Source organism: Aquitalea pelogenes (assembly GCF_041914625.1).
Taxonomy (GTDB): Bacteria; Pseudomonadota; Gammaproteobacteria; order Burkholderiales; family Chromobacteriaceae; genus Aquitalea; species Aquitalea pelogenes.
The window spans coordinates 1-57,671 of sequence record NZ_JAYSDA010000029.1 but is presented as its reverse complement, the minus strand read 5'-3'; the positions used below and the strand labels follow the sequence as shown (position 1 = coordinate 57,671).

At 59.4% G+C, this 57,671-nt stretch carries 51 protein-coding genes (1 of these 51 running past the window's edge); 31 read left to right on the top strand and 20 right to left on the bottom strand.

The window, feature by feature from the left end; translation table 11 throughout:
* Nucleotides 1-874, top strand: the 3' portion of a protein-coding gene (locus ACE3SE_RS18685; protein WP_045848403.1) for a dipeptidase. The gene continues 98 nt to the left of window position 1, outside the view; the window shows 874 of its 972 coding nt (coding positions 99-972); its start codon lies beyond the left edge, outside the window; the stop codon is at nucleotides 872-874.
* Nucleotides 875-1,091: 217 nt separating this feature from the next.
* Nucleotides 1,092-1,937, top strand: a complete 846-nt coding sequence (locus ACE3SE_RS18680) for a glycine betaine ABC transporter substrate-binding protein (protein ID WP_062791046.1) — start codon at nucleotides 1,092-1,094, stop codon at nucleotides 1,935-1,937.
* Nucleotides 1,938-2,009: 72 nt separating this feature from the next.
* Here ACE3SE_RS18680 and ACE3SE_RS18675 read toward each other — a convergent pair whose 3' ends face one another.
* A complete protein-coding gene (locus ACE3SE_RS18675; RefSeq protein ID WP_374557461.1) occupies nucleotides 2,010-3,146 on the bottom strand; it encodes an alpha/beta fold hydrolase in 1,137 nt (378 codons plus the stop codon).
* A 62-nt stretch (nucleotides 3,147-3,208) separates the two neighbouring features.
* On the opposite strand from ACE3SE_RS18675, the gene ACE3SE_RS18670 reads away from it, so the two are divergent.
* The 19 genes from ACE3SE_RS18670 (at nucleotide 3,209) to ACE3SE_RS18580 (ending at nucleotide 29,139) form a co-directional block, all read left to right on the top strand.
* A complete protein-coding gene (locus tag ACE3SE_RS18670) occupies nucleotides 3,209-3,742 on the top strand; it encodes a DUF5943 domain-containing protein (RefSeq protein WP_374557459.1) in 534 nt (177 codons plus the stop codon).
* Between the two features lie 15 nt (nucleotides 3,743-3,757).
* On the top strand, nucleotides 3,758-5,818 hold the full coding sequence (locus tag ACE3SE_RS18665; RefSeq protein WP_062791042.1) for an NADH:flavin oxidoreductase: 2,061 nt from the start codon (nucleotides 3,758-3,760) through the stop codon (nucleotides 5,816-5,818).
* Nucleotide 5,819: 1 nt separating this feature from the next.
* Nucleotides 5,820-7,709, top strand: coding sequence for a DUF3483 domain-containing protein (locus ACE3SE_RS18660; protein WP_374557457.1), 1,890 nt, complete (start codon nucleotides 5,820-5,822; stop codon nucleotides 7,707-7,709).
* 61 nt (nucleotides 7,710-7,770) lie between these two features.
* Nucleotides 7,771-8,877, top strand: coding sequence for an electron transfer flavoprotein subunit alpha/FixB family protein (locus ACE3SE_RS18655; protein ID WP_045847923.1), 1,107 nt, complete (start codon nucleotides 7,771-7,773; stop codon nucleotides 8,875-8,877).
* A complete protein-coding gene (locus ACE3SE_RS18650; RefSeq protein WP_374557455.1) occupies nucleotides 8,874-9,620 on the top strand; it encodes an electron transfer flavoprotein subunit beta in 747 nt (248 codons plus the stop codon). The genes ACE3SE_RS18655 and ACE3SE_RS18650 overlap by 4 nt, the downstream gene beginning before the upstream one ends.
* 84 nt (nucleotides 9,621-9,704) lie before the next feature.
* Nucleotides 9,705-10,970, top strand: a complete 1,266-nt coding sequence (locus tag ACE3SE_RS18645; protein ID WP_374557452.1) for an aromatic ring-hydroxylating oxygenase subunit alpha — start codon at nucleotides 9,705-9,707, stop codon at nucleotides 10,968-10,970.
* 231 nt (nucleotides 10,971-11,201) lie between these two features.
* The gene (locus tag ACE3SE_RS18640) at nucleotides 11,202-12,311 is read left to right on the top strand and encodes an FAD-binding oxidoreductase (RefSeq protein ID WP_374557450.1); all 1,110 of its coding nucleotides are present in this window, start codon (nucleotides 11,202-11,204) and stop codon (nucleotides 12,309-12,311) included.
* A 764-nt stretch (nucleotides 12,312-13,075) separates the two neighbouring features.
* On the top strand, nucleotides 13,076-14,125 hold the full coding sequence (locus ACE3SE_RS18635) for a quaternary amine ABC transporter ATP-binding protein (protein WP_045847919.1): 1,050 nt from the start codon (nucleotides 13,076-13,078) through the stop codon (nucleotides 14,123-14,125).
* Between the two features lie 81 nt (nucleotides 14,126-14,206).
* Nucleotides 14,207-15,073, top strand: coding sequence for an ABC transporter permease (locus tag ACE3SE_RS18630; protein ID WP_242673476.1), 867 nt, complete (start codon nucleotides 14,207-14,209; stop codon nucleotides 15,071-15,073).
* Between the two features lie 96 nt (nucleotides 15,074-15,169).
* Nucleotides 15,170-16,156 (top strand): GlxA family transcriptional regulator, encoded by a 987-nt coding sequence (locus ACE3SE_RS18625; RefSeq protein WP_045847928.1) that lies wholly within the window; start codon nucleotides 15,170-15,172, stop codon nucleotides 16,154-16,156.
* A gap of 241 nt (nucleotides 16,157-16,397) precedes the next feature.
* Complete coding sequence (locus ACE3SE_RS18620; RefSeq protein WP_045847918.1) at nucleotides 16,398-17,336, top strand: choline ABC transporter substrate-binding protein; 939 nt, start codon at nucleotides 16,398-16,400, stop codon at nucleotides 17,334-17,336.
* Between the two features lie 1,202 nt (nucleotides 17,337-18,538).
* A complete protein-coding gene (locus tag ACE3SE_RS18615; RefSeq protein ID WP_374557446.1) occupies nucleotides 18,539-19,315 on the top strand; it encodes a hypothetical protein in 777 nt (258 codons plus the stop codon).
* Nucleotides 19,316-20,260: 945 nt separating this feature from the next.
* On the top strand, nucleotides 20,261-20,959 hold the full coding sequence (locus ACE3SE_RS18610; protein ID WP_374557444.1) for a hypothetical protein: 699 nt from the start codon (nucleotides 20,261-20,263) through the stop codon (nucleotides 20,957-20,959).
* A gap of 570 nt (nucleotides 20,960-21,529) precedes the next feature.
* Nucleotides 21,530-22,732 (top strand): formaldehyde dehydrogenase, glutathione-independent, encoded by a 1,203-nt coding sequence (gene fdhA / locus ACE3SE_RS18605; protein WP_045848203.1) that lies wholly within the window; start codon nucleotides 21,530-21,532, stop codon nucleotides 22,730-22,732.
* 145 nt (nucleotides 22,733-22,877) lie between these two features.
* On the top strand, nucleotides 22,878-23,354 hold the full coding sequence (locus ACE3SE_RS18600; RefSeq protein WP_374557442.1) for a formate dehydrogenase subunit gamma: 477 nt from the start codon (nucleotides 22,878-22,880) through the stop codon (nucleotides 23,352-23,354).
* Nucleotides 23,348-24,907, top strand: coding sequence for an NADH-ubiquinone oxidoreductase-F iron-sulfur binding region domain-containing protein (locus ACE3SE_RS18595; RefSeq protein ID WP_374557439.1), 1,560 nt, complete (start codon nucleotides 23,348-23,350; stop codon nucleotides 24,905-24,907). The genes ACE3SE_RS18600 and ACE3SE_RS18595 overlap by 7 nt, the downstream gene beginning before the upstream one ends.
* Nucleotides 24,904-27,774, top strand: a complete 2,871-nt coding sequence (gene fdhF, locus ACE3SE_RS18590) for a formate dehydrogenase subunit alpha (protein WP_374557437.1) — start codon at nucleotides 24,904-24,906, stop codon at nucleotides 27,772-27,774. The genes ACE3SE_RS18595 and fdhF overlap by 4 nt, the downstream gene beginning before the upstream one ends.
* Nucleotides 27,771-28,001: a formate dehydrogenase subunit delta gene (locus ACE3SE_RS18585; protein ID WP_374557435.1), complete on the top strand. Its 231-nt coding sequence runs from the start codon at nucleotides 27,771-27,773 to the stop codon at nucleotides 27,999-28,001. Before fdhF ends, ACE3SE_RS18585 begins: the two co-directional genes overlap by 4 nt.
* A 241-nt stretch (nucleotides 28,002-28,242) precedes the next feature.
* Nucleotides 28,243-29,139 carry a substrate-binding periplasmic protein gene (locus ACE3SE_RS18580; RefSeq protein WP_374557433.1) on the top strand — a complete coding sequence of 299 codons (897 nt, stop codon included), beginning with the start codon at nucleotides 28,243-28,245 and terminating at the stop codon, nucleotides 29,137-29,139.
* Between the two features lie 111 nt (nucleotides 29,140-29,250).
* Here the strand turns inward: ACE3SE_RS18580 and ACE3SE_RS18575 are convergent, their stop codons facing one another.
* The 19 genes from ACE3SE_RS18575 to iscR form a co-directional block, all read right to left on the bottom strand.
* The gene (locus ACE3SE_RS18575; protein WP_374557431.1) at nucleotides 29,251-30,291 is read right to left on the bottom strand and encodes a fimbrial protein; all 1,041 of its coding nucleotides are present in this window, start codon (nucleotides 30,289-30,291) and stop codon (nucleotides 29,251-29,253) included.
* Between the two features lie 459 nt (nucleotides 30,292-30,750).
* The gene (locus ACE3SE_RS18570) at nucleotides 30,751-31,764 is read right to left on the bottom strand and encodes a fimbrial protein (protein WP_374557429.1); all 1,014 of its coding nucleotides are present in this window, start codon (nucleotides 31,762-31,764) and stop codon (nucleotides 30,751-30,753) included.
* Nucleotides 31,765-32,811: 1,047 nt separating this feature from the next.
* On the bottom strand, nucleotides 32,812-33,141 hold the full coding sequence (locus ACE3SE_RS18565; protein ID WP_374557428.1) for a hypothetical protein: 330 nt from the start codon (nucleotides 33,139-33,141) through the stop codon (nucleotides 32,812-32,814).
* Nucleotides 33,142-33,165: 24 nt separating this feature from the next.
* On the bottom strand, nucleotides 33,166-33,813 hold the full coding sequence (locus ACE3SE_RS18560; RefSeq protein ID WP_374557426.1) for a tlde1 domain-containing protein: 648 nt from the start codon (nucleotides 33,811-33,813) through the stop codon (nucleotides 33,166-33,168).
* Nucleotides 33,814-33,893: 80 nt separating this feature from the next.
* The gene (locus ACE3SE_RS18555) at nucleotides 33,894-34,802 is read right to left on the bottom strand and encodes a sugar kinase (protein WP_374557424.1); all 909 of its coding nucleotides are present in this window, start codon (nucleotides 34,800-34,802) and stop codon (nucleotides 33,894-33,896) included.
* A gap of 74 nt (nucleotides 34,803-34,876) precedes the next feature.
* Nucleotides 34,877-35,263, bottom strand: coding sequence for a RidA family protein (locus ACE3SE_RS18550; protein ID WP_178972229.1), 387 nt, complete (start codon nucleotides 35,261-35,263; stop codon nucleotides 34,877-34,879).
* 19 nt (nucleotides 35,264-35,282) lie between these two features.
* Nucleotides 35,283-36,758, bottom strand: a complete 1,476-nt coding sequence (locus tag ACE3SE_RS18545; RefSeq protein ID WP_374557422.1) for an N-acyl-D-amino-acid deacylase family protein — start codon at nucleotides 36,756-36,758, stop codon at nucleotides 35,283-35,285.
* Between the two features lie 68 nt (nucleotides 36,759-36,826).
* Entirely contained in the window at nucleotides 36,827-38,179 is a 1,353-nt protein-coding gene (locus tag ACE3SE_RS18540) for a GntT/GntP/DsdX family permease (protein WP_045848190.1), read from the bottom strand.
* Between the two features lie 67 nt (nucleotides 38,180-38,246).
* Nucleotides 38,247-39,521 (bottom strand): amino acid deaminase, encoded by a 1,275-nt coding sequence (locus ACE3SE_RS18535; RefSeq protein ID WP_374557420.1) that lies wholly within the window; start codon nucleotides 39,519-39,521, stop codon nucleotides 38,247-38,249.
* Nucleotides 39,522-40,039: 518 nt separating this feature from the next.
* On the bottom strand, nucleotides 40,040-40,657 hold the full coding sequence (gene udk, locus ACE3SE_RS18530; RefSeq protein WP_374557418.1) for a uridine kinase: 618 nt from the start codon (nucleotides 40,655-40,657) through the stop codon (nucleotides 40,040-40,042).
* Between the two features lie 94 nt (nucleotides 40,658-40,751).
* The gene (locus ACE3SE_RS18525; protein WP_374557416.1) at nucleotides 40,752-41,378 is read right to left on the bottom strand and encodes a glutathione S-transferase family protein; all 627 of its coding nucleotides are present in this window, start codon (nucleotides 41,376-41,378) and stop codon (nucleotides 40,752-40,754) included.
* Nucleotides 41,379-41,632: 254 nt separating this feature from the next.
* A complete protein-coding gene (iscX, locus tag ACE3SE_RS18520; protein ID WP_045848187.1) occupies nucleotides 41,633-41,827 on the bottom strand; it encodes a Fe-S cluster assembly protein IscX in 195 nt (64 codons plus the stop codon).
* A 62-nt stretch (nucleotides 41,828-41,889) separates the two neighbouring features.
* On the bottom strand, nucleotides 41,890-42,231 hold the full coding sequence (gene fdx / locus ACE3SE_RS18515; protein ID WP_045848186.1) for an ISC system 2Fe-2S type ferredoxin: 342 nt from the start codon (nucleotides 42,229-42,231) through the stop codon (nucleotides 41,890-41,892).
* Nucleotides 42,232-42,240: 9 nt separating this feature from the next.
* Entirely contained in the window at nucleotides 42,241-44,100 is a 1,860-nt protein-coding gene (hscA, locus tag ACE3SE_RS18510; protein WP_374557413.1) for a Fe-S protein assembly chaperone HscA, read from the bottom strand.
* Between the two features lie 58 nt (nucleotides 44,101-44,158).
* The gene (gene hscB, locus ACE3SE_RS18505) at nucleotides 44,159-44,692 is read right to left on the bottom strand and encodes a Fe-S protein assembly co-chaperone HscB (protein WP_045848184.1); all 534 of its coding nucleotides are present in this window, start codon (nucleotides 44,690-44,692) and stop codon (nucleotides 44,159-44,161) included.
* 79 nt (nucleotides 44,693-44,771) lie between these two features.
* The gene (iscA, locus tag ACE3SE_RS18500) at nucleotides 44,772-45,095 is read right to left on the bottom strand and encodes an iron-sulfur cluster assembly protein IscA (RefSeq protein WP_045848183.1); all 324 of its coding nucleotides are present in this window, start codon (nucleotides 45,093-45,095) and stop codon (nucleotides 44,772-44,774) included.
* A 12-nt stretch (nucleotides 45,096-45,107) separates the two neighbouring features.
* Nucleotides 45,108-45,491 carry a Fe-S cluster assembly scaffold IscU gene (gene iscU / locus ACE3SE_RS18495; protein WP_045848182.1) on the bottom strand — a complete coding sequence of 128 codons (384 nt, stop codon included), beginning with the start codon at nucleotides 45,489-45,491 and terminating at the stop codon, nucleotides 45,108-45,110.
* Between the two features lie 68 nt (nucleotides 45,492-45,559).
* On the bottom strand, nucleotides 45,560-46,777 hold the full coding sequence (locus tag ACE3SE_RS18490) for an IscS subfamily cysteine desulfurase (protein WP_059286361.1): 1,218 nt from the start codon (nucleotides 46,775-46,777) through the stop codon (nucleotides 45,560-45,562).
* 27 nt (nucleotides 46,778-46,804) lie between these two features.
* On the bottom strand, nucleotides 46,805-47,299 hold the full coding sequence (iscR, locus tag ACE3SE_RS18485) for a Fe-S cluster assembly transcriptional regulator IscR (protein ID WP_374557409.1): 495 nt from the start codon (nucleotides 47,297-47,299) through the stop codon (nucleotides 46,805-46,807).
* Between the two features lie 349 nt (nucleotides 47,300-47,648).
* Between iscR and ACE3SE_RS18480 the strand changes: the two genes are divergently transcribed.
* From ACE3SE_RS18480 to trxA, 10 genes are all read left to right on the top strand, one after another.
* Nucleotides 47,649-48,770: a beta-ketoacyl-ACP synthase III gene (locus ACE3SE_RS18480; protein ID WP_374557407.1), complete on the top strand. Its 1,122-nt coding sequence runs from the start codon at nucleotides 47,649-47,651 to the stop codon at nucleotides 48,768-48,770.
* A gap of 174 nt (nucleotides 48,771-48,944) precedes the next feature.
* Nucleotides 48,945-50,543 (top strand): ABC transporter substrate-binding protein, encoded by a 1,599-nt coding sequence (locus ACE3SE_RS18475; RefSeq protein ID WP_062790240.1) that lies wholly within the window; start codon nucleotides 48,945-48,947, stop codon nucleotides 50,541-50,543.
* 434 nt (nucleotides 50,544-50,977) lie between these two features.
* Nucleotides 50,978-52,006, top strand: coding sequence for an ABC transporter permease subunit (locus ACE3SE_RS18470; protein WP_062790237.1), 1,029 nt, complete (start codon nucleotides 50,978-50,980; stop codon nucleotides 52,004-52,006).
* Nucleotides 52,007-52,023: 17 nt separating this feature from the next.
* Entirely contained in the window at nucleotides 52,024-52,947 is a 924-nt protein-coding gene (locus ACE3SE_RS18465) for an ABC transporter permease subunit (protein WP_193394093.1), read from the top strand.
* A 10-nt stretch (nucleotides 52,948-52,957) separates the two neighbouring features.
* A complete protein-coding gene (locus ACE3SE_RS18460) occupies nucleotides 52,958-53,929 on the top strand; it encodes an ABC transporter ATP-binding protein (protein ID WP_374557404.1) in 972 nt (323 codons plus the stop codon).
* Nucleotides 53,929-54,900: a peptide ABC transporter ATP-binding protein gene (locus tag ACE3SE_RS18455; protein WP_045848174.1), complete on the top strand. Its 972-nt coding sequence runs from the start codon at nucleotides 53,929-53,931 to the stop codon at nucleotides 54,898-54,900. The genes ACE3SE_RS18460 and ACE3SE_RS18455 overlap by 1 nt, the downstream gene beginning before the upstream one ends.
* 179 nt (nucleotides 54,901-55,079) lie before the next feature.
* Entirely contained in the window at nucleotides 55,080-55,604 is a 525-nt protein-coding gene (gene coaD, locus ACE3SE_RS18450) for a pantetheine-phosphate adenylyltransferase (protein ID WP_045848205.1), read from the top strand.
* 117 nt (nucleotides 55,605-55,721) lie between these two features.
* Nucleotides 55,722-56,672: a class I SAM-dependent methyltransferase gene (locus ACE3SE_RS18445; RefSeq protein WP_045848173.1), complete on the top strand. Its 951-nt coding sequence runs from the start codon at nucleotides 55,722-55,724 to the stop codon at nucleotides 56,670-56,672.
* A 1-nt stretch (nucleotide 56,673) separates the two neighbouring features.
* Nucleotides 56,674-57,021, top strand: a complete 348-nt coding sequence (locus ACE3SE_RS18440; RefSeq protein ID WP_374557402.1) for a 5-carboxymethyl-2-hydroxymuconate Delta-isomerase — start codon at nucleotides 56,674-56,676, stop codon at nucleotides 57,019-57,021.
* Between the two features lie 154 nt (nucleotides 57,022-57,175).
* A complete protein-coding gene (gene trxA / locus ACE3SE_RS18435) occupies nucleotides 57,176-57,538 on the top strand; it encodes a thioredoxin (RefSeq protein WP_374557400.1) in 363 nt (120 codons plus the stop codon).
* The last annotated feature ends 133 nt before the right edge of the window (nucleotides 57,539-57,671 follow it).

Sequence of the window (57,671 nt, the reverse complement as noted above, 5' to 3'; positions counted from 1 at the left end):
GGCTGCCAACTGTACCGTGTCGGTGTGGGAAGGCTTTCAGGACACCGTGGCCAATATCGCGGAGATGAAAAAGCAGATTCGCGATTACAGTGACATCCTCACCCTGGTGCGTACCACCGAGGACGTGCGCCGTGCCAAGGCCGAGGGCAAGACCGGCATCATCCTGGGTTTCCAGAACGCCCACGCTTTTGAAGACAATCTGGGTTATATCGAAGCCTTTGCCGACATGGGCGTGCGCGTGGTGCAGCTGTGCTACAACACGCAAAACCTGGTGGGCACCGGCTGCTACGAGCGCGACGGCGGCCTGTCCGGCTTTGGCCGCGAAGTAATCAACGAGATGAACCGCGTGGGCATCATGGTGGATCTGTCCCATGTGGGCGGCAACACCTCGCGCGAGGCCATTCTGGAATCCAAAAAACCGGTGTGCTACTCGCACTGCCTGCCGTCCGGCCTGAAAGAACACCCGCGTAACAAGAGCGATGAAGAACTGCGCTTCATTGCCGACCATGGCGGCTTCATCGGCGTCACCATGTTCCCGCCCTTCCTCAAGCGCGGCATCGAGGCCACGGTGGACGACTATGTCGAGGCCATGGACTACATCATCAACCTGGTGGGTGAGGATTGCGTGGGTTATGGCACCGACTTCACCCAGGGCTATGACAAGGGCTTTTTTGACTGGATCACCCACGACAAGGGCCGTCATCGTCGCCTGACCAACTTTGGCACCATCCTCAATCCGGAAGGCATCCGCACCATCGGCGAAACGCCGAATCTGACCGCTGCCATGGAAAAGGCCGGCTGGTCCGAGAGCAAGATCCGCAAGGTGCTGGGTGAAAACTGGCTCCGTGTATTTGCAGACGTCTGGGGTAGTTGAGCCTTGAGCGGGGTCGCAAGACCCCGCTTTTTTATTCGCTTGCCACTGTGCCCGTCACCAGCGGGCTGCCGTTTACAACGAGAATGCCGGGCTGCCTTAGGCAGACTCTGGTGCAGTGCTGTAACGGAAGCGGGCTGACAACACGGCACTTTCATGATGCCGCACCCGCTCTGTGATGTTCATCCTTGATTCAACCTGTCTATCTTTGGAGAACGCAATGCTGAAACGCCAATTTCTTGCCCTGCTGCTGGCCGGTGTGGCCCTGCCATTCTGTAGCCATGCGGCTGACAAGCCCACCATCAAGATCGGCTACGTAGAAGGCTGGTCGGATAGTGTGGCCACCACCAATGTGGCGGCCAACATCATCCGCAACAAGCTGGGTTATCCGGTGGAAATGGTGCCGGTGGCTGCCGGCATCATGTGGCAGGGGGTGGCCCGGGGCGACCTGGACGCCACGCTGTCTGCCTGGCTGCCCACCACCCACGAAGCGTATTACACCCAGTTCAAGGACAAGGTGGTGGATGTGGCGGTGAACTACCCGGGTGCCAAGATCGGCCTGATCGTGCCTGATTACGTGGCCGCACATTCCATTGCCGACCTCAACGCCAACAAGGCCGCCTTCCAGGGCCGTATTGTCGGTATCGATGCCGGTGCCGGCGTGATGAAGAAAACCGAAGAAGCCATCAAGAAATACCAGCTGGACTACACCCTGCTGCCCAGCTCCGGCACCGGCATGGCGGCTGAACTGGCCCGCTCCATCAACAGCAAGAAATCCATTGCCGTTACCGGCTGGATTCCGCACTGGATGTTTGCCAAATGGAAGCTGCGCTTCCTGGAAGACCCGCAGAAGGTGTACGGCGATGCCGAGCATGTGGATAGCGTGATCAACCCCGGTCTCACCGCCAAGGCGCCGGAAGTGGTGGCCTTCTTCAAGAAATTCCGCTGGAAGCCGGAGGAAATCGGCAAGGTGATGCTGGATGTGGAAAACGGTGCCAAACCGGCAGCCGCAGCAGATAGCTGGGTGAAGGCCAATGGTGCCAAGGTAAACGAGTGGACACACTGATCACGGCCTGAATGGCGACAGCCCGCTGCCTGGTTCATGGTGGCGGGCTGTTTGTTGCTGTATGGCCAGGCGCTACCGGGGATCGCCGTTGCTGCCGTTGTCCACCAGCACCGTAACGCGGCTGGTGGGTGTCATCAGCAGGCTGTTTTGCTTGGACGATGGTTCAGGTTCGGACCGTGCCATATGCTGGTGCAGCCAGTTTTCCAGCAAGGGCCAGATTTCGTTCTTGGCATTTTTCGACAATAACAGCCGTTCGTGGCTGTAATCCTCCACAAAGCCCTGTGCCTGACTGCACAGCACATAGCGCTTGCCGGGGCTGCCAAAGCTGTCCAGCAAACGCTGGCAGCCCTCCGCCGGTGAAATGAAGTCATCCCCACCGCCAGCCAGCGCCAGTACCGGCAGTTGCTGCCTGCCCAGTGCAGCCAGATAGTCAAAACCATCCTTGCCCAGCATGCGGCCTTGCAGATTCCACCGGCACCATTGGCGCAGCAGGCGGCTGCTTTCCGCCTCGGTGGCCAGTGGCATCCAGTGACTGGCAATTTGCCGGCGCAAGGGCAGCAGCCAGGAAATCAGGCGAATCTTTTGCTGCATGGCCCAGCTGCGCTGGCGGCTGGCTGCCTGGGCAGCCAGCATCTGCAAACCGGCCAGCCGCTCGCAGGCCGGGGCCTGTCTGGCCAGCCACATGGCGGCAATCACCGCTCCGGCGGAATGGCCCAGCCAGAAGGGGCGCAGTGGCGCGCAGTTTTCTTCCACCGCGCGCAATACGGCCGGGACATCCTGTGTGGCCAGGGTTTCGAAATCGAAGCTGCGGCGCGGCGTGTCGCTGTGGCCGTGCCCACGCCAGTCAAACAACCAGCATTGCCAGCCGCGCGCGGCCAGATGGCTGGCCAGTGGTGCGCAACTGCGTTGATTGGAAAAAGTGCCATGGGCCAGGATCAGCGGCGGACTGCCCCGGTCTCCCATGCGGCTGAGGAACAGGCGGGTACCGTCGTCGGTAAGCGTGTGCATGGTCAGGAACCTGTCGGAAAGTGGAGGTGGGGAGGCATCACTGGCCGGGCCGGTGACATGACCGTTGAATATGCCCGGATTGATGTCGCGCTTGGACTGGCCGAAAGTTGGACAGCCCCGCTGCTTGCTGCGTTGTCTGTTGCCGACCGGCTTGTCGGTATGGGGCAAATACCTGTCGCAAGCGCTGAACAGCGTCAGCATGCCCTCCGGCACCATGCAAGGCAATGGCGGACAGACTCGCCCATCTTGCTCAGGAGAGTGGCATGCAACCTCAACTTCCCATCGACGTGGATGCCGACACCGGCGTCTGGAGTACCAACGGCCTGCCCATGCTGTATGTGCCGCGGCATTTCTTCATCAACAACCATCTGGCCATCGAGGCAGCACTGGGCCGTCGCGTGTACGCCGATTCGCTGTACGAAGCCGGTTACCGTTCTGCCCATTTCTGGTGTGGCAGCGAGGCGCAAACCCATGGCCTGGAGGGCATGGCGGTGTTCGAACACTATCTGTCCCGCCTGTCGCAGCGCGGCTGGGGCCAGTTCAGCTTCATCGAAGCCGACGAAGTGACCGGCAATGCCAGCATCCGCCTGGACAACTCCTGTTTCGTGCTGGCCCAGGGCGTGGCCGGTGCACCGCAGAGCGAACACATGGCCTGCTATCTGTTTGCCGGCTGGTTTGCCGGTGCCATGGACTGGGTGGGCGAAAACCTGGGCCATGACTACCGCACCGTCAGCCGCGAAAGCCAGTGTGCCGGCCTGGGTGCCGACTACTGCATTTTCACCGTTCATCCCTTGTAAGCCGGGAGTCGTCCCATGCGCTATCCGCACCTGTTTGCGCCCATTACCCTGAACAAGCTGACGCTGCGCAACCGCGTGGTGAGCACCGCGCATGCCGAGGTGTATGCCGAACCGGGCGGCCTGCCCGGCGACCGTTACATCCGCTATTACGAAGAAAAGGCCAAGGGCGGCCTGGGCCTGGCCATTTGTGGCGGCTCCAGCCCGGTGTCCATCGACAGCCCGCAAAGCTGGTGGAAGTCGGTGAACCTGGCCACCGACGCCATCATCGACCCGCTGGCGCGGCTGGCCGAGGCCATGCACCGCCACGGCGCCAAGATCATGATCCAGGCCACCCACATGGGTCGCCGCTCCAGCTATTACGGCGAGCACTGGCCGCATCTGGTCAGCCCGTCCGGCATTCGCGAACCGGTACACCGTGGCAATGCCAAGGTGATCGAGCAGCATGAAATCCGCCGCATCATTGCCGACTTTGCCCAGGCTGCGCGCCGGGTGAAGGCTGCCGGCATGGACGGCATCGAGATTTCCGCCGCCCACCAGCATCTGATCGACCAGTTCTGGAGCCCGCGCACCAACTTTCGTACCGACGAATGGGGCGGCAGCTTTGAAAACCGCCTGCGCTTTGGCGTGGAAGTGCTCAATGCGGTGCGGGCCGAAGTAGGCCCGGATTTCTGCGTCGGCCTGCGCATGTGCGGTGACGAATTCCATGAAGACGGCCTCAGCCACGACATGCTGAAGGACATTGCCGCGGCCATGTCGGAAACCGGCCTGATCGACTACCTGTCGGTGGTGGGGTCCGGTGCCGACACCCATAACACCCTGGCCAACTGCATGCCGCCGATGGCCTTGCCGCCGGAGCCGTTTGTGCATCTGGCTGCCGGCATCAAGTCGGTGTCCAAGGTGCCGGTGATGCACGCGCAAAGCATTCGCGACCCGGTACAGGCCGAACGCATTCTGGCCAGCGGCATGGTGGACATGGTGGGCATGACCCGTGCCCATATTGCCGACCCGCATCTGGTGATCAAGATCCGCGATGGCAAGGAGGACCAGATCCGCCAGTGCGTGGGGGCCAACTACTGTATCGACCGCCAGTATCACGGTCAGGATGTGTTGTGCATCCAGAATGCCGCCACCAGCCGTGAAGCCACCATGCCGCACGACATTGCCAAGGCCGACAAGCTGCGCAAGGTGGTGGTGGTAGGTGCCGGCCCGGCCGGGCTGGAAGCCGCCCGCGTGGCGCGCGAGCGTGGCCATGAAGTGGTGCTGTTCGAGAAACAGCCGCAGGTAGGCGGGCAGATCGTACTCGCCGCCAAGGCCCCGCAGCGCGAACAAATGGCCGGCATCGTGCGCTGGCTGGACATGGAAACCCAGCGTCTGGGGGTGGATCGCCGTCTGGGCGTGGCCGCCGACAAGGCGATGATCCTGGCGGAAAAACCGGACATCGTAGTGCTGGCCACCGGCGGTATTCCCTATACCAGCCAGGTGCCGGACTGGGGCGTGGATGAGGGCATTGCCGTCAGCAGCTGGGACATCCTGTCCGGCAAGGTGGAACCGGGCAAGAACGTGCTGGTGTATGACGCCGTCAGCACCCAGGCCGGTTTCGGCGTGGCCGACTTCCTGTCCAGCCGTGGCAGCACGGTGGAAATCGTCACCCCCGACGTAAAAGTGGGCGACGACACCGGCGGGACGACTTTCCCCATTTTCTACCGTCGCCTGTACGCACAGGGCATCATCCCCACCCCCAATTTCTGGCTGGACAAGGTGTATGCCGAAGGCGACAAGAAAATCGCCGTGCTGCGCAATGAATACACCGAGGCGCTGGAAGAGCGGGCGGTGGATCAGGTGGTGATCGAAAACGGCATCCTGCCCAATGACAGCCTGTACTGGGACATGAAGGAGCTATCGAAGAACCAGGGTCAGACCGATGTCCACACCCTGTTTGCCTCGCAGCCGCAGCCTTCCCTGTCGCAGCCGCTGGCGGCGGGTGAGTTTTTGCTGTTCCGCGTGGGTGACTGCATTTCCATGCACAACATCCACGGTGCCATCTACGACGCCCTGCGTCTGGTGAAGGATTTCTGACATGAGCTTCTCCCTTGCCCATGCCCTGACCGGACTGTTCTGGCTGGGTGCTCTCCTGCTGCTGGGTGGCCTGGCCAGACGTGCCAGCCTGTGGCAGCAGGGGCGCAGCGCCAGTGTGTCCTGGCTTGGCCTTCTGGCCATGCCCAAGCGCTATTTTGTCGATATCCACCACGTGGTGGCACGTGAACCCGCCGTGGCCCGTGCCCACGTGGCGGCAGCCGGTGGCGGCGTGGCCATCCTGCTGCTGTCGGCCCTCAACTACGGCCTGATGCTGTACCAGGGCTGGCTGGACGTGCTGCTGGTGCTGATGGCGGCAGTGATGCTGCTGGGCGCACGCATGATGCAGGCCCGTCGCTTGCAAGCCCCGCCGCGCCTGTCGCAAGGCCGCTGGCAAGTATTGCCCGCCCGCCTGCGCCTGTTTGCGCTGGGCAGCCTGCTGGCGGCCGGCCTGCTGTTTGCCGGCCCGCAGCTGGGCATGGCCGGGCAGCTGATTGCCGTGGTGGCGCTGCTGATGCTGGCCTTGGGCGGTGCCGAACTGGCGCTGGGCATTGGCCTCGGTTGGCCGATGAAACATGCGGTGGCCGGTTTGCTGCATCTGGCCTTTCACCCGCGTGCCGAACGCTTTGCCGGTAAATCCTCCGACCTCAAGCCGCTGAATCTGGCCGCGGGCGAGCTGGGTGTGGCCAAGGTGGAGGACTTCGCCTGGAACCGTCTGCTGTCCTTTGACGCCTGCGTGCAGTGCGGCAAGTGCGAGGCCGCCTGTCCGGCCTATGCCGCCGGTCAGCCGCTCAACCCGAAAAAGCTGATCCAGGACATGGTAGCGGCACAGAGCCGTGGCACCGACCCGGCCTATGCCGGCAACCCGCATCCGGGCCGCGAGGCGGCCGTGGTGGTGAAGCCGGGCGAGGACATCGTCGGCAGCGTGCTGGCGGCGGAAACGCTGTGGTCCTGCACCACTTGCCGCGCCTGCGTGGAAAACTGCCCGATGCTGATCGAGCATGTGGACACCGTGGTCAACCTGCGTCGTCACGTCACCCTCAGCCGGGGCGAAGTGCCGGGCAAGGGCAGCGAGGCGCTGGCCAATCTGCGCAATACCGACACCGTGGGCGGCTACCCGCTGGCGGTGCGTTACCACTGGGCGATTGACCTGGACCTGCCGGTGCTGCAGCCGGGTGAGCAAACCGAATGGCTGTTGCTCGCCGGTGAGGGCGCATTCGACATGCGTTACCAGCGTGCATTGCGCGCGCTGGTGAAAGTACTGAAAGCCGCCGGGGTGAAGGTGGCTGTACTGGGCGAAGCCGAGCGCGACTGCGGCGACGTGGCGCGCCGTCTGGGCGACGAAGCCGGTTTCCAGCGGCTGGCCCAGGCCAATATCGCCACGCTGGCGCAATACCGCTTTGCTCACATCGTCACGCCGGACCCGCATGTTTTTCATTGCCTGGCCAATGAATACCCGGCGCTGGGCGGCCAGTTTGACGTATGGCATCACAGCAAGCTGCTGGAACACCTGCTGGCGCGTCGCGCCATTCCGCTGAAGGCCGATGCCACGCCGCTGCCGCCGCTCACCTTCCACGACCCCTGCTATCTGGGCCGTTACAACGATGGCTTCAATGCGCCGCGCAATGTGCTCAAGGGCATTGGTATCAAAGTTGTCGATATGCAGCGCTCCGGGCGCGACGCCCGCTGCTGCGGCTGGGGTGGTGGCGCGGCCTTTACCGATATTCCCGGTCAGCGTCGTATCCCCGACATGCGCATGGATGACATCCGCGAAACCGGCACCGGCCGGGTAGCGGTGGCCTGCCCCAATTGCACGGCCATGCTGGAAGGCGTGGTGGGTGAGCGGGCAGACGTGATCGAACTGGCCGAACTGGTGGCCGAACGCCTGGCCTGAGGCGAGCCGGGGCAGAAGCACAGACTTCGCCCCGTCCGCTGCTGCTTACAAGGAGAAAGTGATGGATTTTTCTACCCAGGCCATTCCGCGCATCGACCCGCGTCGCCCGTGGGTGCTGGGGCCCAGCGGCCTCAAGCGCATTGTGCTGGGCGATGACAGCGGCAGCCGCGATGCCGCCATGCTGGCCCACGGCCCGGCCCACAAGCCGCTGCGCAGTAACGGGCCGTTCAGCCAGCGCCTGCTGGTGGTGGCACACGCCGAACGCGGCCAACTGGACGATGCCGCGCGCGAAGCCATTGCCGCTGCGGCCATTCTGGCGGGCAAGGATGGCGAAGTACTGGCCTTGCTGTACGGCATGGAAGACGCCGCGCCGGAAGCGCTGGCCGAACTGGCCGTGGACCGCGCCCTGACCGTGGCCGACCCCGGCTACGCGCCGGAACAGAAACTGGCCCTGCTGCAACAACTGTTGCAGCAGGAAAGCCCGCATACCGTGCTGTTTGCCGACCGTGGCGAGGATGCCGACCTGGGCCGCCGTCTGGCCTGTCGCGCCCGGCTGTCGGTGGTGACCGATGTGGTGGAAATCGCCGCTGATGGCGTGCGCCGTCGCCAGCCCGGTGCCGGTTTCAGCCTGCGTGACCGCGCACAGCTGCTGTTGCTGGCGCGTGGCGTGGCCGAAGCCAGACTGCCCTTTGTCGGCAAGGGCGAGCGGCTGGAAACCGCTGCCCTGCCAGCCGTCAGCGAGCAGGTGCAGGACCTGGGCAGTGCCGCCAGTCCGGCTTCCGAGCTGGCACTGGAAGAGGCCGACCTGATCGTGTCCGCCGGTAATGGCGTCAGCAATGTGCCGGGCTTTCTGGCACTGGCCGAAGCACTGGGCGCTGCGGTGGGGGCGTCCCGCGTGGCGGTGGACGATGGCCGCTTCACCCGCGACAAGCAAGTAGGTGCCACCGGCAAGACGGTGCAGGCCAGTGCCTATATCGCGCTGGGCATATCCGGTGCGGTACAGCATTTGCAAGGCATCAAGTCCTGCCGCCATGTGATTGCGGTAAACCTGGATGCCGCCGCCCCCATGATCAAGCGTGCCGACCTCAGCATCATCGACGACTGCCAGTCCTTCATCAGTGCGTTTGAACAACTGGTGCGGCGTGAGCGCAAGGAGAAGCAAGTATGAAAATAGCCGTCCTGGTTTCCCCGGCCGTGCATCCGGTCAGTGGCCGTCCCTGTGCTGGCGAGGCCGATCTGGCCGCACTGGCGCTGGCGCAGCGCCTGCCCGGTGAGCTGCAAGTCTGGTATGCCGGTGCCGCCGACGATGCCGCGCTGGCCGATTATCTGGCCCGTGGTGCAGACAACATCCACAGCCTGAGCCTGCGCCCGGACAGCGATGTGCTCGCTGCGCTGGGCTCGGCCTTGCAGGGTGTCGACATGGTGCTGTGTGGTGCCCGTTCCGGTGGCGGTGATGGTTCCGGCCTGCTGCCTTACCAGCTGGCCGAGCAACTGGGCGCGGCCTTGCTGCCGGATGTGCTGGACTTGTCCAAATCCGACCGGCAATGGCGGGCGGTGCAGGCCTTGCCCAAGGGTGTGCGCCGCACCTTGCAGGCCAGCCTGCCGCTGGTGGCCAGCGTCAACCCGCGTGCGGCTACCGCGCCGGGCTGGAGTTACGCGCGTCTGCAGCAGGGCAAGATCAAGCGCAAAGCCGCCACTGGCGCGGCTTTGGCCCCGGTGGTGCTGGAGCCTGCCCGCCGCGCGCGCGCGCTGGTGGCGGCCAGCAAGGTGAGCGGCCATGCCCGCATGCAGGGGGCCATTGCCGGGGGCGATGCCAAGCAGGCCGGGGTGGTCGTAAAACAGGGCGATTCTGTCGAAAAAGCGCAAGTTGTGCTGGATTACCTCAGGCAACATCAGCTCGTCGATTTCTGACAACAACCCCGCAGCATCCGACCAGCACCCCACCCACCGGCTAGCAGGATGCCTGAGCAAAAACTTGTTTTGGAGATGCGTGAAATGCAAGAAAGCGCCATTCGCTTCCAGCCGGTACAAAAACTGCGTGAGCTGGTTGCCCGCCGTCAGCCGGGGTATAGCCTGGAGGCCCCGTTCTACAATTCGCAGGAAGTGTTTGATGCCGACATCAAGTACATCTTCCAGCGTCACTGGATTTACGTGGCCGTGTCGTCGGAAATTCCGGAGCCGGGCGACTATGTCACCGTGGAAATCGGCAAGGAACCCATCCTGATCCTGCGTGACGACGACATGCAGATCAAGGCTTTCCACAATGTCTGCCGCCACCGTGGCTCGCGCCTGTGCGCCGATGAAAAAGGTTCGGTGGGCAATCTGGTCTGTCCTTATCACCAGTGGACCTACAACCTGGCCGGCAAGCTGATTTTTGCCGACCACATGCCCGAAGGCTTCGACCTGTCGCATCACAGCCTGAAGCCGGTGCATCTGAAGAATCTGGAAGGCCTGCTGTTTGTCTGTCTGGTCGACGAGCCGCCGGCCGACATCGACGTGATGCTGGAGCAGATGGGCCCTTATATCGCCCCGCACCAGATTGAAAACACCAAGGTGGCCGCCCAGATCGACATCATCGAGGCGGGCAACTGGAAGCTGACGATGGAAAACAACCGCGAGTGCTACCACTGCACCGGCAACCATCCCGAGCTCACCATCTCGCTGTATGCCTACAGCTACGGCTTTGCCCCCAAGGCCGAACTGGCCGCGGGCCTGGCCAACTACGAAAACATCGTCAAGGACAGCCATGCGCGCTGGGAGGCCTGTGGCCTGCCGTCGGCCGAAATCGAAAAGCTGTCCGACGTGTCCGGCTTCCGCACCATGCGCATGCCGCTGGACCGCAAGGGCCAGTCGCAAACCATGGACACCGGCTCGGCCTGCAAGAAGCTGTTGGGCGACATCAAGGACGCCGATTCGGGTGGCCTGTCGTTCTGGACCCAGCCCAACTCCTGGCACCATTTCATGGCCGACCACATCGTTACCTTCACCGTACTGCCGCTGACCCCGGACACCACCCTGGTGCGCACCAAGTGGCTGGTGCACAAGGACGCGGTGGAAGGCGTGGATTACGACGTGGCCAACCTGACCCGCGTGTGGAATGCCACCAACGGCCAGGACCGCCATCTGGTGGAAGAGTCGCAAGTGGGCGTCAACAGCACCGCCTACCGTCCCGGCCCGTATTCGCCCTATACCGAAGAGCTGGTGGAGAAATTCACCAACTGGTATATCGGCCGCCTGGGGGCAGGGCTGGAACAGGGTTGATCCCCTCTTTAGCGCAGTAAACACGTAGCAAATGGCAGGCTGCCTGGCGCGGCCTGCCCCACTCTTAGAACCGTTAACAAAACCGCGTAGAGAACCCGGGCCAAGGCGCGCCGCCGCAGACAGTACATAGCGTACGGCAAGGTGGCGCAACGCTGGAGCGGGGGTTTTGTTATCGGGTCTTACAGCAACAGCCCGCCAACGGGCGATCAGCCAGCTTGCAAAGGAATCGCCATGAGCAGCGTCAACACCCATCCGGATACTCACCCGCAAGCCGCCGACCTGCCCTGGTGGCAGCCGGGCGAAGACAGCACGCTGCAATGCGTGCAGGTGCGTGAGGAAACCCACGACGTCAAAACCTTTGTGTTCCGTGCCGAACCGCCGCGCCGCTTTCATTACCAGCCCGGCCAGTTCATCACGCTGGAGCTGGATATCAACGGTGAAAGCGTCAACCGCTGCTACACCCTGTCCTCCAGCCCCACCCGGCCAGACCGCGTCAGCATCACGGTCAAGCGCATTCCCGGTGGCGTGGTGTCCGGCTGGTTGCATGACACCCTGCGTCCCGGCATGCAGCTGAATGTGCTGGGGCCGTCCGGCGAATTCACCTATGTGCGCCATGCCAGCACGCCCTACCTGTTCTTGTCCGCCGGTAGCGGCATCACGCCGCTGATGTCGATGAGCCGGGCGCTGACCGACCTGGCCAGTGGCGCGGACATCGTGTTTGTCCACAGCGCGCGCTCGCCGCGCGACATCATTTTCCGCAAGGAACTGGCCCAGCTTGCCAGCAGCCATGCCACCTTCAGCCAGGCGATTGTCTGTGAAAACCGGCAGGGCGAACCGGAATGGCCGGGCTTTACCGGCCGGCTGGACGCGGCGCGCCTGCTGCACATGGTGCCCGACCTGATGGCACGTCAGGTGTTCTGCTGCGGCCCGGCACCCTATATGGCCTCGGTGCGGCAGATGCTGCAGGACTGCGGCTTTGACATGCAGCACTACCACGAAGAGAGCTTCAATTTTGCCGAGCTGGCGGCCGCAGCGCCGGACGCCGCAGTGGATGAAATAACCGCCAGCTGTGAAGGCGGCGGCTTTAATGTGCATTTTGCCAAGATGGGGGATGACCTGTCGGTGGCACCGGGCCAGACCGTGCTGGCCGCTGCGCTGGCCAAGGGCATGCGCCTGCCGGCGTCCTGCACCCGTGGTGTGTGCGGCACCTGCAAGACCAAATTGCTGGAAGGCAAGGTGGACATGCAGCACGAAGGCGGCATCCGCCAGCGCGAGGTGGACCAGGGTTTCTTCCTGCCTTGCTGCAGCAAGCCGCTGAGCGATCTGGTGGTGGACCGCTGATTGTAATCGCTGATTTCCCCTGGGCCTGCTTTCCCCCGGAGCAGGCCTGTCGTGTGGCTCCCTTGATGCCTGTCTGTCCGTTTGGGCACAGGCATTTTTCTTGCTTTATACCTTTTAGCTAGTGGAATTTGCTGCTGTTATGCCATTGGTGCACTGCATCAGGAAATTCCACTGGAGATGGCGTTTTTTCTCAGCAAAGTATTGCTGTTTTTTTACGACAGGGTCAGAAGGGCAGCTTGTAGCCGCCGGATGGCGCTAAGCAGCTGATTTTGCTGTACAGGGGTGAAGAATTGTCATTTCTCGACCTGATGTCGTTTGCAGGCAGATCAGCGTCGGAATGCGGTTATTTTAAATACCACTAACTCCCTATCGTAATCCTTGATTTACATTAAACATTCTTCGAAATCGTTGGCGGTGGAAGAGGTGGCGGTGCTTGCCGGATCAGTCTGCAGATCCGGCGATATTCCGGCACAGCTGGCGGGCAACGGCCATGGGGAATACCACACTGCGGTGGCCCGACGGGCACAGGGTTCTGGTTTTGGTCACCGGTAAAAGCCAGCCAGCAATGGCAGGCAGCAATGTTTAAAGGCCCGGAACAGGCACGAAGTATCCGGGTAGACCATATCCCGGCCGGCAGCAGGACTGCCGTGCCGGACACGATGGCAAACCGACTGGCGTACAAGATTTCAGCACTGCCGGACAGCGGTGAATGAAGCAGGCGCAAGTCAGGCCCAGCGTGTGATCGCTACGAAGGAGAAGAGACAATGCAGTCGGCCAAGATAGTGGTGAAGAACCTCTACAAGGTGTTTGGGGGCAAGTCCTCAGACGTCATGCGCATGCTGAAATCCGGCGCGCACAAGGATGAAATCTTCAAGCAGACCGGCAGTGTGGTCGGCGTGAACGATGTGTCGTTTTCTGTGCAGGAAGGGGAAATCTTCGTGCTGATGGGCCTGTCCGGTTCCGGCAAGTCCACCCTTATCCGCCTGATCAACCGCCTGATGGACCCCACCGACGGCCAGATCATCCTGGATGGCCAGGACATCACCAAGTTCAATTACAAGCAGCTGGTGGAATTGCGCCGCCGCGACATGAGCATGGTGTTCCAGAGCTTTGCCCTGATGCCGCACCGCTCGGTGCTGGACAATGCGGCATTCGGCCTGGAAATTGCCGGGGTGGATCGCAAGACCCGCGAAGCCCGTGGCATGGAAGTACTGGAGCAAGTCGGCCTGGCGCCGTTTGCCCACAAATACCCGCACGAGCTGTCCGGCGGCATGCAGCAGCGTGTCGGCCTGGTGCGTGCGCTGGCGGTCAACCCCTCGCTGATGCTGATGGACGAAGCCTTCTCGGCACTGGACCCGCTCAAGCGTTCCGAAATGCAGGACATCCTGCTCAAACTGCAGCGCGAACAGCGCCGCACCATCTTCTTCGTGTCGCACGATCTGGAAGAGGCCCTGCGCATCGGCACCCGCATTGCCATCATGGAAGGCGGCCGCCTGGTACAGGTGGGCACGCCGCAGGAAATCATCGAAAACCCGGCCGACGACTACGTGCGCAACTTCTTCAAGAGCGTGGATACCTCGCGCTACCTGCAAGCCAAGGACCTGATCGAGGTGAACCATGCCCCGCATGCCGGTCGCCCCGGCCTGCATGTGCCGCCGTCCTGCAGCCTGCCCGATGTGTTGCAGCAACTGCTGGGCCAGACCGAACCCCTGCAGGTACGCGACGATCAGGGCCAGTGCCTGGGCCTGATCACGCCCAGCAGCGTGCTGAGCAAGATTTCCCAGCACCGCCTGCAAAGCACCGCCACCCACTGAACCGGACAACAGGCTTATCGTTCCATCCGCTGGCCGCTGCGCCGGGATGGTGCGTGAGCCGCACCGAAGGAGTACGCCGTCATGGCTGATATCAGCACGCAAGACATGTTGCCGATTGGCGACTGGGTCAACAAGATCATTCATTTCATGCTGGACCACAACGCCGGGGCCTTTGACGCCATCGGCAACACCATCGACTGGTTTGCCACCATGGTGGAATTCCTGTTGCTGGGCATTCCGCCGCTGGTGATGGGCGCGATATTTGCTTGTATAGGCTTCTGGCGGCTGGGCTGGAAATTTGCCCTGTTTGTCTGTGCCGCACTGGGTTTGATCTGGGCGACCGGCTTCTGGGGACAAACCATCGCCACGCTGGCACTTACCCTGTCGGCCACCTGTGTCAGCCTGCTGCTGGGGGTGCCGGTGGGTATCTGGTGTGCCCGCAACAAGCTGGTGGGCATGCTGGTGCGCCCGGTGCTGGACTTCATGCAAACCATGCCGGCCTTTGTTTACCTGATTCCGGCTGCCATGTTCTTCGGCCTGGGCCGGGTGCCGGGGATTCTGGCCACCGTGGTGTTTGCCGTGCCGCCGGCAGTGCGCCTCACCAGCCTGGGCATCCGCATGGTGAACAAGGAGCAAGTGGAAGCCGGCCATGCGTTTGGCTGTACTTCCTGGCAGCTGTTGTTCAAGGTGCAGCTGCCCATCGCGCTGCCTTCCATCATGGCCGGGGTCAACCAGACCATCATGATGGCGCTGTCCATGGTGATCATCGCTTCCATGGTGGGGGCGGGTGGCCTGGGTAACGATGTACTGGCCAGTATCCAGCGGCTGGATGTGGGCCTGGGTTTTGAAAGCGGCCTGGCGGTGGTGCTGCTCGCCATCATCCTGGACCGCATTACCGAGAGTTTTGGCCACACGCCCACCACGCGTGCGGCAGAGCAGGGCAGCTAGACCCTGCCGGTATCAGCAGGCCGGATGGCAACCATCATCCGGCCGATGCAAGACAACACAAAAACCATCCATCACACATCACCTACCGAGGTCACCATGGGTCCGCAACAAATCGCATCGTTGTCGCATATTGGTTTCCTGCTGCTGGACAAGTTTTCCATGATCGCGTTTTCCAACGCCGTGGAACCGCTGCGCATGGCCAATTACCTGTCGCGCAAAAAACTCTACCGCTGGAGCCTGCTGTCGGCTGATGGCCAGCCGGTAGCCGCCAGTAACGGGCTGGAACTCTCTCCCATCACCTCCCCCGAAGCCCCGCAGCAATACGACATGCTGATTGTCTGTGGCGGCTGGCAGGTGCGTGACGCGGTGGACGACAAGGTGTTGTCCGTCATCCGCCGCTTTGCTGCCCAGGGCGTGCCGCTGGGTGCCATCTGTACCGGCACTTTCGCGCTGGCCAAGGCCGGGGTACTCAATGGCTACCGCTGTGCCATCCACTGGGAAAACCTGCTGTCCATCAGCGAGGAATTCCCCAAGACCAAGTTCACCTCCGACCTGTTCGTGCTGGACCGCGACCGCTTTACCTGTAGTGGCGGCACGGCGCCGCTGGACTTCATGTGCCACCTGATCCGCCACAAGGGCGGCAAGAGCCTGGCGGCGGATGTGTCCGAGCAGTTCATCGTCGACCGCCTGCGCGACAATGGCGACCGGCAGCACATCCCGCTGCTGGCCCGTATCGGCACCGGCCACGAAACGCTGGTGGACGCCGCGCTGTCGATGGAAAGCAATATCGAAAACCCGCGCTCGCTGGAAAACCTGGCGGACGAACTGGGCGTGTCGCTGCGCCATCTGGAGCGGCTGTTCAAGCGCTATCTGAATACCACCCCGGCCCAGTACTACCTGGACCTGCGCCTGCGCCGCGCGCGCGAATTGCTGCTGCAAACCAATATGAGCGTGATGGAAGTCACCGTGGCCTGTGGTTTCCTGTCCTCATCGCATTTTTCCAAGTCCTATCGCGGCCTGTTCGGCTATCCGCCCAGCCGCGAGCGCCAGCAGTATCTGGTTGATTCTGCAGTCATTGCCTGAGCTGCCGGGCGGCAAAACCGGCAGCCGGCCAGTGCTGTTACTCCTTGCAGCACTGGCCTTTTTTCTACGGCGCATTCGCGCAAGTCAGGGTCGTGCTGGCGCAAGTAGCCCTTGCTGCGCATGGCAATCTTGACCCTGTGCAAGACCTTGGTTTTCCACCTGTTCTCCGCAGCCAGCCCATCGTGCTGGCACGGCAATCCTGTCACCGGGTTGATCAAAACATTTATACGGGAGTGGTGTAATGAAAATTCGCAAGCTGATGCTGGGTTCGGTATTGCTGGCTGCCTGTGGCAGCGCGCTGGCCAATGACCCGGCGCAATGCCGCAATGTCCGTTTCGCCGATGTAGGCTGGACCGATATCGCCGCCACCACCGGCATGGCCAGCGTGGTACTGGAAGGCCTGGGCTACAAGCCGTCCACCACCATTGCCTCGGTGCCCATCACCTTTTCCGGCATCAAGAGCAAGCAGATCGACGTGTTCCTGGGTTACTGGAACCCGTCCATGACCCCGGTGATCGAGCCCTTCGTCAAGGCCGGCCAGATCAAGGTACTGGACACCCCCAACCTGGTGGGTGCCAAGTACACGCTGGCAGTGCCGGACTACGTGGCTGCAGGTGGCCTGAAGGATTTCAAGGACATTGCCAAGTTCAAGGACAAGCTGGACGGCAAGATCTACGGCATCGAGCCGGGTAATGACGGCAATCTGCTGATTGACGGCATGATCAAGAAAAACCAGTTCAACCTGGCGGGTTTCAAGATGGTGGAATCCAGTGAGGCCGGCATGCTGGCCGAGGTGGAACGCTCCATCCGCCAGAAAAAGTGGATCGTGTTCCTGGGCTGGGAACCGCACCCGATGAACGTGAAATACAAGATGGCCTACCTGACCGGCGGCGACGATGTATTCGGCCCCAACCTGGGTGAAGCCAAGGTGTTCACCGCCATCAGCCCGGATTACGAAACCCGCTGTCCGAATGTGGGCAAGCTGCTGCATAACCTGCACTTCACCACCACCATCGAAAACCGTGTGATGGGCCCGATCATGGACAAGGTGAAGCCGGAAACCGCCGCGCGTGATTACCTGAAGAAGAACCCGGACATCCTGAAAACCTGGCTGGCCGGTGTCACCACGCTGGATGGCAAGCCGGGCCTGGCTGCAGTGAACAAGGCACTGGGTCACTGATTTAATCGGTAGCGCACCTTTGAAAGCCCCGGCCCCGGTCGGGGCTTTCGCTTGGGGGGGCTGGTGTGCAGCTCACCTTGGTGTGATGGCATGGATGCATGGCGGCGGAACGCCCCGGTAAGGCCGGGGCTTCCGCCCTACGCGCCGACCCCGTAGGGTGGATGCCCCGAAGGGGCGATCCACCGTGAAATCCTCCCGAGTAAATCCATTTTCCCAGCTGGAAAGCCACCGCACCAACGTGCCCACCGGCCCCGTCAAGCATGCCGACGGGTGGCCGGGGCGAGGTGTTAAGCGCCTGCAATGTCTGAGCGATTTGACGTTAGCAAATCGCGAGTTCCAGCATGGCGGCGGAACGCCCCGGTAAGGCTGGGGCTTCCGCCCTACGCATCGACCCCGTAGGGTGGATGCCCCGAAGGGGCGATCCACCGCGCAACGTTCCCGAATAAACGCATTTCCCCTGCGGGAAAACCACCGCACCGACGCGCCCACCGGCCCCATCAAGCATGCCGATGGGTGGCCGGGGCGAGGTTTTAAGCGCCTGCAATGTCTGAGCGATTTGACGTTAGCAAATCGCGAGTTCAGGCGCGCCTCGCCTCGGGCGGGACCTGTCGGGTAGCCGCAGGCCATGCTTGCTGGGTGGCCTTTAGGGATGAAAGGGATCTTTGGCCAAGCAAAGATCCCTTTCCCGTCCGCCGCGCGGAAGCGGCATACAAATCATCATCCGCGTCAGCGGATGCTTGTCCTTTGTGCATCAAGAAAACCATCGAAAAGCAAAGACAAAAACAAATCGCGGGTCTCGCCCCGCCGTCGAGGTACTTTACTTTTGCTTCGCCAAAAAGAAAGTACCCAAAGAAAAGGCGACCCGCAGCGCGTCGAATTCCCGCCCCAGCCGCACCGCTCAGGGCGCGGCCGGAACTTGCGGCGCGCTAGCGTCGCGCCGCTGCGGACAGCCGACCGCTTAAGACCCTGAGCGGCACGCCTGTGTCGGCTCGCGCTGACGGGAGCAGGTTTCGTTGGTACGGTCTTGCGATAACGGATCACTGCTTGGTTCGTCACCAATGCAGGCCAAGATTTTCTCCATGCCAATGTGCTAGCATGACAGGTATCGGCCAGGAGCGAACATAGAACCTTTCGCCTCAAAGTAGACTGTTAAGGTTTCAGGTAAATTTAGAAGTTAGTAATTTCCATATGGTGTCGTCACGATGATTAGTGAAAATTCAAAATTTGAACTGAGGCATGTTCTGTACTGTGATCTTCTTGGTTTCTCCAAATATTCGAAAAGTGAGTTCTTTGAAGCAGCTAGGTGCTTCCGACTTTTCAAGCACCTCGATCAATTAATCACTGATGCCTCTAAACAGATAGAGGAAGATGATCTGCTTGACGTGTCTGGTCGTAAATATGATTACATCGTGATACCAGAAGTAATTTATTGTTCAGATAGTCTTGTTATTTCAACTCCTGCAACAAATATTGATGCAATGTGGCTCTTTGAGGCTGCGGCACGTATTCAAAATAGCATATGTGCTCACGGCTTTCTTCTCAGAGGGGCAATTGTTACTGGGAATTTGTATCACTCGGGAAATACGATTTTTGGTCCCGCAATTGTCGATGCTGTTGCAAAAGACAAGCCAGGTAGTGCCCCTGTGATTGTGATTGATGAAAACTCCCTTAATTGTTTTTGCTTAGCAAGCTCAGATGAAGATAAAGAGATCGTTAAAATAAGAAGGCATCAGCTCGTGGCAGAGGATGATCATGACTCTCCATATATTGATCCATTTTGGATGTCAAAAATTGCAGCCAACCAAACGAGCCTCAACTTCCAAACACGTATCAACCTAGATTGTTGGAGAACGTTAATTGAGACTGGACTGAAAAATAGTAGTGCCAATGTTGTTGAAAAATACAGATGGATGGCGAATAGGTTCAATAAAGTAATTTGCAACAAGGCAAGCAATATCAAGCCAATTGTTCTTCCATAGCCAATTTAGTACTAAAAAACGGCCAACCTGACAGGTCGCGTGAGCCTGTGCCGCGTTTTGTGCTGGCCCGCCCACTTAATATGTTGAACGATTGCGTTCTTCCCGTAGTAACTTCCGTTTTGGGTCGTAAGCAGAAATCTATTTGGTGGCATCCGGAATCGTCTTATCTGCTGGATTCCCCACCGCACCAACGCGCCCACCGGCCCCGTCAAGCATGCTGACGGGTGGCGCTGCTGCGGTTTTAAGCGGCTGGTTGTTTGAGCGATTGGACGTTAGCCAATCGCGAGTTCCAGCCGTGCCGCAGCAGTGTCTGGTCCCGGAGGGCAGCCGCAGGCCATGCTTGCTGGGTGGCCTTTAGGGATGAAAGGGATCTTTGGCCAAGCAAAGATCCCTTTCCCGTCCGCCGCGCGGAAGCGGCATGCAAATCATTATCCGCGCAGCGGATTTCTACAGTCCGAACAATTGATTTTGTGTTGTGTGCAGGGATGGTCCGCATGACGGCGGAACGCCCCGGTAAGGCTGGGCCTTCCGCCCTACGTGCTAGTGCCAATATCGTCGCCAAGCAAACACGCTTCCCGTCCGCCGCGCGGAAGCGGCATGCAAAACACCATCCGCGCAGCGGATTCAAACCCCTTACCTGCACCTCTTGCCAGTGTCTCCGCGCCCCTCTACCCTTGCCGCTGCCAACAACGCTGATTAGCCTTACCCGGTTGCGCCACCAGGCGCAATCAGGTTTGGCGACCTGTGTATTTAGTTGGTGAAAGTGGCTCTAAACCAGCCACTTTTTCTTGTGCTTGCATGTTTTTTCAATGGCAGGCCAAGCGGGACTCTCAATCGAGAGGCCGGTGCCAACTAACCGGTTCGCCAAGCCCGCTCTGGCCTGCCACCCGTGTTTGGCGACGCAGGTGGCTCGACTTCCCGATGTTCTAGTTGGAGATCAGCCCCATGACACAAAACTCACCATCAGCCATTCCCCCACCCCTTACCCTGTTCTACCTCGGCAAACCCATCCGCCTGCACCTCCACCCCCACACCTGCTGCCTGCACGGCGACGACATCATGCAACTGTTCGGCCCACGCTTGCGCCATCGCCTGCAACACATCCTGCAACAACACCCCGGCTGCCAGCACCCACAGCACGACAGCCCACAACACTACTGGCCGGAAAACACCCTGCAACAGGCGCTGCGCGAATGCAGACGCCCAGCCGCACAACGGCTGCGCCACTGGCTGAACCGCCAAATCCTCCCCGCGTTGCATCAGCGCCCAAGCGATGCGCCACGCCACGACCAGGCACTGGCCATGGCCGCCGAGGCCGGGCAGCAGATCAGCCATGCAGTATTACGTGCGGTACTGGAACAGGGACAAGGCTGGCAGCACGGCCATTGGCTGCTGACGCTGCGCTTCACCCCCAATCACGCCAGCCGCCATGCACATGGCCGACTGGTGGCGCTCAATAGTCAGGTCACGCCCTTGCAGGCTTTGGCCCAGCACATTGCCGCGCCGGATGGTTTGTCCAGCAGCAATGTGGAATTACTGCGATTGGCGGAGGCTTGCCATCAGCTATTGGCCAGACGGATGAACAAACAGGCGTGGCGGGTGGAGGCGGCGGAAAGCTGCGCACCAACGCCAAGGCGTTCTTGATCAGATAAGCACCGTATCGACGCGCCCAAGGGCCCCGTCAAGCATGCCGACGGGTGGCCGGGGCGAGGAGTTAAGCGCCTGCAATGTCTGAGCGATTTGACGTTAGCAAATCGCGAGTTCAGGCGCGCCTCGCCCCGGTCGGGACCTGTCGGGCAGCCGCAGGCCATGCTTGTGGGGTGGCCTTGGAGGTGAAGGAGGGCTTGGCCAGGCAAGCCCTCTTTCCCGTCCGCCGCGCGGAAGCGGCAAGACAAAACATCATCCGCGTGAGCGGATGCAACACCTGTTTTTACTTTGTGGCGATAACCGCGAGCGCGAAGGCACATAAGCACCGCACCGACGTCGCTCCATTCCCCATGCCCGCCGGTTCTGTACATAAAACCCCATGATTACACAGGTTTTTTTATCCACCGGGCGAACAGCCCACAGACGTTATCCACCGCAAAGCTGTCGCATTTGTTCAAGTTGCCCACCCGCCGCTCCCTTATCTTGGGGTGGGCCGCCAGCCATGGCTGGCGCAGGCTCCCCCCGGAGCGGGGCGCGCTCCGATGCAGTTGCAGTGAGGAGACAACAATGACGGGTAACCGCGGAGTAGTTTATGTAGGGCCAGGCAAGGTAGAAGTACAGTCCATTCCCTTTCCCGAACTGGTATCCCCCCAGGGCCGCAAGCTGGGCCATGGGGTCATCCTGAAAGTACTCAGCACCAATATCTGCGGCTCGGACCAGCACATGGTACGTGGCCGCACCACCGCGCCTTCCGGCCTGGTGCTGGGGCATGAAATCACCGGCGAGGTGATCGAGCTGGGCAGCGATGTGGAAACCCTGAAAAAGGGCGACATCGTATCGGTGCCGTTCAATGTGGCGTGCGGCCGTTGCCGCTGTTGCAAGGAACAGCACACCGGCGTGTGCCTGTCGGTAAACCCGGCCCGTGCCGGTGGCGCTTATGGCTATGTCGACATGGGCGGCTGGGTGGGCGGGCAGGCGGAATACGTGATGGTGCCTTATGCCGACTTCAACCTGCTGAAATTCCCCGACCGCGATCAGGCCATGGCCAAGATCCGCGATCTCACCTGCCTGTCCGACATCCTGCCCACCGGTTATCACGGTGCCGTTTCCGCCGGGGTTGGCCCCGGCAGTACGGTGTATGTGGCCGGTGCCGGGCCGGTGGGTCTGGCGGCAGCGGCGTCCGCCCGCTTGCTGGGCGCGGCGGTGGTGATCGTGGGGGATGTGAATCCGGCGCGGCTGGTGCATGCGCGGGCGGTGGGCTTTGAAACTGCCGACCTGTCGCAGGATGCCACGCTGGCCGAGCAGATTGCCGCCATTCTGGGCGTGCCGGAAGTGGATTGCGCGATTGATGCTGTCGGCTTCGAGGCGCGTGGCCACGGCCATGCCGGTTCGCAGCAGGAAGCCCCGGCCACCGTGCTCAATTCCTTGATGGAAGTCACCCGCGAAGCAGGGCGCATCGGCATTCCCGGCCTGTATGTGACTGACGACCCGGGTGCCAAGGACGAAGCGGCGCGCAAGGGCAGCCTGTCGGTACGGCTGGGGCTGGGCTGGGCCAAGTCTCACGCCTTCTTCACCGGCCAGACGCCGGTGATGAAGTACAACCGTGCGCTGATGCAGGCCATTTTGTGGGACCGCATCAATATTGCCGAAGTGGTGGGCGTGGAGCTGATCACGCTGGATCAGGCCCCGCAGGGCTATGCGGCTTTTGATGGCGGAGCGCCGAAGAAATTCGTCATCGACCCGCATCTGCAACTGCTGCGCGCGGCCTGACACTGAGCTCACCATCAAGTAGTACATGCCCGACTGGCAGCTAACGACAATTGGGCATTGCAGTGTGCTGCCAGACGGCGCAATCTTGCCGTCTGGCAGTCAAACAGCATGTTTTCAAGCAAGGCTCACGCGCAGGACCGCAAGCATGAACGCACAACAACAAGAGACACTCCAGCAACTGCTGCAGCAATACCGGGACCTGCCCGGCGGCCTGCTGCCGCTGCTGCATGCCGTACAGGATGCACTGGGCCATATTCCGGCAGATGCCATCCCGGCCATTGCCCGTACCATGAACCAGAGCCAGGCCGAGGTGCATGGCGTCATCGGCTTCTATCACGATTTCCGTACCTCCCCGCCTGCCGCGCACAGCCTGCGCCTGTGCCGCGCCGAAGCCTGCCAGAGCATGGGCTCCGAGGCGCTGGCCGCCCAGCTGCGCACCCAACTGGGGGTGGACGACCACGGCCACACGGCGGACGGCCAGCTGGAATTACGCCCGGTGTACTGCCTGGGGGCCTGTGCCTGTGCCCCGGCCTTGCAGCTGGATGGCCAGCTGCACGCCCGCGTCACCCCGGAAAAACTCAGCGCCCTGCTGGCATCCTGTAGCAAGGAGGCAAAATGCTGACCCTGTATATCCCGATGGATTCGGTAGCCTGCGCCGTGGGTGCGGATGCCGTGGCGGCAGCGTTCGCCGCCGAGGCGGCACGCCGCAATCTGGACATCGATATCGTACGCACCAGCTCGCGCGGCCTGTTCTGGCTGGAGCCGCTGGTGGAGGTGGACACCCCGCAAGGCCGCGCCGGTTACCGTGAAGTCAGCCCGGATGACGTGGCCAGCCTGCTGGATGTGGACCTGGCTGCCAATGGCGATCATTTGTTGTCGGTGGGGCTGGTGGAACAGCTGCCCTATCTGAAAACCCAGCAGCGCCTGCTGTTTGCCCGCGCCGGCATTACCAGCCCGCTGTCGCTGGAACATTATCTGGCTCACGGTGGTTATCAGGGGCTGGAGCACGCGGCGCGGCTGAGTCACGACGAAATCGTGGCCGAGGTGCTGGAATCCGGCCTGCGTGGCCGTGGTGGTGCAGCCTTCCCGGCGGGTATCAAATGGCGCACCGTGCGTCAGGCGCAGGCCGAACAGAAATACGTGGTGTGCAATGCCGACGAGGGCGATTCCGGCAGCTTTGCCGACCGCATGCTGATGGAGGGCGACCCCTTCCTGCTGATTGAAGGCATGACCATTGCCGGGCTGGCGGTGGGTGCCAGCCGTGGCTATATCTATGTGCGCTCCGAATACGCCCCGGCCATTGCCGTGCTGCGTCAGGCCATCGACATTGCCCGCGCCCATGGTTATCTGGGTGAGGATGTGGCCCACGGCGGCCATGAATTTGATATCGAAGTTCGCGAAGGGGCCGGGGCTTATATCTGCGGCGAGGAAACCTCGCTGCTGGAGTCGGTGGAAGGCCGCCGTGGCACGGTGCGCGCCAAGCCGCCACTGCCCGCCTTGCACGGACTGTTCGGCCAGCCCACCCTGGTGCACAACGTGCTGTCGCTGGCTTCGGTGCCGCTAATTCTGTCGCGCGGGGCTGCGTGGTATCGCAATTTCGGCATGGGCCGCTCGCTGGGTACCATGGCTTTCCAGCTGGCAGGCAATGTACGGCGTGGCGGGCTGGTGGAGCGGGCGTTTGGTTTGACTCTGCGCGAACTGGTGTTCGATTACGGCGGCGGTACTGCCAGCGGCAAGCCGGTAAAAGCAGTGCAGCTGGGCGGCCCGCTGGGCGCGTGGATTCCACCGTCGCAGTTTGATACCCCGCTGGATTACGAAGCACTGGCCGCCATTGGCGCCATGCTGGGCCACGGTGGCGCGGTGTTGTGCGATGACAGCCTGCACCTGGGGCAGATGGCACGCTTTGCCATGCAGTTCTGTGCCGAGGAATCCTGCGGCAAGTGCACGCCCTGTCGCATCGGCTCCACCCGCGGGGTGGAAGTCATCGAGCGGCTGCTGGCGGCACCGGATGCTGCCGAGCGAGAGCGCCAGCGCGCGCTGCTGGATGATCTGTGCGACACCATGCAATACGGCTCCTTGTGCGCGCTGGGCGGCATGACCCCCTTCCCCGTGCAAAGTGCCATGCGTCATTTCCCGGCCGATTTCGGGCTGGACACTCAGGAGCAAGCACGATGAGCTGCCAATGCGGAGCAGGCGCATCCTGCAACAAGGACATGGGCACGCCGGCCCGCCCCGGCGAGGCCAGCATCACCCTTACCATCGACGGCCAGAACATCAGCGTGCCGCCGGGTACTTCGGTCATGCACGCGGCGGCACTGCTGGACACTGCCATTCCCAAGCTGTGCGCCACCGACAGCCTGGAGCCGTTTGGCTCCTGCCGCATGTGCATGGTGGAAATCGACGGCCATCGCGGTTATCCGGCTTCCTGTACCACGCCAGTCTCGCCCGGCATGGTGGTGCGCACCCAGAGCGAAAAACTGGCCAGACTGCGCCGTGGCGTGATGGAGCTGTATATCTCCGACCATCCGCTGGACTGTCTCACCTGCAGTGCCAATGGCAATTGCGAGCTGCAAACCGTGGCCGGGCAGGTGGGCCTGCGCGAAGTGCGCTATGGCATGGATGGGGCCAACCATCTGCAGGACAAGAAAGACGTTTCCAACCCGTATTTTGATTACGACCCGTCCAAGTGCATCGTGTGCAACCGTTGCGTGCGCGCCTGTGAAGAAACCCAGGGCACTTTTGCGCTGACCATTGCCGGACGCGGGTTCGATTCCCGCGTCAGCCCGGCGGGAGGAGCGGATTTTCTCGGCTCGGAGTGCGTGTCCTGCGGGGCCTGTGTGCAGGCCTGCCCCACCGCCACGCTGATGGAAAAGAGCGTCATCCAGTGGGGTCAGCCGGAGCGCAGTGTCATCACCACCTGCGCCTATTGCGGCGTGGGCTGCTCCTTCCGTGCCGAGCTCAAGGGCAACCAGCTGGTACGCATGGTGCCGGACAAGAACGGCCAGGCTAACCATGGTCATTCCTGCGTCAAGGGCCGCTTTGCCTGGGGCTATGCCACCCACCCGGACCGCATCACCAAGCCGATGATACGCAGCAGCATCGACGAGCCGTGGCAGGAAGTCAGCTGGGAAGTGGCGCTCAATCACGCTGCCAGCGAATTCCGCCGCATCCAGCAAAAATATGGCCGCGACGCGGTGGGCGGCATCACCTCCAGCCGCTGCACCAATGAAGAAACCTATCTGGTGCAAAAGCTGGTGCGTGCCGCCTTTGGCAATAACAACGTCGACACCTGCGCCCGCGTCTGCCATTCGCCCACCGGCTATGGCCTGAAACAGACATTGGGTGAATCTGCCGGCACCCAGAGCTTCGACTCGGTGATGCAGGCCGATGTGGTGCTGGTGATTGGTGCCAACCCCAGCGATGCCCATCCGGTGTTTGCCTCGCAATTGAAACGCCGCCTGCGCCAGGGCGCGCAGCTGATTGTCATCGACCCGCGCCGTATCGATCTGGTGGACGCCATCCACGCCCGCGCTGCCCATCATCTGGCGCTGCGCCCCGGCACCAATGTGGCCATGCTCAATGCCTTGGCCCATGTCATCGTCACCGAAGGGCTGCTGGACGAGGACTTTGTCGCCGCCCGTTGCGATAGCGCAGCCTTTGGCCACTGGCGGCACTTTGTCGCCCAGCCGGAACACGCGCCGGAAGCCATGGCCGAAGTATGCGGCGTGGTGGCGGACGACATCCGCGCCGCCGCCCGGCTGTATGCCAGCGCTGGCAATGCCGCCATCTATTACGGCCTGGGGGTAACCGAACACAGCCAGGGCAGCACCTCGGTGATGGCGATTGCCAACCTGGCCATGGCCACCGGCAATATCGGCCGCGAAGGCGTGGGGGTGAACCCGCTGCGCGGCCAGAACAATGTGCAAGGCTCCTGCGACATGGGCAGCTTCCCGCACGAATTCCCCGGCTACCGCCATGTGTCGGACGACGTGGTGCGCGCCGAATTCGAACAAGCCTGGGGCGTGTCGCTGCATAACGAACCCGGCCTGCGCATTCCCAATATGTTCGAGGCCGCGCTGGATGGCAGCTTCAAGGCGCTGTACTGCCAGGGTGAGGACATCGCGCAGAGCGACCCCAATACCCAGCATGTCACCGCCGCGCTGTCGGCCATGGAGTGCGTGGTGGTGCAGGATATTTTCCTGAATGAAACCGCCAAGTTCGCCCATGTGTTCTTGCCGGGCAGCTCCTTCCTGGAAAAGGACGGCACCTTCACCAATGCCGAACGCCGCATTTCGCGCGTGCGCAAGGTGATGGACCCGCTGGGCGGCAAGGCCGACTGGGAAGTCACCGTGGCCCTGGCCCAGGCCTTGGGCTATGCCATGGATTACCGTCATCCGTCGGAAATCATGGATGAAATCGCCCGCCTGACGCCCACTTTCAACGGCGTCAGCTATGCCGCGCTGGACCGCCACGGCAGCCTGCAATGGCCATGCAATGCGGCAGCGCCGGATGGCACCGTTACCATGCATATCGGTGAATTCGTGCGTGGCAAGGGCCGTTTCATGATCACCCGCTATGTACCGACCGAAGAGCGCGTCAACAGCCGCTTCCCGCTGCTGCTCACCACCGGGCGCATCCTCAGCCAGTACAATGTCGGCGCACAAACCCGCCGCACCGACAACGTGGCCTGGCACGAGGAAGACCGTCTGGAAATCCACCCGGCCGATGCCGAAAACCGTGGCATTGTCGATGGCGATTGGGTGGGCGTGGCCAGCCGCGCCGGTGAAACTGTGCTGCGTGCCAGGGTAAGCGAACGGGTGGCCGCCGGGGTGGTGTACACCACCTTCCACTTTCCGGAGTCCGGGGCCAATGTCATCACCACGGATAATTCCGACTGGGCCACCAATTGCCCGGAATACAAGGTGACTGCGGTGGAAATCATCAAGGTCAACCAGCCGTCGGAATGGCAGCAACGCTACCGCCATTTCTGCCGTCAGCAACAGGAACTGCTGCGGCAAGGCCGTGGGGAGGAGGTGCAATGAACCCGTCACATCTGGTGAAGATGGCCAATCAGATCAGCGACTTTTTCAGCGCTGATTGCAGCGAGGAAGAAGCAGCGGCGGAAATCGCCAGCCATCTGCAACGCTTCTGGGCCCCGGCCATGCGCCAGCGGCTGGCCCAGGCGGTGGAGCAGGGCGAAGCGCAAGACTTGCGCCCGGCGGCCTGCCTGGCCGTGCGCAAGTTGTCATTGCCGGCAGCACAACACTGATGGCAAGGGATGCGTGGCAGCAGGCTGCGCATCCCGTTCTCATTACTTTTTAACCTTCCTTGCGGTTTTCCGTCCGCGTTGCCATGCCGCCACCGGCCCAACTTCGCATTACTCCGTCGCTTTACAAAACTTGTCATTCCCCCGTGCTGCAGTATGCTGGGGGAACAGACTGCCCCTCACGCAGACAGCGATGAACTTTCATATTGTTTGCGTAAGCTAAGGCAGCACAGGACGGGACACAATGCCATCATCCAGTATTTCCAGCTTTTTCTCTTGCCGACAGCCGTGGCGTAATCGCTTGTTGCCGTTCATTTGCCTGCTGGCTTGCCTGCCGGCCCAGGCTGCTGACAATGTGATCCGCTATTACCCCAGCGGCAGCATTTACACCTACCGCTGGGCCTTGCTCAAGCTAGCGCTGGATCACGTGGAAAAGCTGGATCACCGCCACTACGCGCTGGTACCGCTCAAGGACAATGTGACGCAATGGCGGGCCGAACAGCTGTTGAGTTCCGGTAAGGTGGATGTGCTTGCCTTTGCCCCGAATGCACAGCGGGAAAAGCTGCTGCAGCCGGTACGCATGGACATCCTCAAGGGCATCATCGGTTATCGGGTGTTTTTTGTGCGCAAGGAAGATGCCGCCCGCATTGCCCGCTTGAACGCACAGCAGTTCCGTAGCAGTGTCCGGCTGGGCCTCAACAGCCAGTGGGCCGACTATCCCATCATGAAGAACAACGGTTACGACATGCTGGCATCCATTGGCTATGACAGCCTGTTCGAGATGCTGGCCGCCGGCCGTTTTGATGCCTTCCCGCGCGGGCTGAACGAGGTGGGCAGCGAAATGCAGGAACAGCTGCCGCGCTATCCCGGACTGACACTGGAGAAAACCAAGGCCATCTATTTTCCTTTCCCGGTGTACTTCTGGGTCAGCAAGGAAAACACAGCCTTGGCCAAACGCATATTGCAGGGTCTTAAACTGGCCGAGCGCGATGGCAGTTTCAAGGCGCTATTCCTGCGTCACCATGCCGAAGCCATCCAGCTGCTGGCCACTAATGGCTGGCAAACCACGCAAATCAGCAATACCGAGTTACCGCCCGGAAATGTGAAGCCGGATACCAGCTGGTGGTGGAAGCGGCGCTGAACCGGTTTCAGGCACGCCGCCAGTTATCCGCCAAAGGAGGCCCATAAGGGCCTCTTTGACATTGGGTATGGCATTACTTCCGGGTATCGGGAGAGTAGTAAATAACGCTGCTTATTGATAGCTCATGGTAAAGGTGGCACGGCCAGTGACAGTGCCGGGGGTAACAGTGCTACCGGTCTGGATATAACGCACACCCAGCGGAATTACATAACTGCTGACGCCTTGTGCAATGTTGGCAACTTTCCATTGATTGGTATTGCCGGGTGCATTGGAGTCCGGCCCATAGCCAATTGGCGTACCGTTATTGAGAATCTGCAGGCCAAGGCCAGTGGCTGTACCGGTACCGCTCGCCAGTGACAAGGTGGTGGAGGTATTGCCTGGCATATTCATGTCGGTGAAGGTGATGTAGGCATTGGTACTACTGCCACTACTGCCACCAGTGCAGGTGAGGATAATCTGGAAAGCCTTGGCAGCGGATACAGAGCCAAGGCCCGTGAAGCTATTTCTTTTTTGTGCATCCAGTGCTACTGATATTGATGGGGTCGCTAAAGAGCATGTGGGAATTGTAGGTGCTATTTTAACCGAACTTCCGTAAGTGACTTGAACCAGTAATTGCCCGCCTGGTGAATTTTCATGAGCTTCGGCAAAAATCCCACTTAGGCTTCCTCCTGCAGTTATTTCACCTGTTTTTATTAGTTCGACAAAAACAGGGGAGCTGCTGATGATGGGGGTAACATATTCGGCATAATTGGGTAGATGTCCAATTGGAAATATGAATGGTAGAACGAATGAGCCTTGCGGCCTACTGATGCGTATACCTAGTCCATTTATGCTTGTGGGATATATTTTATTGGTTGGGGCCCCATTACCAATCCAGGATTCATACCAGGTTTCGGTGCATGTCATCTTCGCACCTAAGGAAGATGAATTGGTGTAGATGAAAGAAGGTGTGGTGCTATATATGGTTGCACCTATGCTATAAGCTTGTGGATTAAAGCTTGGTGGGTTGATTCCGGTTACCGTAACGGTGTAGTAATTCAGCCCGTTGTTCGAGTTAAGTGCTGTGCAGCTTGCTAGTGTTATATTTGCTAGCCCAAGACCTAAAATCAAATTGGCCAGTAATGATGAGATTAATTTTAATATTAATTTCATTGGTATGTCTTTCGGTACGCTTGGTAACGAATTTTTGTGATTAATAGCTTAATTTCAGGTGTGGGTAGAATGTCGATTTAATTATTAGCAATAATAAACTGAATAGTAAAGGAGAATTTATAAATTCATTCCGATGACGGACCGTACAGTACAGCGAGACAAATTGTCCCGTGGAAATGGTATGTCCACGGCCTTCCTTGCTACTGGGAAGTGCTTGGGCAGATGTCCATAGCAGACACGGCAGGCGCTGGTATCGATTCAGCTTGTTGAACCATATCGGGTGCAGTCTTGCAGGATTTGGCAGGGCAAGGGAGGGGGAGTACGGCGGGGACGGCATTAACAGCTGGGCTTGTGCCTGTGAATTCGTACCAGCACACAGTCAGCAAGCACGGTGCTTTGCAAAGGCCACTGGCTTATGTACTGCTACTGAATGGCTCATGCTGGATATGAGCCGTTCAGTTATTGATAGCTCATGGTAAAGGTGGCACGCCCGGTGACGGTGCCGGGGGTAACGGGGCTGCCGGTCTGGATGTAACGCACGCTCAGCGGAATCACATAACTGCTGACGCCTTGTGCAATATTGGCCACCTTCCATTGATTGGTATTGCCGGGTGCATTGGAATCCGGTCCATAGCCGATTGGCGTACCGTTATTCAGAATCTGCAAGCCAAGGCCAGTGGCTGTACCGGTAGCGTTCGCCAGTGACAAGGTGGTGGAGGTATTGCCTGGCTGATTCAGGTCCGTAAAGGTAATGTAGGTATTTGTGCTGGTTCCAGTGCTGCCCCCCGTACATACCAGACCAATCTGGAAGGGCCGACTCCCGAAAGTGGAGCCAACCCCCCTGAATGTGGTGGTGGAAGGATTCAATAAGGGGACGGTGATGTTTGGTGTGCTGACGGTACAAGTAGGCACACTTGGTTTAATTAATACCGGATTTGCCCATGTAACCTGAGCTACTAATTGGTTGCTTGGCTGAATGCGATATTCACCTAAGATGTTGCTCAATACCCCTCCAGCTGTAATGTCACCAGTTTTTATTAATTCGACAGTAATGTTGTAAACTGCTGAAAATGTGCTGCCAGAAGGGAATGACAGGGGCCATGTCCCAGATGTGGATGAGATTTTCAAGCCTAGTCCTGCGATGGAACTTGGAAATATTCCATTCACAGCAGGTAGTAGTGAGGCAACAGTCCAAGTCCATGTTGATTCTGTACAGTTAACTGTCGGGTTGGTGGGGCCCGTACTTTTATAATTGCTTACGCTTACGGTGCCTGAGCCTTTGTAAATGGTCTGACCTATTGTATATGCAGTTGGGTCGAATGCCGTAGGTGTTACGCCTGATACATTAAATGTATAGTAAGCTAATCCATTATTGGTACTGACGGTGCAACTTGCCCAGCATGGTTTTGTTGCAAATAAAAATGCCAATAAAATAAGCTTTGGGATTTGTAGTGTTTTAGATGCGATAGTCATGTATTTGCATGTATCAAATATTGAAGTGTTGTTCCGTTTTATGTAATTTTTAGTCATCCTTTCAAAAATTCTCTCCTATTTCAATAGGAAATTTCTTAAATTAAATTATTAAATGAAATTTAAATGTGTAAAAATAATTAATTTAATAATCTATTTGCCTTTGGCTAATTTTTGATCTTGCTAAAAGGCTGTTGAAATGCCTGTCAGTCGGTCGCATTTTTGCCTCATGCTAGCGCATGACGCAGTTTTGATCTGTCACTAATTTGCCATCCCTCTGGCAAATTCAAGTCGGAATTGGTCATCTGACGGTGCCTGGGAGCGGAGTTTCCTGATATTTACCTTGCTCACGTCAGATCAGGACGCAATGATGGGAAAGAAGAGGTGATTCAGTGTCAATTTTATCTGATATAGATTGCCATGATGCCTTCGCTGTCATTCAGGCGATGATCGCAAATTTGTAATATTATGGTGCCATGCGGCTTGTATGTGCTCTGTAAGGTGCTGGATGTGACTCGATCAATTTGTATGTTGCCACTACAGCACGCGATACATGATCAGGCAAAAGTAAAAAAATATTGATGTATTGATAATGAATGGAAACCATAACAGTCACTTGTTCTTGATTTGAACTGGTTTCCATGGCATTAACAGAGCTAGTTCTGCTGCGATGATATCAAATACTGCTCAGCCATAATAAATGACTATCTCCAAGTATTTTTTGTAGTGGTAATATTGAGGTGGATAAGAAAATTGCTCGAAGAGTAGAAAGACTCTATGGTAGTCTGGTGTTTCATTAAAGGTTGCTAGTATATTGTACAGTCCGCCTACGGTTATAATGAAAAGCAGGTAAATGCTGAGCAATATTTTCATTCCGGCTAACAGCGAGACTTGCATTGCTGATGTTAGTGCTGGGAGTGAATATTTGTTCATGCGCATGCGATGATGAAGAGGGGAAGTCTTGTAAAAAACAAGAAATTCGGTATTGAATGTAAGAGTGCTAAATACTATCTGACAGTTTATTTTGTTGATGCATGTGTCGTAGGTTTGTTACCAGCCGTCCCAACAGCCACTGATGCACCATGTGCATGCCAGTTGCAAAGTAAATAATGTTAGTAATGGTAGTGCTAATAATAGTTTTTTAAAAGAAGTGATAGGTAGCCATAGGGAAATTAATGCAATAAGTGTTACGGTAATATTTGTAATGGTGAGCAGGTAGAAAAAGCTTTTGCTATGTCCCTGGATTTCCCAGAGGTAAACTCTAGATTGCTCATTTACTTGATCATATGGAAATAGCAGGTCGTTCATCATTGATAGCAAGAATAACAGTAAAAAAATACTTGCAATAAATTTCACTCTCAATGCCAGCCATGTTTTCATGAACTCATCCAGTGCGTAAAGTGACTATTCACCTGAAATGTGACTGCCATGGTAGCCTTTACTATCACGCAAGTGTTTATAGCGTACTTCTAATACCATATCCTTACCATATGAACGAAATCGTTCAGTAAAATCATTCATGCTATGGGTCAGATCAATACACCCTGCCGAGCCAGGGATGTTGCCACCATGAATGCTGAAGCCACTACGACCATAAACATTAGTATGTGCATTCGGTTTTAACCATACACGTTGCTCCCCCCAAGAGTCTCTACAGCCAGGCCATCTTCCAAGACCTATAACGCAGAATGTTTTGCTAAATTGATTCACATCATCCCAAGACTGCAATTCATTCTGCTGAACTTGATAAAAACCTTCAGGAATCGGACCTTTATCCCTTAGGCTTTGAAACTTCGGCGACCAATACCCCTTGCGACCAGAATAGGCGGTCCATTTTCTTTCCTGGCCGGCTTCTTGCCAAATCAGGGTTTCACCATCGAACAACAAGCTGGCTTGCCTGCGCTGCCATTCCCTGAAATGTTCTTCCACCTTCATCAGGTCAAACAGTTCCTGATCGGTGAAACGGTAAGTATCACCATGCAGGGCATGCCGGGCCTGCTCGCGCAGTGCTCTCATAAAGTAATGATCATTACGCAAGCTATACACGTCCATCGACAGCCTCCTGATGCATGCCATGCGTGATCTATCAAAAGCAAAACACCGGCGAGTTGCCGGTGTTGGATGTGATTCAATCAGCGCTGCGGCATGGCTTGGCGCGGGATGATGGCACCGCTGTGGGCTATCACGGCGGCAGACAGGCGGTGGGCAAAACCTGCAGCCTGGGCGGGTGGATAGCCCAACACGCGGCTTGCCAGATAGCCTGCGGCGAAGGAATCACCAGCGGCAGTGGTGTCTACCACTTGTGGCACGGCAGTGGCGAATACTTCCTCGCGCAGGCCGGAACTGGCCAGCAGGCAGGGTTCGCCGCCGCGCTTGATCACCACTTCCTTGCAGCCCAGCGCCAGCGTGCGTTCGGCGACGGCTTCTGCACTTTCCGGCCCGTAGAGCGCCTGTTCGTCATCCAGCGTCAGCAGGGCTACATCGGCCAGCGCCAATATGGCTTCGTGACCGGCACGCGCCTGTGCCGCGTTCCACAGCGAGGGGCGGAAGTTGTTGTCGAACCAGATTTTGCCGCCATCGCGAGAGAAGTCGCGCAGGGCATCCAGCAGGCGTTGGCGTTCGTGCTGGTTGAACAGCGCCAGCGAAATGCCTGACAGGTAAATGGCCTGTAACTGTGCGGTGTGCAGCAGGCTGGCAAAGTCGATGCCGGAGGCAAAGTAATGGCGTGCAGCACTGTCGTTGCGCCAGTACAGGAAGCTGCGCTCACCACGGGCATCGGTTTCTACCATATAGAGGCCGGGCAGCTTGCCCGGCTGGATGACGATATGGCTGACATCCACGCCTTCTGCTTGCCAGTCGGCCAATAGCTGGCGGCTGAGGCTGTCCTGTCCCATGCCGGTCAGATAGCGCACCTGATGGGGACTGCCGGCCAGCACGCGGGCCAGATAGATGGCGGTGTTCAGGGTGTCGCCGCCAAAACGGCGCTGTAGCGGCTGACCGCTCAGTTCGATCATGCCTTCACCAAGGCAGGCAATATGCATGGTGCTGTCTTTCCTGTGACGGGATGCCAGGCCCTTGTCATACAGACAAGGACCAAGCGGGACCGGGTTCTGACTTAGGGTTTCTTGTAGGCGATGCAGTCCACTTCCACCTTGCAGTCAATCACCATGCTGGATTGTACGCAGGCTCGGGCTGGCGGATGTTCGCCAAAATACTGCAGGAATACCCGGTTGAACGAGGCAAAGTCGCGGGTGTCATCCAGCCACACACCGCAACGCACCACATGCTCGGGGCCGTAACCGGCTTCCTTCAGTATGGCCATCACATTCTGGATGCACTGGTGGGACTGGGTGACAATGCCGCCTTCAATCACTTCGCCGTTCACCATCGGGGTCTGGCCGGATACATACAGCCAGCCGTCGGCGGCTTGTACCGCGCGGGCAAAGGGCATGGTCTGGCCACCGGTGCCACCGGCAATGCCATAGCGTTTCAGATCGCTCATGTTGGGTTTCCTTGCATTCTTACAGTGTGGGAGTAACGGGAAAGGTGGTACGGATATCACGGGTGCGCGGCAAAAAGCGCCCGGCCCGCGCGCCGGTAGGTGCCGTGTGCTGCCAGCTCAGCGTGCCATTCACCCAGACCGCGACAATGCCTTGTGCGGGCTGTACCGGTGAGTGGAAGCTGGCGGTGTCATGAATGGTGGCGGCATCAAACAGCACCAGGTCGGCCCAGTAGCCAGGGCGGATCAGGCCGCGCTCATCCAGCGCAAAGCGGCTGGCCGACAGGCCGGTCATCTTGTGAATGGCGGTTTCCAGGCTGAACAGCTTGCGTTCACGGCAGTAGTGGCCCAGTACGCGTGGGAACGCGCCCCACAAGCGCGGATGGGGGAGCGGGTCTTCCGGCAGGCCATCTGAGCCCACCATGGTGAGCGGGTGGCTGAGGATGCGCTCGACGTCGACCGGGTCCATGCCGTGATACACCGCGCCTGCCGGTTGCAGCTTGCGGGCGGCATCCATCAAGGGCAGCTGCCATTGTTCGGCGATGGCTTGCAGGGTTTGGCCAGCCATTTCCGGATGCGGGGTGGACCAGGTAATGAAAATCTCGAAATCGCTGGTGACTTGTTTGAGGTCCAGCGTGGAGGAGCTGGCGGAGTAGGGGTAACAGTCGCAGCCTACCTGCTGCTGGCGGGCAGCATTTTCCAGCGAAGCCAGCAGTTGCGGGCTGCGTCCCCAGTTGCCTTTGCCCGCGCATTTCATGTGCGACACGATGACCGGGCTGTTGGCATGTCGGCCTACTTGCCAGGCTTCGTCCATTGCTTCGAGCACCGGTTCGAACTCGCTGCGCAGGTGGGTGGTGTAAATCCCACCACTGTTATTGAGCTCTGCAGCCAGTTGTTCTACTTCGCTGCTATCGGCACTGAAAGCCGATGCATAGGCCAGACCCGTGCTTAATCCCAGTGCGCCATCACGCAGGCTTTCAGCCAGCTGTGCGCGCATGGCGATGATTTCGTCTGGGCTGGCGGTACGATCCAGCCGGTCCAGGTGATTGCTGCGCAAGGCGGTATGGCCCACCAGCGCCGCTACATTGACGGCGGGTTCGGCCTGCTCCACCGCAGCGCGGTAGTCGGCAAAGCGTGGATAACGGAAAGCTTCCTGCGGGCCCAGCAGGTTCATCGGGTCTGGCGGGGCGCCTTTCAGGCTGACGGGCGATGCACTGATGCCGCAGTTGCCAACAATCACGGTGGTCACGCCCTGGCTGAGCTTGGGCAGCATCTGTGGCTGACGGATAACCATGGTGTCGTCATGGGTGTGGACGTCGATAAAACCGGGTGCCAGTGTCAGGCCACGGCCGTCGATTTCATGGCTGGCAGTATGCTGACTGGCATCTCCAATCAGGCTGATACGTTGCTGGCTGATGCCCACATCACAACAGCGAGCCGGTGTGCCACTGCCATCGACCAGATTGACCTGGCGGATCAGGGTATCAAAAGTCTGCATGGGGTTTCTCCTGCGGGCTCACCGGTTGGCTGGCGGTTTTGCTGCCAACCGATGCTAGACGAGGTTGCTCAGAGGACTTGGGCCAACCCCAGGGTCAGCACAAAGGCAACCACGGAAATCAGTGTTTCCAGCACAGTCCAGGTTTTCAGGGTCTGCACCACGGTCATGTTGAAATACTCTTTCACCAGCCAGAAGCCGCCATCGTTGACGTGGGACAGAATCAGCGACCCTGCACCGGTGGCCAGCACCAGCAGTTCCGGGTGCGGGTAGCCGCTGGCCATGGCGATGGGCGCGACAATGCCGGCAGCGGTGGTCATGGCCACGGTGGCAGAACCGGTGGCCACGCGCATCAGCACCGCCAGCAACCAGCCCAGCAGCAAGGGGGAGAGCTGGAATTCGGCCGACAGCGCGATGATTTCCTTGGTAACACCCGTTTCAATCAGGATGCGGTTAAGACCGCCACCGGCACCCACGAGCAAGGTGATGGCTGCGGTAGGGGCCAGGCATTCATTGGTGAACTTGAGAATGTCGTCACGGCTGAAACCACGGGCCAGACCCAGCGTCCAGAAGCTCACCAGCGTGGCCAGCAGCAAGGCAATCACCGAGTTGCCGATGAATTGCAGCAGGCCGTTCATGGCACTGCCTTTTTCGGTCAGTACATTGGCCCAGCCGCCCAGCAACATCAGGAATACCGGCAGCAAGATGGTGAAAATGGTGATGCCAAAACCCGGCAGCTCACGTGGTGCGGCTTCGCGCTCGGTAAATTGCAGTGCGATGGGGTTTTCCGCCGGCAGCTGGATATGCGGCGCAATGAACTTGGCAAACAAGGGGCCGGCGATGATGGCGGTGGGTACGCCGACGATGATGGCGTAGAACACCGTCTTGCCAACCTGTGCGCCATATTCACCCACCGCCAGCATGGCGGCTGGGTGCGGCGGCACCAGCCCATGCACCACTGACAAACCGGCCACCATGGGCAGACCGACCAGCAGCATGGAGACACCGGCCCGCTTGGCTACGGTGAAGGCAATCGGAATCAGCAGGACAAAGCCCACTTCAAAAAACAGCGGCAGGCCGCAGACAAAGGCGATGCACACCATGGCCCAGTGCGCGTTCTTTTCGCCGAATTTGTCGATCAGCGTCAGCGCAATGCGTTCGGCACCGCCGGATTCGGCCATCATCTTGCCCAGCATGGTGCCCAGTGCCACCACCAGCGCGATATGGCCCAGGGTTTTGCCTACTCCGGTTTCATAGGCGGCCATGATGTCCTTGGCCGGCATTTGTGCAGCCAGGGCCAGACCGATGGAAACCACGGTCAGCACAATGAACGGGTTGATGCGGTAGCGGGCGATCAGTACCACCAGCGCGATGATGGCGATGGCGGCATACAGCAGCAACTGGCTGCCCAGAACTGGGGTCATGTACTTCTCCTTAGTGGTGCAGGGGCAATGCCGCCTCCCGCTTGGGCGGGGGCGGTCTTTATTGGTGTCAGAACAGGGTTTCCACCACGCCGTTGACATTCAGCTGGTCATCCACCAGCAGCAGCTGGCGCCATTTGTCGAAGGTGAGGCAGGGGTGGGATATTTCGAAAGCGAGCATGTCGCCCACCTGCAGGTCGGCATCGGCGGGAATGCGCATGAAGGCGTGCTGGTCCATCATGCTGGCGACCATCCAGTCGGCGGGCGCTTCCTGCGGCGCCTGGTCCCGTCCGGGACGGAAATGCAGCGATACCTGCGGCAGCCCGGCGTCAAAGGCTGCATCGCGCTTGCCCAGTGCAATGATGGCGCGGCCTTGTTCCGGCACCGATTGCACATAGGCCCATAACTGCAATGCCGGCAGCAGGCTGCTGCCCATGTCGCGGGCGATGGGGTTCTGACTCTGGATGCGTTGCTCGGCTTGACGGTAGATGCCGACATCGTGGGTCAGGTAGCAGCCCGGTCGCAGCAGGATGTCCACCGGTTTGCCCGGGTTGAAGCCGGAAAACTCATCCGCCACCACGTCGTACCAGGCAGAACCGGCACCACTCAGAATGATGTTTTCTTCGGCAAACAGGCCGCGGGCGGCGTGTTCGCGGGTTCTGGCCAGTACCGATTGCAAAAAGGCGCGGATATCCGCTTCCTGTTGCAGTACGCCTTCGTAGATTTCCACACCCACCAGACGGAGCGATTGCGGCCAGCGGGCGATGGCTGCCAGCACGGCTTCTTCCTGTTGCGGGGAGCGGATGCCGGTGCGACCGCCTTCCACACCGTATTCCAGCAGAATGCGCAGTTGCTGGCCGCTGGCCGCAAAGTATTCACCGAGTGCATCAACGTTGGCGGCAGAGTCGACAATGCAGCAGAAGCTGAAGTCCGGGTCTGCCTGTTGCAGGCGGGCAATGATGGCCATATTGCCCTTGCCCACCAGTTGATTGGCCAGCAGTATGCGGCGGATGCCATGCTGCCAGGCGGCCTGTACCTGGGGGGCGGTGGCCAGGGTGATGCCCCATGCTCCGTGGTCCAGCTGCAGGTGGAACAGTGCCGGGCTCATGGTGGTTTTGCCATGCGGGGCCAGTTTTACGCCATAGCGCTGCATGAAGTCCTGCATCCAGTTTAGATTGTGCTGAATGCGGCTCTGGCGTAATACGGCAACCGGCAGGCTGACTTCTTCGCGCAGGATGTTCCAGCCCAGGCTGGCAACGTCTTGCAAGGTGCAGGCGTCCGGGCTGTGGCCCAGGCCTTTGGTAGCTGTGTTGAGCGGCTTTTCCCGCAGTGGATGCGCTGCCATGGTGGTCTCCTCGCCATTGCTTTGAAAAAACACAGCGAGTGAGGCATGGCTCGGGGTGGTACTGGCGGGCAGGCCAGCATACAGCTCGCTGTGGATAAGTACCGGGTGCTGCATGATTGCGCACGGCAGGAGGAGAGACTTTCCAGCAAGCAGGCGGGACTGGCATCTGGCCAAAAGGATGTACCTTCCAGCCCTTCCCGACAGGTGAAACTACTGCTTATCCATGCAGAGGCTATGCGATGGCGTGATGAGTCATTGAAAAAGCGGATCTTTTTTACGAAAAGCTAAAGGGGCTGGAGTACGAGGTGCGAGAGGCAGGCAAACGGCATCACAAAGGGGGAGGACAGGCGAGGAGGCGTTTGTTGCATTGCCGCATGCAGCGGGAGGTGGCTGTCACCGTTGGCGATGACAGCCCTGCATGCGCGGCCACACAAACTGGAAGGTCGGCAGCTGGCGCGGCTGATAACCGCGTTCTGTTCCTGGGGCAAGGCCCGCCGCAGGTTTTCTGTCAGCGGCTGTTAACTGTTGATCAGGCTGGCCACCTTGGTGGTGATGATGTCCACCGCCGGGTCGTTGGCACCGTGCGGCAGAATCACGTCGGCAAAACGCTTGGTGGGTTCGATGAACTGGTTGTGCATGGGGCGTACGGTGGCCAGATAGTGTTCGATCACATGGTCCACAGTGCGGCCACGCTCGCGGATATCGCGTTGCAGGCGGCGGATGAAGCGTACGTCCGGGTCGGTATCCACGAAGATTTTCAACGACATCATGTCGCGCATCGCGGCATCGTACAGCGGGAACAAACCCTCGATCACGATGACCGGTGCCGGTTTCACCGTGATGGTTTTGGCGGCGCGGGTGTGATTGGTGAAGTCATACACCGGCATCTCGATGGCGCGTCCGGCCAGCAGGTCTTCAATATGCTCGATCAGCAAGGGCCAGTCGAAGGCATGCGGGTGATCGTAATTGGTGGCGAGGCGCTGTTCGAAAGTCAGATGGGCCTGGTCCCGGTAGTAGTAGTCCTGCACGATGACTGCCGCCATGTCCGGGCCTACGGTTTCCAGTACCTTGGCGGTGACCGTGGTCTTGCCGCTGCCGCTGCCGCCGGCAACGCCAATGATGAACGGGGTAGTCATGCTGTGAACCTCTTGCTGCGCGAAGGCATGAAAAAAACGCGCCATTCTAATGAGTTATGGCGCGTTGTTCCATCAGAAATGCGGCATTTCCGGCCTATTGTGCTTCCGCTTTGGCCGCAGCATGCCATTCCTGCATGGCCGGCAGTTGCTGCATGTGTCTGACATAGTCGGCAGCATGGCCGCCAAGCGCGACATGGTAGCTGACAAAGCGCCACACCACCGGGGCGAAGAAGGCGTCGGCAATGGTGAAGTGGCCAAACAGGAAGGGGCCGTTATGCTGGTTTTGCTGACGCAGGCCTTCCCACAGGCTGATGATGCGGTCGATGTCTGCTTGGGCGGCTGCGCTGGGTACAAAGCCGACGTTGTCGGCACAGACATTCATCGGCAGCTCGCTGCGCAAGGCCTGAAAGCCGCTGTGCATTTCGGCCACGACAGAACGCGCCATGGCGCGGCTGGCGATGTCATCCGGCCACAGCCCGGCTGCCGGGAAGCAGTCGGCCAGGTATTCGCAGATGGCCAGGCTGTCGGTGATGCGCAGTTGCTGGTCGATCAGCAGTGGTACCTTGCCGGCCGGGTTGCAGGCCAGGATGCGGGCCTTGCTGTCGCTGGCGGTGAGGTCGATGTGTTTTTCTTCGAAAGGTTCGCCCAGCGTTTTCAGTACCAGCCAGGGACGCAGCGACCAGGATGAAAGGTTTTTGTTGCCGATGATCAGGGTAAACATGGTTTAGACTCCATGACGGCACCACCAGGACATGGCGGCAGGGTAGGGGGATGAGCCATCTTATAGCAGGCTGTCATAGGCAGCCAGCGTGGTGGGGAGTGGGGAGTGGGGAGTGGGGAGTAGGGAGTGAGGGAGTAGGGAGTGAGGGAGTAGGGAGTGAGGGAGTAGGGAGTAGGGAGTGAGGGAGTAGGCGTGAATATGAATAAGCCCGGCGTGGCCGGGCTTTGCGGTATCGGTGTTACATGGCGCGGCGCTTATTCGGCCTCGTCGATCCAGGCTTGCTGGATGGCCTCCAGCACACGCTCGCCGCCACGGCTGTGGTCGTCGTTGAAGTCGGGCAGCGCTACCACCCAGTTGTGCAGGTCGACAAAGCGCACGGTCTTGGGGTCGACATCGGGGTAGGTTTCCACCAGTTCGATGGCGATGTCGTTAACGTCGGTCCATTTCATTGTGTTCTCCTGCAAGCTCCGTCCGGCAACGGGTTTGATCCAGCTTGCCGGAGGCGGGGGTCTTAGTGGTGTTCGCGGGCGTGGTTGATGGTGTAGCGCGGAATCTCCACTACCAGGTCTTCCTCGCCAATCACGGCCTGGCAGGACAGACGGGACTGGGCTTCCAGCCCCCAGGCCTTGTCCAGCATGTCTTCTTCCAGCTCGTCCGCTTCGTTCAGCGAATCGAAACCTTCACGCACGATGCAGTGACAGGTGGTGCAGGCACAGGACAGCTCGCAGGCGTGTTCGATTTCGATGTCGTGTTCCAGCAGTACTTCACAGATGTTCTTGCCGGTTTCGGCGTCGTCGATCACCGCGCCTTCGGGGCAGAGGTCGGCGTGGGGCAGCACAATCAGGCGTGGCATGGGTTGTCCTTATAGCTCGGCAATATTCTGGCCCTTGAGTGCGCGCTGGATGTTGCGGTCCATGCGGCGGGCGGCAAAGTCTTCGGTGGCCTTGTTCAGGCGATGGGTGGCCTGGTTGACCACCAGCGTGGTCTGGCTGGCGACGGCGGCTTGCAGTTCGTCCAGCACCAGGCGGATGGCGGCGGTCTCGTCGGCGGACAGCAGGTCGCCGTCAATCTGCAGGGCGGTGAGGGTGGCATCGCGCAGGCTGTCGGCATCGACAATGGCCTCGCGCAGCTTGCGTGCCTCGATATCGTCCTGCACATGGGCCAGCGAGTCGCTCAGCATCTGGCTGATGGCGTCGTCGGACAGGCCGTAGGACGGTTTGACTTCGATGCTGGCTTCCACACCGCTGGTCATTTCGCGGGCAGATACTGCCAGCAGACCGTCGGCATCCACCTGGAAGGTAATGCGGATGCGGGCGGCACCAGCCACCATGGGCGGAATGCCGCGCAGCACGAATTGCGCCAGGCTGCGACAGTCAGCCACCAGTTCGCGCTCACCTTGCAGCACATGGATGGACATGGCGGTCTGGCCATCCTTGAAGGTGGTGAACTCCTGCGCACGCGCCACCGGGATGGTGCTGTTGCGCGGGATGATCTTTTCGGTCAGGCCACCCATGGTTTCGATGCCCAGCGACAGCGGAATCACGTCCAGCAGCAGCCATTCGTCCTCGCCCTTGTTACCGGCCAGCACATTGGCCTGGATGGCGGCACCCAGTGCCACCACCTTGTCCGGGTCCAGATTGGTCAGCGGCGGCTGGCCAAAGAAATCCGCCACGGCTTTCTGGATGTGCGGCATGCGGGTGGCACCGCCCACCATCACCACGCCCTTGACGTCTTCGGCGCTGATGCCGGCGTCGCGCAGTGCCTTGCGGACCGGCAGCAGGGTTTTGTCCACCAGGGTTTTGGTGATGCGGCGGAAGGTGTCCTGATCCAGCGTCAGGTCGATGGCATGGCCATCGGACAAAATGGCGGTGATGCGGGTGTCGCTGTGTTCGGTCAGTGCTTCCTTGGCCTCGCGGGCGCGGGTCAGCAGCAGACGGGTGTCCTGGGCCGACAGGCCGTGCAGGTCGGCCTGTTCCAGAATCCAGCAATAGACGCGGTGGTCGAAGTCGTCGCCGCCCAGCGCAGAGTCGCCGCTGGTGGCCAGTACTTCAAACACGCCACGGGTGAGCTTGAGGATGGAAATGTCGAACGTACCACCACCCAGGTCGTACACCACATACGTGCCTTCGGCACCGTTATCCAGCCCGTAGGCAATGGCAGCGGCAGTAGGTTCGTTCAAGAGGCGCAGTACGGTCAGGCCGGCCAGACGGGCTGCATCCTTGGTTGCCTGGCGCTGGGCGTCGTCAAAATAAGCCGGGACGGTAATTACCGCGCCGGTCAACTCGCCTCCCAGGCTGGCTTCGGCACGCTGGGTGAGCGCGCGCAGGATGTCGGCAGAAACTTCAACCGGGCTTTTCACCCCGGCGGCGGTATGCAGTTGCACCATGCCGGGGGCGTCGACAAAACGGTAGGGCAGGCTGCCGGCGTCCTTGATGTCGGACAGGCCACGGCCCATGAAGCGTTTTACCGAGGTGATGGTATTGTGCGGGTCATGGTTCTGCTGGCGCTGGGCGTCATAGCCCACGGTGACCGAGCCATCTTCCTGGTAACGCACCACGGAGGGCAGCAGGCTGCGGCCGAATTCATCGGCCAGTACGGTGGCAGAACCACTCCTTACCGTGGCCACCAGCGAGTTGGTGGTGCCAAGGTCTATCCCGACAGCAAGTCGATGCTGGTGAGGGGCGGCGGACAGGCCGGGTTCGGCGATTTGTAGTAGAGCCATGACGGAATCTTTATTGTTGTCGCGTGAGCGTTAACATCAGGTGCACAGGGATGGCGGTTCAGCCCAGCAGGGTTTCAATGGCGTCGCCGATTTCCTGGTCCAGTTTTTCCAGAAAGCGCAATTTTCGCACCATCAGGGCGGCGGCGTCCAAATCACCCGCGTCATCCAGTGCGCTGGCCAGTTCCGCCACCAGTGCGCGGTTTTCCTGACGCAAGCTGGCTGACAGGGCTTCCAGTGCCTCGACATTGCTGTCGTCGCGCGCTTCTTCGATGCTTTCCCGCCATTCCATCTGCGCCATCAGGAAATCCACCGGCATGCTGGTGTTGGTTTCTTCCTGGGTGTCGCGGCCTTGCAGGGACAGCAGGTAACGGGCGCGGCGCAGCGGGCTTTTCAGGGTTTGATAGGCTTCGTTCACCCGGGTGGCCTGCATCAGCGCCATGCGTTTTTCCGCATCGGGGCTGCTGGCGTAACGGTCTGGATGGACGGTGGCGGCGGCGGCGCGCCAGGATTGTTCGAGTTGCTGGCTATCCAGCACAAAGCGGCGCGGCAGGCCGAACAGCTGAAAGAAGTCCTGGGAGAATTCGGTAGTCATGGCCTTGGGCTACTGGACTGCAGGGTGACAACCGGGCCACCACTGGTGGCAGCCCGGCGCAGGTGGGCTAGTCTGGCAATCAGACGTTGAAGCTTTCGCCACAACCACATTCGTTCTTGACGTTGGGGTTGTTGAACTTGAAGCCTTCGTTCAGCCCTTCCTTGGTGTAGTCCAGTTCGGTGCCATCCAGGTAGGCCAGGCTTTTGGCATCGGTGAATACCGTCACGCCATGGCTTTCGAAGGTGATGTCGTCGTCGGTGGCGGCATCAACAAACTCCAGCTTGTAAGCCATGCCGGAGCAGCCGGAGGTTTTCACCCCCAGGCGGATGCCCAGGCCCTTGCCACGCTTGGCAATGAACTGGCTGACGTGATTGGCTGCACTAGCAGAAAGGGTGATGGCCATGTCCGAAGCTCCTTACTTGCCGTGTTTTTGCTTGTAGTCGCTCACTGCGGCCTTGATGGCGTCTTCTGCCAGGATGGAGCAGTGAATCTTTACCGGCGGCAGGGCCAGTTCTTCGGCAATGGCGGTGTTCTTGATGGCCATGGCTTCATCCAGCGACTTGCCCTTGACCCATTCGGTCACCAGGGAAGACGAGGCAATGGCCGAGCCGCAGCCGTAGGTCTTGAACTTGGCGTCTTCAATCACGCCATCGGCGTTTACCTTGATCTGCAGCTTCATCACGTCGCCACAGGCCGGTGCGCCCACCATGCCGGTGCCTACGGTGTCATCACCCTTTTCGAACGAACCCACATTGCGCGGGTTTTCGTAGTGATCCATCAGTTTGTCGCTGTATGCCATGACTCTCTCTCCTGCTGGCGGGAGCCCGGCTATCCTGAGCCAGTTACTCCCGCAAAATCATTGATAGTTCAGTGGGCGGCCCACTGTACCGAATTCAGGTCCACGCCTTCCTTGAACATTTCCCACAGCGGGGACAGTTCGCGCAATTTGCCGATTTTATCTTTCAACAGCGCAATGGCGAAGTCGATTTCTTCTTCGGTGGTGAAGCGGCCCAGGGTAAAGCGGATGGAGCTGTGTGCCATTTCGTCGTTGCGGCCCAGGGCGCGCAGCACGTAGGACGGCTCCAGCGAAGCCGAAGTACAGGCCGAACCACTGGAAACAGCCAGGTCCTTGATCGCCATGATCAGGCTTTCACCTTCAACAAAGTTGAAGCTGACATTGAGGTTGTGCGGTACACGCTGGTCGATGTCGCCGTTGATGTACACCTCTTCCATGTCCTTGATGCCGTTCCACAGGCGATCGCGCAGCATGCGGATGCGTTCGCTCTCGCTGTCCATTTCTTCACGGGCCAGGCGGAAGGCTTCGCCCATGCCGACAATCTGGTGCGTCGGCAGGGTGCCGGAGCGGAAACCGCGCTCGTGGCCACCGCCGTGCATCTGGGCTTCCAGACGGACGCGCGGCTTGCGACGCACATACAGTGCACCGATACCCTTGGGACCGTAGGCCTTGTGGGCCGACAGGCTCATCAGGTCCACCTTCAGCACATTCATGTCCATCTTCACCTTGCCCGGTGCCTGAGTGGCGTCCACGTGGAAGATGATGCCTTTTTCACGGCAGATTTCGCCGATTTGCGGAATGTCCTGGATCACGCCGATTTCATTGTTGACGTACATCACCGACACCAGAATGGTGTCCGGACGGATGGCCGCCTTGAATTCTTCAATGTCGATCAGGCCGTTTTCCTGCACCCCCAGATAAGTCACCTCGAAGCCCTGGCGTTCCAGTTCGCGACAGGTATCCAGCACCGCCTTGTGTTCGGTCTTGACGGTGATGATGTGCTTGCCACGGCTCTTGTAGAACTGGGCTGCGCCCTTGATGGCCAGGTTGTCGGACTCGGTGGCACCGGAGGTCCAGACAATTTCCTTGGGGTCGGCATTCAAAAGCTTGGCCACTTCTGCCCGCGCATTCTCTACCGCCTCTTCCGCCGTCCAGCCAAAGCTGTGGCTGCGCGAGGCCGGGTTGCCGAACTGCTCGGTCAGATAGGGAATCATCTTCGCGGCAACACGGGGATCAACCGGGGTAGTAGCGGAATAGTCGAGGTAGATGGGAAGCTTGAGCTGACTCATTATCAATTCTCCGGGGATGCGGTGCGCTTACAGTGCGCTGGAGGCGGAGGCAGTCATGCGGAGGCTGCTTTCGCGCTTGTCCTGCATTACATTGTTTTCTTTGGCCGCTGCTTCCTTGGCGCGCTGCTTTTCAACCAGGCTGCCCAGGGTGACCTTGGCCAGGTAGTCGAAAATGGTGGCGTTCAGGTTGGTCCACAAGTCGTGGGTCATGCAGCGGTGATTGTCGTGACAGTTTTCGCGGCCGCCGCACTGGGTGGCATCAACCGGCTCGTCCACGGCGGCAATGATGTCGGCCACGGAAATATCGGCAGGGATGCGAGCCAGGGTATAACCGCCGCCAGGGCCGCGTACGCTGTCTACCAGTTCGGAACGGCGCAGTTTGCCGAACAACTGTTCCAGGTAGGAAAGGGAAATGCTCTGGCGCTCGCTGATGCCGGCCAGGGTTACCGGGCCATTGGCTTCACGCATGGCCAGGTCCAGCATGGCGGTAACCGCAAAGCGGCCTTTGGTAGTGAGACGCATGTTTTTTACTCCGGTGGGTGGTTAATCTGATTATACCCAATTCCCGACTAATTTTGTCAACTATTAATCGCGCATCTGATGTGCGCCAAGCGGACAGGAACATGCTGCATGCGTCGGGCCAGAAGCAGCTGGACAAAGGCAAAGTTGAGCATTTTACTAGGTTTATCAAGAGCCGGGGGCTTTAATTGCAGGGCAGCGCGCAGCTTGGTGTATCATTCAAGCAAACGCCCGTTTACATGGGTGCCATCACAGGTACCGCCTGTTGCATGTGTGCATTGGTGTGCGCTGGCACGCACGCAGTGCCAGCCACTTGTCACAGGTGGTGTCTTTGTCAGAGAGAGACAGGGAAATGAAGAAAGTGGTCATCAGCGGCTCCGGCTTGTTCACGCCGCCGCATGCTGTCAGCAATGAAGAACTGGTCGTCGCCTTCAATCAATATGTTGCCAGCTGGAATGCGGCACATGCGGCTGAAATTGCGGCCGGAACCGTGGCGGCGCTGGCCGAATCCAGTGCGGAATTCATCGAGAAGGCATCCGGTATCAAGCAGCGTTTCCTGATGGACAAGGACGGGGTGCTGGATCCGGCGCGCATGACGCCTTACCTGCCCGAGCGCAGCAATGATGTGCTGTCCATCCAGGCCGAGATGGGCGTTGCCGCGGCTACGGCCGCGCTGGCGCAAGCTGGCAAGACCGCTGCTGATATCGACATGGTGCTGGTGGCTTGTTCCAACATGCAGCGTCCCTACCCGGCGGTGTCCATTGAAATCCAGCAGGCGCTGGGTGTGCAGGGTTATGCCTTCGATATGAATGTGGCCTGCTCGTCCGCTACCTTCGGCATCCAGACTGCGGTGAATGCCATCCAGAGCGGCCAGGCGCGTGCCGTGCTGGTGATCAGCCCGGAAATCTGCTCGGCCCACCTCAACTTCCGCGATCGCGACAGTCATTTCATTTTTGGTGATGCCTGCACCGCGCTGGTGCTGGAAGCTGCCGAATCGGCCACCTCGTCCGAGCAGTTCGAGATTCTGGGTACCCGTCTGGCTACCGTGTTTTCCAACAATATCCGCAATAACTTCGGCTTTTTGAACCGTTGTGACGAGCAGGGGATTGGTCAGGTTGACAAACTGTTTGTGCAGCAGGGCCGCAAGGTGTTCAAGGAAGTATGTCCGATGGTGGGCGAGCATATCGTGCAACATCTGGAAAGCCTGGATATCCAGCCGCAGCAGGTCAGCCGCTTCTGGCTGCATCAGGCCAATCTGGCGATGAATCAGCTGATAGCCCGTCGCGTGCTGGGGCGTGATGCCACCGAGCAGGAAGCCCCGGTCATTCTGGACCGCTATGCCAATACCAGCTCGGCCGGTTCCATCATCGCATTCCATTTGCGACGAGCTGGTATGAGTAAAGGTAATGTCGGCGTGATTTCGTCCTTTGGCGCGGGCTACTCGGTGGGCAGTGTTGTGGTTAAAAAGTGCTAGTTTTTGCCCTTGTCGGCCTGCCTCAGGAAGCATAAAAGCGAAAATGAGGCAGGATGCTTGTCAAACCAGACCTCACTGCCTAATGTATTCCACCAATGCAGACCCACAAGGTTTGCTGTGAGATACAGAAGATCGAACAAGACACAAAGTCGTACACAAGGAAAAGGAAGAACAATGCAAGCTGCAAAGAAAATGCTGCTGGCCGCCGGCCTGATCGCCTCGGCCTCGATGGCTGCACAAGCTGCAGGAACGCTCGTATATTGCTCCGAGGGCAGCCCGGCGGGTTTCGACCCGGGTCAGTACACCACGGGCACCGATTTTGATGCCTCTGCCGAAACCGTATTCAACCGCCTGGTACAATTCCAGCGCGGCGGTACCAAGGTGGTACCGGGTCTGGCTGAGAAATGGGATGTGGCTGCCGATGGCCTGTCCTACACCTTCCATCTGCGCAAGGGCGTGAAGATTCAGACCACTGACTACTTCAAGCCGACGCGCGACTTCAATGCGGACGACGTGGTGTTCACCTTCGACCGCATGCTCAACAAGAACAACGCCTTCCGCAAGGCTTATCCGACCGAATTCCCGTATTTCACCGATATGGGCATGGATGAGAACATCACCAAGGTGGAAAAGCTGGATGCCAATACCGTCAAGTTCACGCTGAAGAGCATCGACGCGGCCTTCCTGCAGAACCTGGCGATGAGCTTTGCCTCCATCCAGTCGGCCGAATATGCCGACAAGCTGTTGAAGGCAGGCACCCCGCAGCTGATCAACCAGCAACCGGTTGGTACCGGCCCCTTCATCTTCAAGCGCTACCAGAAGGACTCCCAGATCCGCTTTGCTGCCAACAAGCAGTACTGGGACAAGGCGGATGGCCCGAAGGTGGATAACCTGGTGTTTGCCATCACCACCGACCCGTCCGTGCGTTACCAGAAGCTGAAAGCTGGCGAGTGCCAGATCACCGCTTACCCGCGTCCGACCGACATCGCCGCGATGAAGGCCGACAGCAAACTGAACGTGATTTCCCAAGCCGGCTTCAACCTGGGCTACCTGGCCTACAACGTGAAGCACAAGCCGCTGGAAAAACTGGAAGTGCGCCAGGCACTGGACATGGCTGTCAACAAGAAAGCCATCATCGATGCCGTGTATCAGGGTGCTGGCCAGGCTGCCACCAACCCGATGCCGCCGACCCAGTGGTCCTACAACAAGAGCCTGAAGGATGCGCCGTACAGCGTGGAAAAAGCCAAGGCCCTGCTGGCCAAGGCTGGCTACCCGAATGGCTTCGACATCACCCTGTGGGCGATGCCGGTACAGCGTCCGTACAACCCGAATGCCAAGCTGATGGCCGAAATGGTACAGGCTGACTGGGCCAAGATCGGCGTCAAGGCCAAGATCACCACCTACGAATGGGGCGAGTACATCAAGCGCGCCAAGGCTGGCGAGCATGATGCCATGCTGATCGGCTGGACCGGTGACAATGGTGATCCGGACAACTGGCTGGGCACCCAGCTGGGCTGCGAAGCCATGAACGGCAACAACTTTGCCAAGTGGTGCTACAAGCCGTTTGAAGACCTGTTGCAAAAAGCCAAGCGCACCACCAATGTGGCCGAGCGCACCAAGCTGTACATGAAGGCACAGGAAATCTACAAACAGCAGCTGCCTTTCACCACCATTGCCCACTCCACCGTGGTACAGCCGATGTCCAAGTCGGTGCTTGGCTTCAAGGTCAGCCCGTTCGGCCTGAACTCCTTCTACGGCGTCAGCGTCAAGTAAGCAAGTCCGACCTCCTTGCCAGGAGGTCTTTGGCATCGGGGGCGCAAGCCCCCGATGTTTTGCATGAAACACTACCGTATCCTGTCATCAGAGCAAGAGCGGTGGCGCCGGCAGGGCTGGCCATGCAGCATCGGCAGTACATACCGGAAGTGATACAGTCTTGCGCCATCACCACATGGCGACAGGCTTGACCTGCATCAAAGGCATGCTTGCCGCCGGGTGATATCGTTCACTCCGTCGCGGCGAAGGCGTAGCTGATGTAGGTGGGTGGTTCAGCTGGCGTCTTCGGCCCGACACCTCCGCGCTTCCCTTCTGCTGTCCTGCTGCTTTTTCCTTGCCGGTTTTCATGACATTCCCATCCACGATCTGGGTCTGAAATAAAGGTGTCCGTCTGCCATGCTGTAAAGCAGACCGGATACACGGGAGAAGTACGTATGTTGTCTTTCATTTTCCGCAGGCTGGGTTTGCTGATTCCCACGTTCTTCGGCATTACCTTGCTCACCTTCGGTCTTATCCGCATGATCCCCGGCGACCCGGTGGAAGTCATGGTGGGTGAGCGCACACTCGACCCGCAAATGCATGCAGATGCCATGCACCGCCTTGGGCTGGACAAGCCGCTGTACGCGCAGTACGTCGACTACATCGGCAATTTGCTGCATGGCAATCTGGGTGAGTCGCTGGTGACCAAAACCAGCGTGTGGACCGAGTTCAAGACCCTGTTCCCCGCCACGCTGGAACTGGCACTGGCCGCCATGGCCTTTGCCGTGGTGTTCGGCCTGCTGGCCGGGGTGATTGCCGCCATCAAGCGCGGCTCCATCTTCGACCATGGCGTGATGGGCATTTCGCTCACCGGCTTTTCCATGCCGATTTTCTGGTGGGGCCTCATCCTTATCATGTTCTTCTCGGTCAAGCTGGGCTGGACGCCGGTTTCCGGACGGCTGGACCTGGCCTTCGACATCACGCCGCGCACCGGTTTCATGCTGATCGACACCTGGCTGGCCGAAGCGGCCGATCCGTCCGCCAATGCCGGTGCCTTCAAGGATGCGCTGATGCATCTGATCCTGCCTGCCATCGTGCTGGGCACCATCCCGCTGGCGGTGATTGCACGGATGACCCGTTCTTCCATGCTGGAAGTGCTGCGTGAAGACTATGTGCGTACCGCACGGGCCAAGGGCCTGTCCCCGGCGCGGGTGATTTTTGTCCACACCCTGCGCAATGCGCTGATTCCGGTGCTGACGGTGATCGGCCTGCAAGTGGGCACGCTGATGGGTGGTGCGGTGCTGACCGAAACCATCTTCTCCTGGCCCGGCATCGGCAAGTGGCTGATCGACGCCATCAGCCGCCGTGACTACCCGGTGGTGCAAAACGGCATCCTGATCGTGGCCACGCTGGTGATCATCACCAACTTCCTGGTGGACATTCTGTACGGTGTTGCCAACCCGCGCATCCGCCACGCCAAATAACGCTTGCAGGTATCGACATGACTAATGCAAACATGCAGAACGCTGCCGTGCCCGCTGAAGATGCGGCAGTCAACTATCCCTCGCCACTCAAGGAATTCTGGCAGGGCTTTTCCTATAACAAGGGCGCGGTTGCCGGCCTGATCTTCATGAGCATCGTGGTGCTGTGCGCCGTGCTGGCTCCGCTGGTGGCACCGTACAGCCCGATTGAGCAATACCGCGACCACCTGCTGACGCCGCCGGCCTGGCTGGATGGCGGCTCCAGTGCCTTCCTGCTGGGTACCGATGAGCTGGGCCGCGACATCCTGTCGCGCCTGATCTACGGTGCACGCCTGTCGCTGTTCATCGGCCTGTGCTCGGTGTTGTTGGCCATGGTGCCCGGCGTGGTGCTGGGTCTGCTGGCGGCCTTCTTTCCCAAGGTGCTGGGCGGCGTGATCATGCGGGTGATGGACATCATGATGGCCTTGCCGTCCCTGCTGCTGGCGGTGGCTATCATGGCCATTCTGGGGCCGGGCCTGCTCAACGCCATGATTGCCATTGCCACGGTATCCCTGCCTGCCTATGTGCGCCTGACCCGTGCTTCGGCCATGACCGAACTGAACCGCGACTACGTCACCGCTTCGCGCGTGTCCGGTGCCGGCCTGTTCCGTCTGATGTTCAACACCGTGCTGCCCAACTGCATGGCTCCCTTGATCGTGCATGCCACCATGAGCTTCTCCTCGGCCATTCTGGAAATTGCCGCACTGGGCTTTCTGGGCCTGGGCGTGCAACCGCCTACGCCGGAGTGGGGCACCATGCTGGCCTCGGCCCGTGATTACATCGAACGTGCCTGGTGGGTGGTGTCGCTGCCTGGTCTCACCATTTTGCTGTCGGTACTGGCCATCAACCTGATGGGTGACGGCCTGCGCGATGCGCTGGACCCGAAACTGAAGCGCGCCGCCTGAGGAGGGAAGTATGAGTCTGCTGGAAATCAAGAACCTCTCGGTGGAGTTCGGTTCGGAAAAGAATCCCTTTCGCGCAGTGGAAGGACTGGACCTGAGCGTCAATCAGGGCGAAATCGTCGGCATCGTCGGCGAATCCGGTTCGGGCAAGTCCGTCACCATGATGGCCATGATGGGCCTGCTGGAAGGGCAAGGCCGCATTGTGGCGGATACCCTGCAATTTGATGGCAAGAATCTGCTCACCATCTCGGCACGCGAGCGTCGCAAGATCGTCGGCAAGGATATCGCCATGATCTTCCAGGACCCGATGACCTCGCTTAACCCCAGCTACACCGTGGGTTACCAGATCATGGAAGTGCTGAAAATCCACCAGGGACTGCGTGGTGCCGCACTGAAACAGCGCGCGCTGGAACTGATGGAAATGGTGGAAATCCCGGCGGCGGCCAGCCGGCTGAATGCCTATCCGCACCAGTTGTCCGGTGGCATGAGCCAGCGCGTGGTGATTGCCATTGCCATTGCCTGTAATCCCAAGCTGCTGATTGCCGACGAGCCCACCACCGCGCTGGACGTAACCATCCAGGCGCAAATCATGGACTTGCTGGTCAATCTGCAGAAAAGCCAGAACATGGCCCTGATCATGATTACCCATGACCTGGCTGTGGTGGCCGAAGTGGCGCACAAGGTGGCGGTGATGTATGCAGGGCAAGTGGCGGAAATGGCCAAGGTGCCGGGCATCTTCCGCACCCCCACCCATCCGTATACCGAGGCGTTGCTCAAGTCCATTCCGGAACACAGCAAGGGCGCGCATCGCCTGTCCACCCTGCCTGGCATCGTGCCGGGACAGTACGACCGGCCAAGCGGCTGCCTGTTGTCTCCGCGCTGTCCCTATGTCCAGGACAAGTGCAAGGCCCAGCGACCGGGCCTGACCGCTATTGAAGGTGGCGTCGTACGCTGCCACTACCCGATTACGGCCAAGGAGGCATGATGAGTACCGTATTGCAGGCACGGGACCTCACCCGTTATTACGATGTGGCCCAGGGTTTTCTCAAGCCGTCGGCACAGGTCAAGGCGCTGAACGGCGTATCGTTTGAATTGCAGGCTGGCAAGACGCTGGCAGTGGTGGGCGAGTCCGGCTGTGGCAAGTCCACGCTGGCACGCCAGCTGACGCTGATCGAGCCGCCGACTTCCGGTTCGCTGCTGCTGGACGGGCAGGATGCTGCCAAGGCTGGCAAGGCCGAACTGAAAGCCATGCGCACCAAGGTGCAGATGGTGTTCCAGAACCCCTACGCCTCGCTCAACCCGCGCCAGAAGATCGGCACCCAGCTGGGCGAGCCGCTGGACATCAATACCAGCCTGTCCGCCAGCGAGCGCGAAGAGCGCGTGCGCGCCATGATGACGCGGGTTGGTTTGCGTCCGGAACATTACTACCGCTACCCGCACATGTTCTCCGGTGGCCAGCGCCAGCGTATCGCCATTGCCCGCGCCATGATGCTCAACCCCAAGATCGTGGTGGCAGACGAACCCACCTCGGCACTGGACGTTTCCATCCAGGCCCAGGTGCTCAACCTGTTCATGGATCTGCAGGAAGAGTTCAACACCGCCTATGTGTTCATCTCGCACAACCTGGCGGTGGTGGAGCATGTAGCCGACGACTTGATGGTGATGTATCTGGGCCGTGCGGTGGAAGTGGGTGCCAAGGAAAAGATCTACTCCCGACCGCTGCATCCTTATACCCAGGCCTTGTTGTCCGCCACGCCTTCCATTCATCCGGAAGATCGGCGCGTCAAGATCAAGATCCATGGCGAATTGCCCAGCCCGCTGAATCCACCGTCCGGCTGCACCTTCCACAAGCGCTGCCCGTTTGCCAACGAGCGTTGCCAGCAGGAAGTGCCGGAACTGCGTGCGCTGGATGAGCGCATGGTGGCCTGCCATCACGCGGAAAACATCAACAGCTGACCCATTCCGGTGCGGTTTTCATGACAAGGGCCGGCATTTTGTCGGCCTTTCTTGCTTCTTGCACCAGAATGTTCTGCAATCATGATGTAAATGACGCAAAACCCTGTTGTTATCCCGCATTTTTGGCGCAGCGCAACAAAAATGCCTTTACCCTCCCACTACTGCACGATACAGTCGCCATGGCACACACATCCAAAGGAAAACGAGAAGTGAAAAGAGCCGTGTATGCCGGAAGTTTCGACCCGGTCACCAACGGTCACTTGTGGATGATTCGCGAAGCCGTAGAGCTGTTCGACGAACTCATCGTGGCAGTCGGCGTGAACCCGGAAAAGCACTGTACCTTCAGTGTGGACGAACGCGTCGAGATGCTGCGTGCCGTTACGCGTGGTTTCAACAAGCTGCGGGTCGATGTATTCGAAAACCAGTTCCTGGTGAACTACGCCCAGAGCATTGGTGCCAACTACATCATTCGCGGTATTCGCACCGCCAGCGACTACGAATACGAACGCACCATGCGTTATATCAATTCCGACCTGCACCCGGACATCACCACCATCTTCCTGCTGCCGCCGCGGGAATATGCCGAAGTGTCCTCCACCATGGTCAAGGGCCTGGTCGGTCCGCGTGGCTGGCAGAACATGATTCGCCAGTATCTGCCCGAGCCGGTCTATCGCAAGCTGATCGCCATGTACCAGCCGGAATAGGCGGTCAGGCAGGACTTGCTGATGCGCGCGCCGGTCGCTTATGCTGGCGCGCGTTTTGTTTTTGTCCGAATGAATTACCCGGCAGTGCCACACCGGCTGCTGTCGCCAAGGAATGTTATGGTCGATGTCTCCGCCTTTGCCAACCGGCTGCAGAAAAATTACAAGCACTACGCCAAGTGGGCCTCCCGCCAGGGGCTGGATGCCTGGCGTGTCTACGACAAGGACGTACCGCAGTTTCCGCTGGCGGTAGACCTGTACGGTGACCGGGTGCATTTGCAGGAGTACGACACCGGCTGGGAAATGGAAGACGATGTCTACCAGCAATGGATTGCCGCCATCATGGCTGCCATCGCGGTAGTCACTGGCCGCGATGAATCCGCCATCACCCTGAAAAGCCGCCGTCGCCAGAAGGGCGTCAGCCAGTACGAAAAAGTGGGCAAGCTGGGCGATGACTTCATCGTGCACGAATTCGGCCAGCGCTTCATCGTCAATCTGGATGCCTATCTGGACACCGGCCTGTTCCTTGATCACCGCAACACCCGCAAACGCGTGCGTGAAGAAGCCGCGGGCAAGCGCTTTCTCAATCTGTTTGCCTATACCGGCAGCTTCACCGTCTACGCCGGTGCAGGCGGTGCAGTAAGCTCGGAAACCGTCGACATGTCCAATACCTATCAGGACTGGTCGCGCCGCAACTTCGAGCTGAACGGACTGGACCTCGCCCGCCATCAACTGGTGCGTGCCGATGTATTCCAGTATCTGGAGCAAGCGGTGGACGAGGGCAAGCAGTTCGACCTCATCGTGATGGACCCGCCCACCTTCTCCAATTCCAAGAAAATGCAGGACATCCTCGACGTCCAGCGCGACCATGTCTGGCTCATCGACTACGCCATGGCATTGCTGGCACCGGGCGGTACCTTGTACTTCTCCAATAATCTGCGCAGCTTCGTGCTGGACGAACGCCTGGCCGAGGACTATCACATCCGCGATATCAGCGGGCAGTCCGTGCCGGAAGACTTCCGCAACCGGAAGATCCACCAGTGTTACCAACTGAAAAAGAAAGCCAGCTGACATGCCACAAGTCATCATGCAATACAGCAGTGGGCTGCAACTGGATGTCCCCGCCACCTTGCTGGCCATCAATCAGGCATTACTGGCTAGCGGCCAGTTTCAGGCAGAAGACATCAAAAGCCGGGCCATCCTGTTGCAAGACTGGCTCACCGGCACCACTCCGGGTGGCGCTCCGTTCGTGCACCTGCAACTCCATATCCTGAGTGGTCGTGACTTGCCCACTCGTCAACAGCTGTCCGACAGCCTGCTGCCCGTCCTGCAACAGCAGATTCAAGGCCCTACCGGCACCCAGCTTTGCGTGGAAGTCTGTCAGATGGAACGCGACAGCTACCGCAAATGCTGGCTGTAATACCGTTGGCAGAACATGAAGGCTCACAACAGTGAGCCTTTTTTCTGCCTGAACCCGCCACAAACCGGCGCACAGCTCTTGTAAAAGCCAGCACGCATCCCATCTTGCTGCTACCACCTATATATACATGCCGGTTACCGGCAAGGAGCGCAGCATGGCCACCATCAATATCACCGGCAGCAGTTTCAATGAAACCGTCGACAAGGGCGGCATCGTCATTCTGGATTTCTGGGCTGAATGGTGTGGCCCCTGCAAAATGTTTGGCCCTACCTTTGAAGCGGCTGCGCTCAAGCACACTGATATCGTGTTCGGCAAAATCAATACTGAAGAAGAACAAGAACTGGCTGGCCATTTCCAGATCCGCTCCATCCCCACCCTGATGGCACTCAAGGACGGCATCATTGTCTTCAACCAAGCTGGCGCGATGATGCCAGCGCAACTGGAAGAGTTGATCAAGGCTCTGCGTGATCTCGATATGGAAAAGGTCAAGGCAGACATCGCCGCACAAGAAGATTGACGACCGTGCTTGAACGCACGCCATGCAAAAAGCCCGGCCCAGCCGGGCTTTTTGCTGCCTGTGGCGGCGGCGAGACCGGCTTTTTGCGCCAGTTTTCACCGTCGGTCGGCGCCGGAAGGGATGTGAGTCGAGC

Bases quoted from the DNA above. Each gene is read 5' to 3' on its own strand.
- ACE3SE_RS18680 (WP_062791046.1), top strand. From the start codon at position 1,092: ATGCTGAAACGCCAATTTCTTGCCCTGCTGCTGGCCGGTGTGGCCCTG.
- ACE3SE_RS18675 (WP_374557461.1), bottom strand. From the start codon at position 3,146: ATGCTGACGCTGTTCAGCGCTTGCGACAGGTATTTGCCCCATACCGAC.
- ACE3SE_RS18670 (WP_374557459.1), top strand. From the start codon at position 3,209: ATGCAACCTCAACTTCCCATCGACGTGGATGCCGACACCGGCGTCTGG.
- ACE3SE_RS18665 (WP_062791042.1), top strand. From the start codon at position 3,758: ATGCGCTATCCGCACCTGTTTGCGCCCATTACCCTGAACAAGCTGACG.
- ACE3SE_RS18660 (WP_374557457.1), top strand. From the start codon at position 5,820: ATGAGCTTCTCCCTTGCCCATGCCCTGACCGGACTGTTCTGGCTGGGT.
- ACE3SE_RS18655 (WP_045847923.1), top strand. From the start codon at position 7,771: ATGGATTTTTCTACCCAGGCCATTCCGCGCATCGACCCGCGTCGCCCG.
- ACE3SE_RS18650 (WP_374557455.1), top strand. From the start codon at position 8,874: ATGAAAATAGCCGTCCTGGTTTCCCCGGCCGTGCATCCGGTCAGTGGC.
- ACE3SE_RS18645 (WP_374557452.1), top strand. From the start codon at position 9,705: ATGCAAGAAAGCGCCATTCGCTTCCAGCCGGTACAAAAACTGCGTGAG.
- ACE3SE_RS18640 (WP_374557450.1), top strand. From the start codon at position 11,202: ATGAGCAGCGTCAACACCCATCCGGATACTCACCCGCAAGCCGCCGAC.
- ACE3SE_RS18635 (WP_045847919.1), top strand. From the start codon at position 13,076: ATGCAGTCGGCCAAGATAGTGGTGAAGAACCTCTACAAGGTGTTTGGG.
- ACE3SE_RS18630 (WP_242673476.1), top strand. From the start codon at position 14,207: ATGGCTGATATCAGCACGCAAGACATGTTGCCGATTGGCGACTGGGTC.
- ACE3SE_RS18625 (WP_045847928.1), top strand. From the start codon at position 15,170: ATGGGTCCGCAACAAATCGCATCGTTGTCGCATATTGGTTTCCTGCTG.
- ACE3SE_RS18620 (WP_045847918.1), top strand. From the start codon at position 16,398: ATGAAAATTCGCAAGCTGATGCTGGGTTCGGTATTGCTGGCTGCCTGT.
- ACE3SE_RS18615 (WP_374557446.1), top strand. From the start codon at position 18,539: ATGATTAGTGAAAATTCAAAATTTGAACTGAGGCATGTTCTGTACTGT.
- ACE3SE_RS18610 (WP_374557444.1), top strand. From the start codon at position 20,261: ATGACACAAAACTCACCATCAGCCATTCCCCCACCCCTTACCCTGTTC.
- fdhA (WP_045848203.1), top strand. From the start codon at position 21,530: ATGACGGGTAACCGCGGAGTAGTTTATGTAGGGCCAGGCAAGGTAGAA.
- ACE3SE_RS18600 (WP_374557442.1), top strand. From the start codon at position 22,878: ATGAACGCACAACAACAAGAGACACTCCAGCAACTGCTGCAGCAATAC.
- ACE3SE_RS18595 (WP_374557439.1), top strand. From the start codon at position 23,348: ATGCTGACCCTGTATATCCCGATGGATTCGGTAGCCTGCGCCGTGGGT.
- fdhF (WP_374557437.1), top strand. From the start codon at position 24,904: ATGAGCTGCCAATGCGGAGCAGGCGCATCCTGCAACAAGGACATGGGC.
- ACE3SE_RS18585 (WP_374557435.1), top strand. From the start codon at position 27,771: ATGAACCCGTCACATCTGGTGAAGATGGCCAATCAGATCAGCGACTTT.
- ACE3SE_RS18580 (WP_374557433.1), top strand. From the start codon at position 28,243: ATGCCATCATCCAGTATTTCCAGCTTTTTCTCTTGCCGACAGCCGTGG.
- ACE3SE_RS18575 (WP_374557431.1), bottom strand. From the start codon at position 30,291: ATGAAATTAATATTAAAATTAATCTCATCATTACTGGCCAATTTGATT.
- ACE3SE_RS18570 (WP_374557429.1), bottom strand. From the start codon at position 31,764: ATGACTATCGCATCTAAAACACTACAAATCCCAAAGCTTATTTTATTG.
- ACE3SE_RS18565 (WP_374557428.1), bottom strand. From the start codon at position 33,141: ATGAAAACATGGCTGGCATTGAGAGTGAAATTTATTGCAAGTATTTTT.
- ACE3SE_RS18560 (WP_374557426.1), bottom strand. From the start codon at position 33,813: ATGGACGTGTATAGCTTGCGTAATGATCATTACTTTATGAGAGCACTG.
- ACE3SE_RS18555 (WP_374557424.1), bottom strand. From the start codon at position 34,802: ATGCATATTGCCTGCCTTGGTGAAGGCATGATCGAACTGAGCGGTCAG.
- ACE3SE_RS18550 (WP_178972229.1), bottom strand. From the start codon at position 35,263: ATGAGCGATCTGAAACGCTATGGCATTGCCGGTGGCACCGGTGGCCAG.
- ACE3SE_RS18545 (WP_374557422.1), bottom strand. From the start codon at position 36,758: ATGCAGACTTTTGATACCCTGATCCGCCAGGTCAATCTGGTCGATGGC.
- ACE3SE_RS18540 (WP_045848190.1), bottom strand. From the start codon at position 38,179: ATGACCCCAGTTCTGGGCAGCCAGTTGCTGCTGTATGCCGCCATCGCC.
- ACE3SE_RS18535 (WP_374557420.1), bottom strand. From the start codon at position 39,521: ATGGCAGCGCATCCACTGCGGGAAAAGCCGCTCAACACAGCTACCAAA.
- udk (WP_374557418.1), bottom strand. From the start codon at position 40,657: ATGACTACCCCGTTCATCATTGGCGTTGCCGGCGGCAGCGGCAGCGGC.
- ACE3SE_RS18525 (WP_374557416.1), bottom strand. From the start codon at position 41,378: ATGTTTACCCTGATCATCGGCAACAAAAACCTTTCATCCTGGTCGCTG.
- iscX (WP_045848187.1), bottom strand. From the start codon at position 41,827: ATGAAATGGACCGACGTTAACGACATCGCCATCGAACTGGTGGAAACC.
- fdx (WP_045848186.1), bottom strand. From the start codon at position 42,231: ATGCCACGCCTGATTGTGCTGCCCCACGCCGACCTCTGCCCCGAAGGC.
- hscA (WP_374557413.1), bottom strand. From the start codon at position 44,100: ATGGCTCTACTACAAATCGCCGAACCCGGCCTGTCCGCCGCCCCTCAC.
- hscB (WP_045848184.1), bottom strand. From the start codon at position 44,692: ATGACTACCGAATTCTCCCAGGACTTCTTTCAGCTGTTCGGCCTGCCG.
- iscA (WP_045848183.1), bottom strand. From the start codon at position 45,095: ATGGCCATCACCCTTTCTGCTAGTGCAGCCAATCACGTCAGCCAGTTC.
- iscU (WP_045848182.1), bottom strand. From the start codon at position 45,491: ATGGCATACAGCGACAAACTGATGGATCACTACGAAAACCCGCGCAAT.
- ACE3SE_RS18490 (WP_059286361.1), bottom strand. From the start codon at position 46,777: ATGAGTCAGCTCAAGCTTCCCATCTACCTCGACTATTCCGCTACTACC.
- iscR (WP_374557409.1), bottom strand. From the start codon at position 47,299: ATGCGTCTCACTACCAAAGGCCGCTTTGCGGTTACCGCCATGCTGGAC.
- ACE3SE_RS18480 (WP_374557407.1), top strand. From the start codon at position 47,649: ATGAAGAAAGTGGTCATCAGCGGCTCCGGCTTGTTCACGCCGCCGCAT.
- ACE3SE_RS18475 (WP_062790240.1), top strand. From the start codon at position 48,945: ATGCAAGCTGCAAAGAAAATGCTGCTGGCCGCCGGCCTGATCGCCTCG.
- ACE3SE_RS18470 (WP_062790237.1), top strand. From the start codon at position 50,978: ATGTTGTCTTTCATTTTCCGCAGGCTGGGTTTGCTGATTCCCACGTTC.
- ACE3SE_RS18465 (WP_193394093.1), top strand. From the start codon at position 52,024: ATGACTAATGCAAACATGCAGAACGCTGCCGTGCCCGCTGAAGATGCG.
- ACE3SE_RS18460 (WP_374557404.1), top strand. From the start codon at position 52,958: ATGAGTCTGCTGGAAATCAAGAACCTCTCGGTGGAGTTCGGTTCGGAA.
- ACE3SE_RS18455 (WP_045848174.1), top strand. From the start codon at position 53,929: ATGAGTACCGTATTGCAGGCACGGGACCTCACCCGTTATTACGATGTG.
- coaD (WP_045848205.1), top strand. From the start codon at position 55,080: ATGGCACACACATCCAAAGGAAAACGAGAAGTGAAAAGAGCCGTGTAT.
- ACE3SE_RS18445 (WP_045848173.1), top strand. From the start codon at position 55,722: ATGGTCGATGTCTCCGCCTTTGCCAACCGGCTGCAGAAAAATTACAAG.
- ACE3SE_RS18440 (WP_374557402.1), top strand. From the start codon at position 56,674: ATGCCACAAGTCATCATGCAATACAGCAGTGGGCTGCAACTGGATGTC.
- trxA (WP_374557400.1), top strand. From the start codon at position 57,176: ATGGCCACCATCAATATCACCGGCAGCAGTTTCAATGAAACCGTCGAC.